A 56,482-nucleotide genomic window follows, 5' to 3' on the forward strand; every position below is an offset into this window, starting at 1 on the left:
CCGGCTATTGGGGGCGGGCCGCCGTCGAACTTTGGTGAAAACGTCAGCGCATGTCCCCTGTAAGGTCCGCATCGCGGCCCTCCTTGGTGGCCATCACACAGACCGCGGCCACAACGAAGGCGAGCGCCCAGGCCAGGCCGACCAACCACAGCGATCCGCCGACCAGCAGGACCAGGCTGTAGGTCATGGAGGCGCCGGAGTAGCGGATGCGGGTGGGGAAGAGCTCGGCCACGTAGGCGCCGAACGGGCCAAAAATGACCCCTTGGATGATGCCGTTGGCAAGGAACAGGCCGATCGCAAAGCCCAGCAGCGTGTTGGTCTGCAGGAGCCAGAGGATCGGGTAGGCCAGCACCGCGCCGGCGATCATGCCGGTCAGCATGACGGGCCGACGGCCGTACTTGTCGCTGAGCCGGGCAGCAAACCAGATGCCCACGATTGTCAGGGTGGCGCCGATGGCCTTGACGTTCAGCACGCCGGTCTGGTTGACGCCGTGGTCCACGGCGTAGGAGATGGCCCACACCGTCATCAGGCCCTGCACGGTATAGGAGCTCATGCCGGCGAGCGTGCCCAGGATCAGGTTCTTGGGCAACAGCCCGATGGCCGTGGTGCCCAGGCCCATCATCACCATGGAGACAATCAGGCAGCCCTTGCGGCCAAGCCGGTCGCCGAAGTGCCCGAAGATGGCACCGCCCAGCGGCCGGGCGGCATACCCCACGGCCAGCGTGCCGAAGGAAGCGAACAAGCCCACGGCCGGCGGGACGTTGGCGAAGAACACCTTGTTGAACACCAGGCTGGCTGCAGTCGCGTAGAGTACAAAGTCGTAAAACTCGATGGCGCTGCCAACGAAGCTGGAGGCCAGGATCCGCCGCATGGCGGTGGTGTTCAGGCTGTCTTCCTTGACAGGGCGTCCCGCACGGAGGCGGGTGCTTTTACTCGTCATAGTCATCTCGAAGTCACCATTTCTTCAATCTTGCGCGTAGCAGCGGTAGTTTGGCCAAAGGGAATTGAATCAAGGTCGTCCGGGACGTAGTAGTCCCCGGCAAAGTCGGTGCCGGCCGACTGCCAGACTGACAGCGGCGTGGTTCCCGGGACCAGGTGGTGCAGTGCCAGCGCCTTTGCGCCGGCGCGGGTGGCCAGTTCCACGGCCTCGGCGGCGCTGGTGTGGGATTTGCGGTGGTGGTCCGCCGAGGCGCGGCCCGTGCCGTCGGCCGATCCTCCATAGGTCTGGTTGACCCAGTCGAAGTCGATGGCCTCGTGCAGCAGCAGGTCGGTGCCCCCGGCCAGCCGGACCAGGTTCTCGCACGGGGCGGTGTCGCCGGAGATCGTGACCGAACCGTCGGCGCTGTCAAAGCGGAACGCGAAGGCCGGGGCAATGGGCGGGTGCTGGACGAGGGTTGCGGTCACGGTGACAAGTTCGTCGGAGTAGATTTCAAACGGCTCCATGTCCGCCGGAGTGGGGTTGGTGTTCGGCGAGTAGCCGGTGGCCGCCGGGATGGTGATGTCCTGCGGGACAAAGTAGTCATAAGGGGACGGGCGCAGACTGTCCAGGATCCTGTCGTTGAGGTCGGTGGCGTAGGCCGCCATCAGGTGGCTGAACATGGCGGTGATGCCCGGAGTCGGGTTCTCCGGGAAAACGGGGGTCGGCGGCACCGCGGCGCGCGGGGAGACGGGAGGGAGTTCGCCGCGGTCGCCGGGGCCGATCAGGTGGATCTTGTGCTGGTCGGGGCCGAAGGTGAACATCCCGAAGATGGCCAAAGAGCCCAGGTCGATGGTGTGGTCCGAGTGCAGGTGGCTGACGAAGATGCCGCGCAGGGAGTTGATGGGCAACCCGGCCAGCATCATCTGCCGGCCCACCCCATGCCCGGCGTCCACGAGATAGGTAACGTCCCCGACTACGACGGCGGTCGCGATGCCCGAGCGCTTGCCGGCGTTTTCGCCCGTCCACCAGCGGGGGCCGCCGGCGGTGCCGAGGGTGACCACCCTTGGTGTGAAATCTAAGGCTTGCCGGTTCATGCTCTACTCCTGTTACTGCAGCCATGCGGCTGTAACTATGCTGTGGATCACTTCCAGCAACCATCGTGCTCCCGATCAGAGTTTTTGAAAAACGGTAATTACTGGCCATGAAACCTGGTATTGCTCATGTATGGGCCAACCAACCAACCCTGGACCCGAAAAGCTCTCACGGCTTCGGCTGAGGAAATAACAACCTGGCTGACGTCGCTGGAATACTCGGCAGCGGAATGGGCGCCTGCCCGGGGGTCATAAATACGTGCCGGGAGGAGGCAGCCCGCCAAACCGAGGAAAGGCGGCGGCACGGTCAGTGCGACGAAGTCAGGGCACCCGGGGCGTGAGTCGCTGAACCCAACGCGCCGCTATCCCCTCAACGCCCGGAGCCCGCCCACTCCAACAGCCGCTCCAACGGCCATGTCGTGACCACCCGGCCTGCGGGCACATCGTTCAGCACCGCCCGCTCGGCACCGTATTGGAGGAAGTCGAGCTGTCCGGGGGCATGCGCGTCGCTGTCGATGCTGAAGAGGCAACCGGCCTCGATGGCCAGTTGGATGAGGTCGTCGGGCGGGTCCTGCCGCTCCGGCCTCGAGTTGATCTCAACTGCGACGTCGTGCTCCGCACACGCTGCGAACACACGCTCGGCATCGAAGTCTGAGGGAGGACGTTGCCCCCGCGATCCTTGTACTAGCCGGCCTGTGCAGTGACCGAGAACGTTGGTATGCGGATCGCTGACCGCCTTGAGCATTCTTTGGGTCATGGTCCGCGCGTCGGAGCGAAGCTTGGAGTGCACGCTCGCGACGACGATGTCCAACCGGTCCAGCATTTCCGGTGTCTGATCCAAGTCACCGTTCTCGAGGATGTCGACTTCAATACCGGCCAGGAGGCGGAAGTCCTTGTCACCGTTGTTGCCCTGGGCTGTGTCGACGTGCGCTATGTCATTCTGCGCTACATCACTATTGGTCTGCGCCACGACGTCGAGCTGTTGGGCGAGACGCTCCGCGCTCAGCCCGTTGGCGATTTTAAGGTTGGGTGAGTGATCGGTCAGGGCAAGGTACTGGCGGCCCAGCAGCCGGGCGGCCTCGACCATGAGCCCGATGGGCGACCCGCCGTCTGACCAGTTGCTGTGGCTGTGCAGGTCACCGCGAAGCTCCGCATGCAGGGCAGCGCCGCCTTCCGCGAGCGGATGGCTTCCGCGTTGCCGCAACCCGTCGAGATAGTCAGGCACGCCGCCGTCGACAGCCTCACTGATCACCTCAAACGTCCTGGCCCCAATGCCCTTCATCCGCTTGAGCCGCCCGTCGCGCGCGCGCTCCACCAGCTCCTCAGGAGCCAAACCGCTCACGGCTTCGGCCGCGTTCCGAAACGCCTGCACCTTGAACGTGGGAGCGAGTTCCCGCTCGAGCCAGAACGCGATTTCATTGAGTGCGTCTACAGCATCCATCTGTCCATCTTCCCGTCGTGCAGCTATTGCGCGCGCCTTGCTTGAGGCCGACGGCGGCGGGTGGCGACGCCGTCGGATGCCGTCGCCGGTCCACTTGAGTGTCCTACTCGATCGAGATCCTGTCTACGCAGCCCTCCGGCGCCACCTCGGTCATGATGCAAACCCCTGGACCAACCGCGCCGGAAACCGCGTCGGAACCCCCTCCGTCACGCACCATTGGACCTGGCCTCCGTGCACGATCAGCCGCCGGGCCGTAAGCTCTTGGCATGGCGAGATACTACGACGTTCACCCCGAAGATCCCCAACCACGGGCGATCGCTCAGATTGTCGAGCTCGTGCGGGCGGGCGGACTAATCGCCTATCCGACAGACTCGTGTTACGCGCTCGGGGCACAGTTGGGCAACAAGGACGCGCTGGATCGGATCCGCGCGATCCGCCGGCTCGACAACAAGCACCACTTCACGCTGGTCTGCCGGGACTTCGCCCAGCTGGGGCAGTTCGTGAACATCGGCAATGATGTCTTCCGCAGCATCAAATCCGTCACGCCGGGCAGCTATACATTCATCCTGCCTGCCACGAAGGAGGTTCCGCGCCGGCTGCTGCACCCCAAGAAAAAGACGGTTGGGGTGCGCATCCCCGACAATAACGTTGTCCAGGCGCTGCTGGCCGAGCTCGGTGAACCGCTCCTTTCCAGCACGCTCCTGCTGCCCGACCAGGAGGACCCGCTGACCCAGGGCTGGGAAATCAAGGAGCGGCTCGACCACGAGGTGGACGCCGTGCTTGATTCCGGCGACTGCGGCGCCCAGCCAACGACCGTCGTTGACTTCTCCAGCGGCACGGCGGAAATCCTGCGGCGCGGAATGGGCGATCCTTCCCGGTTCGAGTAGGAGTCGGGCCGCCAAAAAGGTAACGGGGGGCCGGGTATTTCCGCGACGCACCATCGTGCGGGCCGTTCCTAGCGCAGGCCCAGCGTAGGGCCACCGTGTGCGCGGATGCCCTGCTTGCCAGCGCGGCGCCGCTGGCCGAACTGTCCGCCGGGCTCAAGCGATCTCCAGCGTTGAAGATGGACCACCTTTGGTGAAGTTGCGTCGCGTTTCTAGGCGTGTCTCCACGACACGCCTACGACGGCGGTCGAAACGAACTCGCTCAGTTCCGACGAGTAGACGCTGGGCAGGTCCAGACCCATCATCTCCAGCACATTGTCGATGCCGTTGGTTTTAATCGTTGCCGTGTCAGCCTTTTCGGCGGAGAAGCAGATACTCTTGTTGACCGGCTCAACCATCTCCCCGCGTGCGTGGCTTTCCGCCCGGGAGGGCGGGTGACCACGCAGGTGGTGTTTACAGTGCCTCAAGCTTCGGCAAACACCGGTTTCGGTAGAAGCCCCCAAAATGCTATGCGGGCTATCGGCCCAGACTATGGCCCGCGGCAGCTGACTCCCGCGGCCGCCGTGCCAGCCGCTTCCCGACGTCGCCCGCACCAAGTCGACCCGGTCAATGGACGCTAGAGCAATCCTGGTGCTGCATCGACCACCGCAACCCCCGCGCGAGCCATTTCTGCGACCAGGCTTCCGGACTCAGCCGTGGACGTGCAGTCGAGCATCAATTTGCGAAAGGCGTCCCTGCGTTCGCGGCTGGTGCCGGTGGCGGCCAACACTCCCCGCCACAATTCATCCACGGTACCGCAGATAATAGTCCGACCTTTCGCTCCGGATACGAGCCACGAGTCCCCGGTGGCAGTTACTTTTGGCGCGCCAGGCAAAGTACCCGAGACAGCTGTCACTGCCTGCGCCACTAAAAGCTGTTCTCTGGCAGTGCGTACCCGGCCCAGGACTGGGTCGGCCGCGATGATCCTCCCACAGGCTCCGCACATGTCAAGCTCCTTTCTTAGGGCATGACGTCGCCTCTTAGGGCATGACGTCGCCGGAATTGGGGCCGAGCGTTTGGCCGACAAAGAGGTTACCCCCGGGGTCGTTGGCCAGCAGCAGCGCTGTTGGAGCAACTTCGGCGGGCGTGCCGAAGCGGCCAAGGGGCAGCTCGGCGCGTTTGGCAACCTTCCATGTGTCGGAAATGCCGTCCACAAGCGGCGTTTCGATAGGCCCCGGGGCGATGCAGTTGATGAGGACGTTGTCCGCCGCCGTTTCCAAAGCCAGAGACTTAGTCATGCCGATGACGCCGGCCTTTGCAGCGCTATAGTGGCTCAGACCGACGCCCCCCTTGATGGCAAGCTGTGAAGCAATGTTGATGATTCGCCCCCATTTTTGCCGTCGCATCCCGCCCACGACTTCGCGGCAGCACAGGAACACGCCTGACAGATCTACAGCGATCGTTTCGTTCCACAACGCGAGCGGCATCTGTTCAAGCGGCGACTCCGTCAACAGGCCCGCACTGTTGACGAGTACATCGATCGGCCCCAAGTGTGCCCGGGCCGCAGCAAACCCATTCCTGACGCTGTCCTCGTCGGCGACGTCAACGGCGATGACGCCGTCGCCGCCAGCCCGGTCCAGGACCGCTACTCGGTCGCCGGCGGCTCTAAAAGCTTCCGCAATCGCTTGACCTATCCCGCTGGCTCCGCCGGTGACGACGACGGCGCGCCCGTCCGGGAATCTGTCATGATCTTGTGTGTTCATGTTCTCCTTCGGCGTTTAGGCCCTCATCCTGATGGTGAGCCCGCCATCAACGATGAGGGACTGTCCAGTCACGTATCGGGCGTCGTCGGACGTCAGGAACGCGATGACGCTGGCCACTTCCTCGGGCTGGCCCACCCGACCCCACGGAATGTCCCGTCCCGCCCGTTCAAGGCCTTCGGGGCCTAACGAGTTGACGGAGTCAAGTGACTGGGGCGTCTCGATGAGTCCCGGGATAACCACGTTGGCCCTGATTCCCACCGGCCCGAGTTCGGCCGCAACGCTACGGATCAGACCCAGTACACCGGCCTTGGCGGCGGCATAGTGGGCGTGCCCCTCCCAGCCGTAGACGCCGCCGGCGATTGATGAGACGGCAACCATCGCGCCGCCGTCGGCCATTCTTGCCGCCCCTGCACGCAGCGTGCGCAGCACGCCGGTCAGGTCGACATCCAGCATTGCGGCCCAGCGTTCGTCGGTGAGGTCCTGAAGACGGGAATTGCGGAGAATGCCGGCGTTAGCGACAGCAATATCAAGCCGCCCGAATTCGTCCACGGCCCGCTGGGCGAAGGCATCGACCGACGAGGTGCTCCGCACGTCAACCTCATGGACGACAGCACTGCCGCCGGCGTCCTGCACCAAGCGCAGTGTTTGTTCCGGATCATGCGGATCGTCGGGAAATGTTCCAATGACGGAGCGAACGTTGCGCGTCGCGTAGTGGGCCGCGAGTGCGCGGCCGATTCCACTGGCCGCCCCTGTGATGATGGCTACTTGCGGTTCAGGCATGGGGGTCCTCCGCTTTAGCTTCGGCTACTGGTTTGGCGGCGATCATGAGGACGCCCGAGAGCAGTGTTCCCATGGCGCCAATCCAGACAGCCGCAGTACCGGTGCCCGCACCGGCGGCTACCGCGGTGAATAGTGCGCCGCCGATGATCGTGCCCGGCTGGCTCATGGCCCCGATGAACGCCGTTCCGGTGGCGCGGCAGCTGACGGGGTAGCACTCGGCCATGAAGTACTGTATGGCCGCGTACGGACCGACGAGGAAGAAGAGGCCGCCGCCGTAGGTAAGAATGATCATGAAGGGGCTGGTGGTCAGAGGGCTCAGCATGAAGATGAAGCAGATTCCGGAGATAATCCAGCCGCCGATGATGGTCCATTTCCGGCCAATCTTGTCGCCAAGCCAGCCGTGGAAGACATAGCCGAAGTAGGCGAGAAGGTTGATGACGATCAGGTACCAGAACGCTTGCGAAAGTTCGATTCCCTTGGCGTTTTTCAGCACCGAGCTTCCCAGGACGCTGAAGATTGTGATGCCGAAGAAGTTAATGATCCATGCCAAGGAGAACACGATCGTGTTCCGGCGCAGATGTGGCTCCCAGATGCGTTTCAGCGGCGCGTCGGAGGAGTGCTCCACGCTGTAGGAGCGGGCCAGCGCGTGCGCCTCTTCGGTTTTTCCGGCCTTCTCAAGATGCGTCAGTTCGTGGTGCAGCTCGAATTGCGGGGTTTCCTTCAGCTTGCGTGATATGACCCAGACGATAATTGCCGCGGGTACTGTGGCCATCAGGTAAAGGGCACGCCAGCCCAGCGAGGGCAGGAAGGCCAAACTCAGCGCACTGGCCAGCAGGAATCCCAGTGGCCATCCGCCCTGGATAAAGGAGTAGTGGAATCCGGGCCGCCTGCGCTTCTTCTCGTCTTCGGTAACCTGGTAAACCTCGTTCATGTAAGTGGCGTTGACGGCCTGCTCGGAAAACCCAAGTCCGCCAAAGGAGCGCACAACGACAAGCAGACCGCTGCTGATGAAACCCAGTCCCACCGGGATCAGGGACGTCAGGCCGGAAACGATCGCCGTCCCACCGATGGTGGTCATCATGCCCTTGCGCCGGCCCAGGCGGTCAATGACCGGACCGATGCCGAAGCACACCACGGCCGTGCCGACGGCGATCCATGTGTTGATGGCATACGCCTCCGGCGCGGTCCACCCGAAGGACTCCTGCATGGCGGGCAGGAGGGTGCCAAAGAGCCCGTAGTCGAAAACTGCAACGGTCCAGGCGAGCAGGGCAAGGACCGTGGCGATGCTGGTGTTCCGTTTGGAGAAGACGGGGAATCGGCGCCGTTCGTTCCCCGAGGGTGCCGACAGATCGACGGTGTCGGATGGCGTGCTCATGAGTTACTGTCCTTTCGGGGGCTGCGGGCGATGAATGAATCGGCGATCTGGTCGAACGTGTGCCAGCTGACGCCGTCGTGGCCGCTGATGTACTCGATCAGCCGCTCAAGCATGAGGAGGACCTGCGGGCGGCCAGACACGTCGGGGTGAATCGTCATAGTGAAAACAGCTTGATCCATCTCCCGGAAAACCCAGTCGAACTGGTCACGCCACATCTGTTCGATATCGCGGGGGTTGACGAAGCCGTGGGAATTCGGCGACGCCTTGATGAACATCATGGGCGGCAAATCATCCAGGTACCAGTTGGCCGCGATCTCGACCAAATCGGTTTCCCGGCCGCGTACCAAGGGTTCCATCCAGGTTTTGGCCGGTTTGGTGTAGTCGATTTTCTTCCAGGTGTCCCCAACCCGGACGTAGTACGGTTCAAAGTCCCTGTGCATGAGGGAGTGGTCGTATTTGATGCCTCGCTCAAGAAGGATTTCGTTGGTGACGGGCGAAAATTCCCACCAAGGCGCCACGTAGCCGGTTGGACGACGGCCGGACACCTTTTCGATCAGCTCGATCGACCGGTCAAGGATGGCCGTCTCCTGCTGACGGGTCATGGCAATCGGGTTTTCGTGGGAGTACCCATGGACGCCAATCTCATGTCCGGCCTCCACGATCATCCGGGTCAGGTCCGGGAAGGTTTCGATCGAGTGACCGGGCACGAACCAGGTGGACGGGAGGGAGTACTTGCCGAACAGGCGAAGGAGACGCGGACCGCCGACTTCGCCGCTGAAGAGGCCCCGCGAAATGTCGCACGGAGAGTCTTCGCCCCCGTAGGAGCCGAGCATGCCGGCGACGGCGTCGACGTCAACGCCGAATGCGACCTGAATATCCTTCGTCATGATGTGCCTTTCAGATGGTTGATAGATGCGACGGGAACGTCTTGAGGGGCCGAGCCGCGGCTGGCGAACTGCCCGGCGATGTCCTGCCGCGTCCACCCCAGCCGCAGCAGCAGGGCCAGCAGAATCAGCGACTGTGAGGGACGGAGCAGTCCCGACGGTATGGCGCCCGCGGCCAGAAGGTCACGTCCGCCTCCACCGGCGCCGTACACCGCCTTGACGGGACCGGCCTGCACTCGGGTGCTGGTCACGACCACGACGCCGGCCGCGGTGGCCTCGGCGACGACTTCGACCAAGGGAACGTTGACATTGCCGATTCCCGTGGCCTGCAGCACGACGCCCTTCGCCCCGGCCGTGAGGGACGCGCGAAGGTGGGTTTCATCGGCGCCGGGATAGGCGGCAACCAGGTCAACGCGCACCTGTCCGCGCTCGTCCGGCAGCGGCAGCGGGGCCATCCGAGGACGTGCCTCGCGCAGCAGGACGCCCTCGGCCTGGGAGAAAGTGCCGATCGGGCCAAGATCCGGGTCCCCGAAGGCTCTGAGGTCGGAGGTGTGGATCTTGCGAAGTCCGCAGGCGTTGTAGATCTCCCCGGCAAAGCACACGAGGACTCCATGCCCGGCCGCGGACGGCGCTGAGGCTACGGCGATGGCCCCGGCCAGGTTGTCCGGACCATCCGGATCGTCCGCGTCTGCTGATCTTTGGGCTCCGGTGAAGACAACCGGGCGGGAGTCGTTGTGGGTGAGGTCGGCGAGAAATGCCGTCTCTTCCATGGTGTCGGTACCGTGCGTGACGACGACGCCAACCACCAGGGGATCGTTGAGGACCTCCCGGATTTTTACACAGATGCCGTACATGTCCTCAAATGTCAGTAAGTACGATCCCTTACGGAAGACGTCAATTACCCGGACCGGGTACATCAGCGAGCCTGCCAAGCCTGCTAAAACCTGCTCGCCGGTGTCGGAGGCGACTGTGGCACCCCCGCCGCCGTTCGATGCACGGGAGGATATGGTGCCCCCTGTCGCCAGCAGCACCACATGCGGGCTGGCGGGGTCGATCGGTGTCATCTGAGCTCCATTATGCACTGTACCCAATCGATTGGGTTTCGGACGTCGCGAAACTTGGGTTCCAGGTATCTGTGAAGACCCGGCGCTTCATGTGGAGGTTGTCGCGGCATAGGCCCCATACCCAATCGTTTGGGTTGTGGCGTAAGCAACTCTAGAATGGGTTTCATGGCACGTCAAGGATTTTCTTCGTCCAACTTGTCGAGGGTTTCGTGCCACTCGACGAATTACCCGAAGCGGGGCTCGAATGAGTGACGCAAGCATGGGCGCCAGGGCGGTGACCTTGAAAGACCTGGCCGCCAGCTTGGGCGTTCACCCGTCCACGGTGTCTCGAATTCTGCACTCGGACAGCGACGTGGCGAAGGGCGCCGCATCGGCCGCCACGGCCCAACGCGTTCGTGACCTGGCTGAAAAGCTTGGCTACTCCCCCGACCCGCAGGCCACCAGCCTGCGCACCAGGCGGACTCGGATGGTGGGCGTCATTGTTCCCCGGCTCTCGGACCTTGTCCTGGCCGTCATGTACGAGGGCATTGACGAAGCGGCAGCCGGCATCAGCTATTCCACCTTTGTCATGAACTCCCGTGACGATCCGGAACGGCAACGCCAAAAAATCGAAACAATGCTGGCCCGGCGGGTGGACGGTCTCATCATTGGCGATGCGCACCTCGATGACAATCTGCTCGCGGAGCTCACTACTCGAGGAGTCCCATTTGTACTGGTGAGCCGCCGAGTACCGGGTTACCCGTCGGCAACCTGTGACGATATCGTCGGCGGTCAACTCGTCGCGGAGCACCTGTGGGCCAAGGGGCACCGAGACGTGGCCATCATTGCCGGCGAATCTTATGCGAGCACTGCCGTCGACAGGACAAGCGGTTTCGTCACCCGTTGGAAGGAACTGGGCGGCACCATTCCCGACAGTGCAGTTGTCTGGTCCCGATTCGACACGGCCGGAGGACGCGAAGCGGCAGAAGCCATCCTGCAAAACCGCGGCCTCCTCCCCACTGCGGTTTTTGCCGTCAACGATTTCGCGGCCATCGGCGCCATGGGCGCCCTGCGATCCCACGGCCTGCAGGTGGGTCGGGACGTGGCCGTCGTCGGATTCAATGACACTTCGCTCGCGGCCGAACTGCCGGTTCCGCTGTCGTCGGTCCACTCCCCGATGCTTGACATAGGGAAAACCGCCGTCAACATGCTGCAACGCATCCTCAAGGGTGAGTCCGTCACATCCACCCGGCTGGCGCCGTCACTGTTCGTCCGGGAAAGCAGCGCCGCACACAGCACACGACGACGAGATCCGGCTCGCTAGAGGATATTCCCCCAGAGTTTGCTGCGCGCCGCCCTGTAGTCGGCGCGGGCGGCGAGTGCATCCTCCATAGTGACGGCCCGGAACCGGGTTTTTGTTCCCGGGGCGCTGCGTGCCAGCAAATCCATGTCGGCGCTAATGACTGTTGCGACCATGGCGTAGCCGCCGCCGGACACCGCGTCCCGGTGCAGTGCGATGGGTTCTTGGCCGCCCGGTATCTGGATGGATCCCACCGCATAACCGGCGTCGACGATGTTTGACGGGTCTGAACCCGCACCGAAAGGCTGTTCACGCGGCTTCCATTCAATGACGGGTCCTGAGTACCGCAAACCCGTCCTGTCCGCGACCGGAGTGAGGGTCCAAGTGGCGGAGAGCAGCGTTTCCATGCCGGCTTCGGTCAGCCGGTGGTCGTAGAGTCCGCGCACCACACGGATGCTTTGTTCCAGGGCAAATGTCGGCCGCTGTTCGGCGCCGATCCCGTCGAGCCCTTGGTTTCCTGCGGCTGTCCCGGGACCAACATGAAGGACATCCCCGGCCTGGAGCTTGCGGCCTTTGAAACCGCCGAGCGACCCGAGGGTGTAGGTTGACCGGCTGCCCAGAACGACGGGGACATCGATGCCGCCACGGACGGCGATGTAGAACCGTGTACCGGCCATTAGAAAGCCGAATGACAGTTCATCCCCGGCTGACAGCTCCAATCGGGTCCATTGCTCACGGCTTTCGCCGTTGACTTTCACGTCCACGGGCGCGCCGGTGATGGCGACTACGGCGGAATCTGTTGTCCGAAACCGCGGCCCCAGGTACGTACATTCCAGAACCGCCTCCTCGGCGGTGTTGCCGACCACCGCGTTGGCCATCTCGGCTGACAGCTGGTCCATGGATCCACCCTGTGGAATGCCAACGTTGTAGTAGCCGAGCCGGCCGCGGTCCTGAACCGTGGTGGATAGTCCGGGTTCGTCTATTTCAAATGCCATTGAGCCGCTCCAGAATCTCATTGTTGTAGCGCACCGGATTCTCCAACGCTTCCGCCAGGTTGAACGTCACAGAAGCCTGCCGATACACGAAGGTTCCGTCCTCGACCTGCTCTTGAATCCGCTCGTATTCGGTTTTGTCCACAGGGCGGAACTTGACGATGTCACCGGGCTTGAAAAAGATCATGAAGCTTTTGAAGTCCGGCAACTTTTGCGCCGGATCAAAGATCGGGGCCGCCGCGACACCGAACATCTGGTAGCCGCCCGCTCCCCGCACCGAATAGATACAGGCGAAACAGCCTCCATGGCCGACCGTCAGCGCAGGAGTATCCGTGCGGGGACTTAGGTATTTGGGCACCTCAAGCTGCTGATCCCGGGGAACCATCTGGAACATAAACGGCAAACCGGCAACGAATCCGACCATGGAAACCAGCCAGGGATTGCTGTGGTGCCTGCGAATGAACTCAGCGGCGGAGGTCAGGTGGTTCGCTTCTGCGGCGAAGTCCAGGTCCGTGCCGTTCGGGCGTTGGTGGCCGGCTCTGAATCGTGCACCTGTCTCGCGGGTGAACGGGTCGTCATACCAGACAGGAATCTCAATGATCCGGGTTTCCAAGGTACGGTTCGTAGAACCGTCAACTTCCAGCTCGATGGCCCTGACCTCGGCTTCGAGCCCAGCCGGCGCCAACTTATCCGGATCAAAGCGAATCAACAGGGAAGCGTTGGCGGGACAGACGTCTGAGATTCCAGGCAGCGCCCTGGCGGCGAGCACGGACGCCATCGAATTGGCCTTGAAATTTGCCGCGAGGCTCATCGATTCGTCGATTTCGACGAACAAGAACTCGTCGCCTCCCCAGGTGTACCGGGCCGTTCCCTGCAAATCTTTGGTGTCACCGTCGTTGTTGCTCATGCCAGGGACTCCAGCAGGTCAGTGGCCGTCTCGATGAACCTGGAGTGGTGTTCCACCTCGCGCAGTTCGGGAAGGAGGATCAAGGCCTTGAGCATGGGGACCGTGGTGGTGACGCCCTCGATGTTTACTTCCCCCAGCGCATGGCCGGATCGGACGATCGCCCGATGCCTGTCCTCATTCCAGACCACCAGCTTCGCAAGGAGCGAGTCGTAGAAAGGAGCCACCGTGGAACCCGCCACGAAGCCGGAATCCACTCGAATACCCGGTCCGCCGGGCCAATCGAGCCGGGTCAGCAGGCCGGGGCTGGGCATGAAGCCATTCTTCGGGTCCTCGGCATTGATGCGGAATTCGAAGGCGTGTCCCCGAAAGACAACGTCTTCCTGACGGAGCTGCAACGAACCACCGGATGCCACCAAGAGTTGTTCCCTGACCAAGTCCAGTCCCGTGATCATTTCGGTAACCGGATGTTCCACCTGCAAACGGGTGTTCATTTCAATGAACGCGACCTCGTGGTTAATAGGGTCGTAGAGAAACTCGACAGTACCCAACCCTGAGTAGCCGCATTTCTGGCCCAGATGGACGGAGGACTCGAGCATCCGCGCGCGAACCTGCTCAGGCAGATTCGGCGCCGGAGCTTCCTCCATGACCTTCTGCTGCCGCCGCTGCATGGAACAGTCGCGGTCCCCCAGGTGGATGACATTTTTGCCGTCACCGAGGATCTGAACCTCCACATGCCGGGCACGCTCGACAAATCGTTCCAGGTAGACGGAGGAGCTGCCGAAGGCCGCAGCGGCTTCTGCCTGGGCGACTTCCACTGTGGACAACAGGTCCCCCCCGGCAACAACGAGGCGAATGCCTCGTCCACCGCCCCCGGCGGCTGCTTTGACCACCAGTGGATAGCCTATGTCGCGGGCAATACTAACGAGGTCCGCGTTGGCAGGCGCCGCGCCGTCGGTCCCGCGAAGGGTTGGCACGCCGGCATCCTTCGCCGCCTGCCTGGCCTGGGCTTTATCACCCATCATCTCGATTGACTCAGGCGCAGGACCCACCCAAGTCAGTCCAGCGGCAATGACAGCCTTGGCGAACCTCGCGTTCTCGGACAGGAAACCATAGCCGGGATGGACGGCATCGCAATCAAAGTCCATTGCGGCTTTCAGGACGGCCTCCTGATCGAGGTAACTGCGGCTGGCCGGGGCCGGCCCAATGACGGCACACTCGTCGGCCAACTGAGCCGCAAAGGATTGAGCATCAGGTTCGCTGGCCACGACAACCGTTGCAATGCCGAGCTCCCGTGCGGATCGGATAATGCGGACTGCAATTTCGCCCCGATTAGCGATCAGGAGTTTTTTCACGGTGCCACCTCTACCACAGCGATCACGTCACCGGGATTGACGGCACCATTGTCCTCGACCTCGAAGCTCGTCAGCACGCCTTGGACGTCGGAGCGGATTTCACTGAACTGTTTCATGATTTCGATGACGCCAATTGTTTGACCAATTTCAATGCGGTCACCTTCGGAGGCATAGGCGTCTTTTCCTGGGCCGGGCTTCCGGTAAAACAGCCCGGGGAGGGGGGACACGATGGCATGGGACATGAGGAACCTTTCGGGTGATAACGGGAGGATTGGCCGCCATGGGTCATGCGGTAGCGAGCGCCTGCTTTACGGCTTTGGCGACGGCTGGGGAATTCTGTGCGTCGGAGTGAACGCAGATGCTGCTGAAATCAATGGTGATGAGTGACCCGTCCGACGCTTCGACAACGTCATCGCGCAGCACTCTACGCACCCGTCCGGCAGCCGCGGCCGGGTCAGTTGGTTCGGGGCGACGCTGGATGAGCAGCTCCCCCGCGGAACCGTAATTCAAGTCGACGTAGAGTTCGCCAACGAACGGAACACCCAATTCATCGCAGACCCTTTGGTGCACGGTGCCGGCCAGCCCATAAATGGGGACGTCGTACAGCTTGGCTACGGCTGCGGCGCCTCTCATCAGGTCTTCATCCCGGGCAAGCATTCCGTAGAGCGAGCCGTGGGGTTTGATGTGGTGCAGTTCTACACCGGCTTTTTTGAGGAATCCGCAAAGCGCGCCTACCTGATACAAAATCAGCGACTCAACTTCGCCAGGAGTCAGCTTCATTTCCCGGCGGCCAAAGCCGACGATGTCCGGCAAGCCCGGATGCGCGCCAATCGTCACCCCGTGCTTCTTGGCTGCCATAACGGTGGCTTCCATGGTGTCAGGATCGCCGGAGTGGAAACCACACGCGACGTTTGCGACGTCGATGCTTTCCATCAGTTCGAGGTCGTTCCCAAATGAATGTAGGCCCAGTGCCTCGCCCAAGTCCGAATTGACTTCAATGGCAGCTGTGACCCTTTTCGCGTTCTCTTCTCGCATGGGAAAAACCATACGGAAGACAGCGAGCGCAACCTAGTGGGCAGTTGCACAGTAAAGTCGTGTAGAACTAAACACGTCGCACAGGTGCCCCATCTGTGGTCGTTCAAGGAGACTTATGAAAGTTTCGGACCTGCTGGCGGAGGACGCGCTCCAATTGCGTCTGCACACAGCCTCGACGGCGGCACGGCTGGCCCGCTCCATCAGCTTTTGTGCCCCGGCCGAGTTCCTGGACCCCACACCCTTTCTGAGCCCGAACTGCCTTCTCATCACGAATGGCATCGGATTCAATATTTCTGACGACCGCACTTGGGACGCCTACGTGGAGAGGTTGGCCGGGGTACCTGTGGCCGCAATTGCGTTCGTCACGGGGACAGCCCACCGGCTGATTCCGTCCGGCTTGGTCAGGGCGGCCTCGAACCATGATGTTCCGCTCCTCGAGGTTCCCCGCGTTGTCCCGGCGCTTCAAGTTCACCGTCTCGTGACGGGCATACTTGAAGCGGAACGCTTCGCCTTGACCAAACAATCGTGGGCGTTAGCCGACCGTTGCGCAAAAATTGTCGGCGGGGGCGGCACAATGAACCGTTTGCTGGCCGAGGTTTCTGAGGCCGCCCAAAGTCAGCTGGCAATCCTCGATGCCACGGGGTCCGTGGTCGCCTATTGGCCGCAAGGATCACATTGGGGTCCGGAAGATCTCAGTCCAGGACGGACCGGGGATGAGGCCGTTTCCTTTGAACTCCCCATGGGCGGGACGGATACGTATCATCTGGTGGCCCGCGGCCGGCTGTCCCGAGAACCGCTGGCGACGTTACTGGGACCCGTCTCATCCATCCTCGCCATCCAACTCACCAACGCGCTCAGGGTCGCCGGGTCGAGACAGGGAAAGTTGGAAACCCTATTGGCACAATTTGGGGACTGGCAGGGCATTGCGCTGGAAGAGCTCACACGGACTTTCAGCGCCAGCGGATTTAATCCGCTTGAGGCCACGTTTCTCGTTGTCGCCCGGCTGGATCCTGCCGATTTGTCCCCCGCGTGGAAGATTCGGCTGGCAATTCAGGAGATCTTCAGGAACAGTCAACTTCTGACGGCTCAGTACAGTCTTTACGTATTCGCCCAATCACCACAATCAACAACGTCATCCGCGGCTGAGGTCACCCGACAGGTTCTGGCGTCATGCCGTCTGGTGGCGGGGAATCTTCCCATCGTCATCAAAGACGCGGCGGACAGCGTGGACGAGTTGCGGCTGGGCCTCGCCGGCGCGCTCCACGGCGTGCGTCACGTTTCAGAACCGGTCATCGCTGCCCCTTTGGAGATACAAGCCCTCATCGCCGCGGCGGCCGGCGGAGGCGCCCGGGCCGCGGCCCGGAAACTGCTGGCACCCGTGATCAGCTACGACCAGAATCATGGCAGCGAGCTGCTCAAGACGCTCCAAACCTACCTAAAGTGCAACGGGCAGTCCTCCCCCACCTCCCGAGCGCTCTACATCCATCGCAACACGCTGGGCAACCGGCTGCGGTTGTTGGCGAATCTGCTGCGGCTGAAACTGGACACTCTGGACGGCCAGGCAACGTGTCTCATGGCGCTCAGGATCACGGCCGTCTAGACTCCTGGACCCAACGTTCAACGGATCTTCAAGATCGTCCTGTGCCTGCCCTGCCGTGCAGCGCCTGCCAGCCGCTTCCCGCGCCGGTCAGCCGGACCCAAACGGCCGCTGTCGGGCTTTGAACGGAAACGAAAACGGCCTGACCCGGCGCGGACGACGACGGCCCTCAGTTGACGGTGGCAACTGCGCCGAGGTCAAAGGTCACATCAGGGGTCGCGTGGTAGTTCAGGTGGGTCTCCACAGCGATGGTGTTGATCCCGTCGACCAGCAGGGAAAGGGGCACGTTGACGGTCACCGGGCTCATCGCGGCTTTAGCCGTGCGGAATCCCGTCGCCGCGTAGGTCCCGAAGGTGATCGGTCCGGTAGGCATGCCGCTCCGGACCACTTCCGTGCCATTGACATAGACCACCACGCCATCGTCGGCTATCGTCTGCAGCGACAACTTCGATACCCTTGAGGCCGTCGCAACGTTGAACTGACCGATGAAATAGGCTGCCAGGGGACGGCTGCTGGCCGGACCGGACACGTCGATGTTCGTGCCCAGCCCCGTCGTGCCGAAGCCCAATGTCCCCGGCCCTACGTTCCACGATGACGCGTCAAAGCCCCGGTTCTTCCAGGCTGAGTCCGGGGCGGTCGAGGCAAAGCGCCAGCTCCATGACGACTTTGTAGGCACGACGACGACGTCGACCGGACCCGTTGCCGCAGCCACCGTCACGGGAGCGGACATAACACCCGTGCCGCCCTGGTTATCCGTCACGGTCAGGGTCACGGAGTAGGTGCCGGCCGCCGCGTAGGTGTGTGCCGCCGTCGCCCCGGTCCCCGTCGTTTGATCGCCGTAGTCCCAGGCGTAGGAGGCGACGGACCCGTCCGGGTCCGAGGACGCCGAACCATCTACTGACGCATCAAGGCCGGACACGCTGCTGCTGAACTTCGCCACCGGCGACTGGTTGGGTGCCGGCCCGCCCCCGCCCCCGGCAGTAGTGGCGGTCGCCGTCAGGTCAAAGCTGATGTTCGCCGTCGCGTGGTAGTTCAGGTGCGTCTCAGCGGCGACGGTATTGGTCCCATTCACCAGCAGTGACACGGGGACCTCAAACACCACCGGATTTGCCGTGGCAACCGAAGTGTTGGTGGTCGAGGAGGCAAAGGTATTGAACGTCACGGGCCCGGCCGGCATATTGCTGCGGCCCACTTCCGTGCCGTTGACGAAGACGACGACGCCGTCATCGGCAACCGTCCTCAGTGACAGTTTGGTCACCGCGGAAGCGGTGTCCACGGTGAATTTTTTGATGAAGTAGCCAGCCAAGGGCCGCGTGCTGGCGCCCCCGCTGACGTCGATGTTCGTGCCGAGCCCGGCGGTTCCAAACCCGAGGGCGCCGGCTCCCGATTTCCACGCCGACGCGTCATAACCGGGATTTTTCCAGGCCGCGTCAGGGGCCGTGGGAGCGAACCGCCAGCTCCACGCCGCCTTCGCCGGCACGACGACGGTATCCACACCGGGGGCGGGGGCGGGGGCGGCGGCGGTCACCGTCACGGAACCGGTCGTTGATGCCGTCGCGCCCTGATTGTCGGTCACTTTCAGGTTCGCCGCATAGGTACCGGCCGCAGCGTACGTGTGCGAGGGTGAGACGCCCGTGCCGGAGGATCCGTCCCCGAAGGTCCACGCGTATCCTGCCAGGCCGCCGGCACCCGTGGATCCGGAGGCGTCGAACGTCGCGGAAAGCGCGTTGGTGGTGGAGGTAAAGGACGCCAGGGGCGCCACTGCGGTCCCGAAGGGGACGCGTTGAATCTGAAGAACGTCCGCCGTGCTGACGACCGTCACCTTCAGCCATTCGGCCACCGTGGGTCCGCCCTGGATGGTGATTCTGGACAGGTTGGGGACCGGGGTGGAAATGCCGTAGTAGGACAACCATGTTGAGGAGGCCAGGGGCTTGTCGCTGACGAAGGTGTGGGTATCTCCGTTGAACAAGAACACCGGCTTGCCATACGCCGAGGCCTCCGCGGCGATCGCCTTCACCAACGGGCCAAAAGCGGTGCGGTTCGGCGAACCGGTAAACATGTCGGCCTGCGTAATCAGGGCCACGGCCCTGCTGTTATTGGTCTTCGCGGTGGAAAAGGCGCTGCGGATGAGCGAGATATCCGCGGTGTTCCGGGCGTCCACTTCCGCCTTCTGCTCAGGCGTGACCGCTGTGTTGCCCTTCCACCAGGCCAAATCGTTTTCCGATCCGACGATGTGGACCAGGCCAAACGTGATGCCTTCCTGATCCAGCAGCACGTTCTCCGGATAGCCCGACTGGGCAGTGACGGCCACCGGGTTCTGGCCAAGACTTTGGCCCGGTTGGGGGAAAAATACCCGGCGCACCGCCGCCAGACGGTTCAGCGGATTGGCCGCGCCCACGGAAGCGCTGGAGCAATCGGCCCACTCATTGTCGCCGGGTGTATAGAGGAGCGGATCCACGAATTGGTCGAAGTCCGACTTGATGGTGGAATAGTACGAATCGGAGCAGTTGGGCGGGCCGCCGATATCGCCCAGATGGCTCACCAGCTGCACGTCGGGATCGGCATTGATCTGGGCTATGCGCTGCGGAAACATGGACAGCTGCGTGGAGCCGTAGGGGATGTCGCCAATCACGGCAAAGCTGAACGGGGCAGCAGCCGAGCCTGCTGCTGCCAGCACCGGCGTGAGAGCCACGGAAAATATGGCGCCGGCAAGGATCGAAGCAAGCCTGCGTTTCACGCTGTCTCCTACTGCTGGTGGGCTAACCTGGGAGACCTGCTTGCCGCGGACTGATTCTCAGCCGGCCGTGCCACAACCCTCCACCCAAGGTTCTTGCCGACAGCACACCGGTAGTCGAACTCTACAATCCACCCGGGGGCCTGTCGAGACGGGGGTCTGACTGACGGCGCGGTGACTGACAATTCGACTCCGCCCCGATCCTGCCTCTTCGATGATGTGTTGTCATGGCTGTACTGGATACCGGAGCGATGATGAAGGAGCCGCCCTTCCGCTTCACGCTCCAGAGACAGACTGAGCCATTTTCGCTCCGCGCGGCAACTGTGTGCTTGATCTGAAGAACGTCCACGTCTTCCGGGTATTCGCAGCCCGTTCGCAGGGTGAACTCGGCGGCGAACCTCAGGTTGACGAGCGTCGAGAGTCTTTTGAGCGCTCTAAGGGACAGGAATGTCCCCGCACACACCAGAATCCACGGGCCGAGCACCACCACCGGGTACCACTCGTGCAGCCACGGCTTGACCAGAAAGGCAGCGGCGAAGAATAACAGCGAGGCCGCCACTGAGACAACTTTCAGTCGCACCTCCCTGTGCCAGAGCTTTCGGATCTCAGGAAAGTTCAGCATGATCGGAGCGGGGGTCGTCCATGCCGCCTCCAATCTCAGCGCCGCACATCCCGGCGGTTGTCGCTTGGTTCACAATGTCGCAGCAAGTGCGGGAAGCGTCAATGCGTAGAGGGAAGTGGCTTTCCTGGGTCAGCACGGTGGTTCAGTAGTCGCAAACGATCCCGGAGCGGTGGACCTCGTGGGCGGAGCAGACACCGCATTCGGCGAAAACCTCCAGCATGGGATTCCAGCGCCGCCGTATGGATCCAAGGTTATCGGTGACGCCGGTGCAGGACTGCCCGGTCCAGCCGCCGCCGCCGCAGAAACACCAGAGCCTGCATGGACCGGCGGATGAGCGGAGCGGCCAGCCGATTCCGGGCATCGGCGATGGCCGCGTTCCACACCCCGTCGGAGTAGGTCGGATAGGCGTGCGTGATCCCGGCGATATCGGAGGTCGTGAGGTTCTTTTGCACCGCCACGGTCAGTTCGGCCAGGGATTCCCCGGCCCGCGGGCTGACGATGGTTCCGCCCAAAATCCTGCCCCGCCGGTCCACGATCAACCGGGTGAACCCGGCGGTGGAACCCTCGGTCACGGCCCGGTCAATATGGGCATGTCTGACGGTCCGGGCCTGGGTGCGGCCGTTACTCCCGGTTTCGGTCAGTCCGACGGCGGCCAGCTCCGGAGAGGTGTACGTGACCCTCGGGATCGTGGTGCTGATGCGTCGGCTGAGGCCGAGAACGGCGTTGGAGGCTGCGACGCTGGCATGCACGCCGGCCAAGTGGGTGAACCGAGGGTTCGCCGTCACGTCGCCGGCGGCACGGATCAGCGGGTTGGAGGTCCTCATCCGCGGATCCGTGACGACGCGCCCGTACCCGTCCAGGGCGACGCCGATCCGGTCAAGCCCCAGGCCGGCGGTACGCGGTGTCCGACCGGTGGCCAGCAGGACCGTGTCCGCCTCAACGAACGTTCCATCCCCCAGGTGGATGCGCGAGGCGCCTTGCGCATCGGTGGCCCGCTGAACTCTGACGTCATCGAGAATGCGGACGCCGTCGGTTTCAAGGCTTTCCCGCACGACGGCGGCAGCCTCCGGATCTTCCTTGGCCAGGACCCGGGAACGGACGATCATGGTCACCTCCGAGCCGAGGCGGGCAAAAGCCTGTCCCAGTTCACAGCCGACCGGACCGCCGCCGACGATGGCCAGCCGGGCCGGGAGATCGGCCAGGTTCCAGATCGTTTCCGACGTCACTGTCGCGGACACGTTCAGGCCCGGAATCCTAGGGCTGAGCGGTTCAGCGCCGGTGGCGATGAGGGCCTGCCGGAACCGGATGGTCCTGCCATCGACGTCGACCACGCCCGGCGCGACGAATCTGGCGACACCCTTGATGACCTCCACCCCTGCTGCTTCCAGCGCTGCGGGGGAATCGGCTGGTTCGATTGTGTGGATCGTCCGGAAAATCCTTTCCCGAACGGCGGCAAAGTCAGGCGCACGCCCCGTCAAAGTGCGCTCGGTCGTTGCGCGTTCGGCCGCCGAAAGGATGGTTTTGGAAGGGACACACCCGGTCCACAAACAGTCCCCTCCGGTGTGCTCACGCTCCACCAGGACCGTCCGGGCTCCGAAGCCCGAGGCCGTCTTGGCTCCAATGATGCCCGCCGTGCCACCCCCGATGACCAGAAAATCGACAATCCCGGCACAGTTCGTCACCAGGCACCCCTTCGTGTTGATGTATGTTTCCCCTACGGCTACCGTACCGCCCGAAAATGACCCCGCCACCATGGCAGGGCGCGCCCGATAGGAGAACTCCATCCGCGACAAATACGCCGTCATCGCCCCGTTCTACGACATCCTTTCAGCCGAGTACCCGGTCTACCGTGCAGGCCGGCTGCGTGGCATCGACGCCTTGGACCCTTCACCGGCGCAGCAGATCCTGGACGTCGGTTGCGGCACAGGGTTGAACTTCAGCCTCCTCCAGCGGCGGATCGGCCCCACCGGAATCATCGTCGGCATCGACCGAAGCCCACAAATGCTGCACCGGGCCCGCCGGCGTGCCGCAGCCCATGGCTGGGACAACGTCATCCTCATCCAGGCAGACATGACCACCCTCGACCCGTCCATAATCGGCGCCCACATCCGCGACAGCGGCGGTTCCACTGCCTCCGAGGCAGCTTTGGCGACTTACTCGCTGTCCCTGATGCCTCATTGGGGGACAGCATGGAAAAACATGACGACGCTGCTGCGCGGGGATGCCCGGATCTGCGTCGTGGACATGCAGGACCCCATCGGCCGGGCAAGGTGGCTGGCCCCGCTGGCACGGCTTGCCTGCGCTCTGGGAGGGGCGGACATCACCGCCCATCCCTGGCGGGCAGTGGAGGAAACGTGTACCGACGTCACCAGCGCATCAACACGGGGAGGCCACCTGCAGATCCGCGCCGGTCGGCTAAGCCGCCCCACGACGTAGCCGTCTCCCCCGCAAAGGTCGGCGCTGAACGGGGTAAGGCGCGGTGGTGTCGTGGCCCGATCATCGATTCCATGTTCGCTATATTCTTGGCGGACCCGGCAGCACGGAGCTGGCGACAAAAATGGCAATGGATGCCGCTCCACCGCACTCTTGACGCCCATAAACACGGGCCAGCTGAAAAGCTTCGGGTACGCCGTCCACTGCTTCGCCAATATCAGCGGGACGCAGGCGATACCTGTGGCCACATGCGTGCCCTGACTCAGCCGGTACAGCCAGCTGGGACGGGTCAACACCGGCTGTCACGGTAATGGCTCCTGCAGAAATGCGAATACAGCCCGGTGACGAAACACGTCACAGGCCAGACCCAGCAACCGCCCACCAGACCGGCGGCGCGTTGCGAGGTCAAAATCCTTCCGGCGCACGAATGGATTACAACCGCCACACCGACGGATTACAGGAGTTGGAGGGCCCCCGCACCGGCCCTCTCGGCCGGCTCTTCGATGCCCAAGGGGCGGCTTATGGACCGGGAAATTCAACTGCACCGGGAAATTCAACTGCACCGGGAGATTCATCGAGCCGTCCGAAGCGGCAGGACGTGAAAACGGTTCCGATGGTTTTCCCGGGGCGGCCGTCGCCCCGGGAATACCACCGTCTCAATGGGCCTGCTGGTGTCTGGGCCTAGTCACCGTCCCCGTCGTTGTCACCGCTCGTGTTGATCACGCCGTTCACCCCGGCCGGGAAGAACCCGCCCGAGCGGACCGCTTCAGAGTTCAGGTACGCGATGTTCAGTACCTGGGCCGCGCTGCGGCTGAATGCAAGACCGTTCGCGTCCGCCGGTACAATATTTGCCGCGGTGCTGGTCCCGATGCCCTGGTCGAGGTCTGTGGGGCCGTCCAGGCTGTCCCGGGCGTCGGAAATCTTTTGCACGGTGGGATAGATGATGGACGGTGCACCAACGCCGAGTGTGTACAGCGTGGTCCTGATGAGGCCGGCATGATAAGCCTCCACCGCCAGGATGCCGGCGGCGGCTTCCAGATAGGTCTTATTGCTGATCAGCGGGGCCGCCCCTTTATAAGCGGTCACCCCCACATCCTCGAAGATGAACGCAGCGAACAGGAAGTTCAATTCGTTCGCATACGCGTCGAAGGTCTGGTAATTCCCGATGATGCCCGCCGCCCTGGCGGCCGCCGTGAAGCTGGCATCCAGGCTGATCCGTGGCCTGGACACTGCCGCTCCACCCAAGGCACTGCGCAGGAAGGTCACATGTGCCTTTTCGTCGGCGGCAATCTCCTGCGCGAATCTTTTAATGAAGGGCGTGACAAATGGGACCGCCCGGCCTCCATCGACCGGGCCCCGGGTGCCGGTTCCGGTCGTCATGTTGTCGGGCAGTCCGACCCCGGTGACGGCCCGGAGATAAAACTCGGCCTCAAGGTATTCAAGATTCAGCGCGAAATTCAGGATCGCGGAATCGCTGGGCGCCTGCGCATCGGCCGTGGCTGCGCCGGCCGCAGCGCTGGAGGCCATGATGGCAGCCCCCGCACCGAAACCGGCAATCCCGGCGGCTCTGAAAAAGCGGCGCCGGTCCACGGAATTTTCCGCGCTCCGGCCGATGGCGTCGATGATGAAACGTTGGTCGAACATCTTAGGTTCTCCTGCCATTTTCGGTAAATGGCGGGGGCAGGATTCCCCAGCACGCATCCTCCATATGCGACTGCCCTCGTCGCCGCAGCCCTCATGACCGTGACAGAAGTCACCATACCTGACCCTGCCAGCCGTGGGAAGCTTCCGCGTTGACTCAGCAAAGATGCCCGCGCGCGTACGTAAGGGGAATCCTTTGACAATGTCCGCGCAACAGGTCCGACCACCGCCCGTTTGAGCCGTCTCCCTGTCCGAGGAAAGGCCGGATGGCCGCGCGGCTATCGGAGCATGTCGGTCATGATCGGCGCGTTGCTGTCGTTGCCCGTCAGTGGTGCCAGGCCCCACGAGCTTTCTATCGTATGCAGCAGGGAATAGTGACTGTAGGCCACATCGGAGGTGTACACCTTTTTGGCGGCAGGCCCCGCGAAAATCGTCGACACCTTATTATTGGCCCCGCTGCCCTCGTCCCAGGTGATCACCAGGAGCGAATTCTGCGTCGTAAAGGCCGGTGAGGCCAGGATCTGTGGCACCTGCTGCGACAGCCAGGTGTCCCCGGTCTGCACCGAACAGTCATGCATGTCATTGCACATATCCGGGCTGATGAACGCATAGTCAGGCAAAGTTGAGGCGCCCTTAAGGTCGGCCCCGAGCTGCGAGAACGGCACGTCGTGCGCGGCGCAGGTGGCCTTGTTGTCTGTGACGCTGGGATAGTACATAAACGGGTTGTGTTTCACCGCGTAAGACCCCGAGTTGTTCGGGGTGCAGGGAGCGGGCATGCCCTCCGCATACATCTTCCAGATCCGGCCGGATTGCTGAATTTCACCGGTGAGGGCGGGCACCCTTGCTGTGCAGTCGCCGCCCGGCGGGTTGCAGTCGTTCGTAATACCGGCGTTTGTACCGCTGGTCAGGGCGAGGTAGTTGGGCAGGCTCGGGTGAGTCACCGCCTGGTAGTTGGTGGCCAGCGAATAATCGGCGGCGAGCTTGTTGATAAACGGGGCCGCCGCATTGCCGATGATGTTGGAGGAAGGCTTGTTCTCCTCAACAATGATCACCACATGTTTTAGCCCGCGGGATGCCGTCCCGGTGGTGGGCGTGCCGGTCCCTTGCTGGTTCTGCGCGGCGTCCTGGGACGACAAGGGCGACGGCGGCCCGGCAGTCGGGCTTTCAGCTACACAGCCCGTGGCCAGCACGAGCGTGAGGACGCTGAGAAATAACACACCATTGCGTCCATTTTTTAGCCTCATGCCTCGATGGTAGTTCAGGCTGCGAACCCGTTCGCGCATCTGCAAAAAAATAACTTGCCGGACAAAGAACGCGCCTCTCCTGCCTCAACTGACCGGCAACTCCGTGACCGCGGCCGCTGCTATGGCTTCCCGGATGCGCCGCAGCCCGGCATCGGCGGCCGAGTTGAACGTTGAAGTCGGTCGCCTCGGCAACAGCTTTCGGACACCGGAAGCGTCCGGCATGGCGTCAGAACTCGTTCTCTGGACCTTCGTAAACAAGCAGGTCCACGCCAAACCACTGCCTCAGATAAACTCGCAGATTCCGCATGTAAGAACGATATCTTTCACATGTGACAGTCCGCTGAACGCATTCTTAACGTTGACCTAACGGCATCAGCTGACCTGACTGCACGGACTGGGTGCCCGCTGGACGCCAAGCCCGCGAATCGGCTCACCAGTACCGGGCTCATCATTGCCCTTCCCGTCCTCGGCACCACCATGTATTCCCAACTGACCGGTCCCGGCACCGGGCCCGGTGCGGACAGCTCCCGCCCCGTCCTCACTTTTATCGCCCTGTGGGTGCTTGTCTTCCTCTCGGCCGCCTAACCGCTGGCGGCTCGGCCCTGGCCCTGATGCTGCTCCTCCGGTGGCGTTAAAGTCCGAATAAACGCGCTTCGTTTTGTTGGCAGGCTGCCGGGATGCCCAACATGTGCCCGCATGGACAGGTGCCCGGACCGCGCCGTGGTCAGGGGGACCTGCGTCGACGCCGGGCTGTCCACGCGAGGTAGGTGCCGAGGCTGCCCACAGCCCCCAGTCCGGAACCTATCAACGGCCCTTGCCACTTCTGCCAGCGCAGGCTGTCACCGGTACTGATTTCTCCCACACCACGGATAAGCGCTGCGGCGATCATGGCGACTACGACCCGATTGCCCATTCGTTCCAGACGTGCGACGAGCGGTTCGAGTTCAGCGGCCCGGAGGTGGACCTCGACACCGGTTCGATCCACCAGCGAAAAAAACCGGCGAAGCTGTTGAGGCAGCTCAAGGCCGAGCTGGACTGCCTCGGAGCCTGCCATGCCCAGGCGCCGGGCAAGCGCAGCCGGGGAGAATCGCTCGAGAGCCAAACGCTGTATGTGCGGTTCCAGCGCCTCTGCCAACTTAAACCCGGGATCAAGTAGTACGCCCATACCCTCAGTCATAACGATCATTTTCATCAGCAGGGCCATCTCCCGCGGTAACTGGAGGTGGTGCCTGCGCAGGATGGCGAGTGCTTCGGTGATCACGCGGCCGACGGGAATTTCTGCCAAGCCGCAGTCGGCGTAGAGCCTTATCACGGGAATAAGGTCTGCCTTCAGCAGGGCCGGATCCGTTGCTGACCTCCTCGCGGTCATCGCCTGCAGGGCATTGGCAACTTTGTCCGCGTCTTTTGAAACGAGTGCCTCCAGGAGATTCCCCAGCTGCTCACGCAGTTCGGCATCCACATTTCCAACCATTCCGAAATCGATCAGCCCGATCGTCCCACCGGGGCGGATGAAGAGGTTTCCCGGGTGCGGATCGGCATGGAAGAAACCATCGTCAAAAATCATCTTCGCGGCTGTTCCGGCCGCCCGGGTAGCGAGTTCACGCCGGTCGATGCCGGCGGCGTCCAACGCCGGCAGGTCATTGACCTTGATGCCGCGGATACGTTCCATGGTCAGCACCCGGGTCGTCGTCGTGTCCCAGAAGATGGCGGGGATGTTGATACCCGCATCGTCAGCGAAGTTCCTGGCGAAGCGCTCCGCGTTGCGTCCTTCCTGCAGATAGTCCAGTTCAGCGCGCAGGGTTTGTGCGAATTCGGAGGCAATCCCTGGAAGGTCATAGTCCGCGGCAGCTTCCCAGTGCCGGCCCGCTTGCACCGCAAGGTTCTGGAGGATTTCCAGGTCTTCCTCGACCTGTGCGACGACGCCTGGGCGGCGGACCTTGACCACCACTTCGGAGCCGTCGGCCAAGGATGCGGCATGGGCCTGTCCGATGGAGGCCGAGGCCAAAGGGACCCGGTCAAACACCGCGAAAAGTTCTGCGGTGCCCTTGCCCAATTCCTGCCGGATAAGGTCTTCAATGACGTCAGCGGAAACGGCAGGCGCAGAGTCCTGCAACTTGGCCAGTTCCAGTTGGTAGGCCGGGGGCACAAGGTCGGGTCGGGTCGAAAGGATCTGGCCCAGTTTAACAAAAACGGGTCCCAGCTCTTCAAGGGCCAACCGTACATGTTCAGGCGGCGTGACCCCTGCAGTCAATTCCTGTGCGTTTTCAGGGGTGGTCGGAAGCCATTTCTGAATTCCGCTGACGCCAAGCAGGAACGCCAACCCGTGGCGTGAAAAAGTCTCCGCAATAAAGCGATACCGATTCAAATGGTTGCTCACTCGAAAATCCTTCCGTCCGGTAGTAGGGTGCTCCAGCGCCCTGAGTCTATTCGTTTCCGGATGACAGAGGACACGAAACCAGACTGCGCCTTGAACCCCCCCTGTCGTCGCCTGCAGACCGACGGCTACAACGGGGATGACGGCTACAACGAGGATATCGTGCAGGTACGGAGCGGCCGCTTCCCGCGGCTGCCCGGCATTTCTGGTTACCACCCGTTCAAGGCGCCCGTCGGGCGCACCTTGGCGCCGCCGTCGCACTTCACCGTTCGTCGCAGCCCGCCGCTGCAGACTCGTCAGACGGAGCTCAGCAGGGGTGTATCCATCCGGGCCGCCAGCTCCTCAAATGACATGCCGTAGGTCTCCCGGACGCGCACGCCGTCGGGTCCGATCAGGAAAACCGCCTCGTTGGTGTAGACGCGGGTCACGCAGCCCACTCCCGTGAGCGGATAGCTGCACTCGGGGACGAGCTTGGATTTTCCGTCCTTGGTAAACAGGGACATCATCACGTAGACCTCCTTGGCTCCGGTGGCCAGATCCATGGCGCCGCCCACGGCGGGAATTGCGTCGGGCGCGCCGGTGTGCCAGTTCGCCAGATCGCCGGTGGCGGAGACCTGGAAGGCGCCCAGGACACAGACGTCCAGGTGGCCGCCGCGCATGATGGCGAAGGAGTCGGCGTGGTGGAAGTACGATGCGCCGGGGAGCTCCGTGACGGGGATCTTGCCGGCATTGATCAGGTCCTCATCGATCTCGTCCCCCACTGCCACCGGTCCCATGCCGAGCATGCCGTTTTCCGTGTGCAGGGTGATGTTTTGCTCCGCCGTGAGGTAGTTGGACACCAGTGTGGGCTGCCCGATGCCGAGGTTCACATACGATCCGGCCGCAATGTCGCCGGCCACCAATTGGGCGAGCTGTTCCTTGTTGAGTTTGGTGCTCACTGGTTACCCTGTTCTTTCACGGCTTTGGCCGGGGCGGCAATCTCGACGACGGTGTTGACATAAATGCCGGGAGTGACGACGGCCTCGGGGTCCAGCTGGCCGGTCAGCACAATGCCGGTAACCTGAACGATGGTCCGTTTGGCCGCCGCCGCCATGATCGGCCCGAAGTTGCGGGCCGTTTTGCGGTATACAAGGTTGCCGGACCTGTCCGCGGTGAGCGCCTTGATCAGTGCAATGTCCCCATGAATGGGCGTTTCGAAGACATACCCCCGGCCGTCGATGAGACGGGTCTCCTTGCCCTCGGCCAGCATGGTGCCGTAACCGGTGGGTGTGAAAAACCCGCCGATGCCGGCCCCGGCTGCGCGGATGCGTTCGGCCAGGTTGCCCTGCGGCACCAACTCCAGCTCGGTCTCCCCGGAGCGGTAGGCGGCATCAAAATGCCACGAGTCGGATTGCCGGGGGAAGGAACAGATGATCTTCGACACCCGCCGCTCCTTGATCAGCAGCGCGAGCCCGGCATCCGCCTGGCCGGCATTGTTGTTGACCACCGTGAGTTGGGTGGCGCCGCCGTCAAGCAACGCGTCGATCAATTCCATCGGCTGCCCGGCGTTGCCAAATCCGCCGATAAGCACGGTTGAACCATCCCGGATGCCAGCCACGGCTTCGGCCGCCGAGTCCACAAAATTGAGCATCGGCCCAATCTCCTTAAGTTCAGTAGTGCCCGAATTCCGCCGTGGACTAGTTTGTTGTTGCGGCGACGTTTTCCAGCACGACGGCGAGCCCCTGCCCCACGCCGATGCAGATCGCCGCCACGCCCCAGCGCTGTCCGGAGAGCTGCAGCCGGCGGCCCAGGGTGCCCAGGATCCTGACGCCGGAGGCGCCGAGTGGATGGCCGATCGCCAATGCCCCGCCCCAGGCGTTCACCATTCCCTCGTCGATCCCCCAGGCGTCGATGCACGCGAGCGTTTGTGCGGCAAACGCTTCGTTAAGTTCGACGGCGGCCACGTCGGCCCAGGTGATTCCGGCCCGTTGCAGTGCCTGGTTGGCCGCCGCCACGGGGGCGAAGCCGAAGAATTGCGGCTCCAGGGCGGCGGCTCCCCGGCCGGCTATACGGGCCAACGGCGGCAAGCCCAGCAGTTCACCACCGGCTTCGCTGCCAATCCATGCCGCGGAGGCGCCGTCGTTCAACGGGGACGCATTGCCGGCCGTCACCGTCCCCCCTTCGGGTCCGTCGGCGACCGGCCGGAAGACCGTCTTCAGCCCTGCCAGCACCTCGGATGTGCTGGCAGGGCGGATGCTTTCATCCCGGGTGAGCGTGGAGCCCTGTACGGGCACCACCAGGTTGTCATAGTGCCCGTCGCGCCATGCCTTGTCCGCCAACGTGTGCGAGGCGGCGGCAAAGGCGTCCTGCCGTTCCCGGGTAATGCCGTGCCGCTGCCGCAGCTGCTCGGTGGCCTCTCCCAGGCTGACCGTCCAAACGGCCGGCATCTGCGGGTTCACCAGACGCCAGCCCAGGGTCGTGGACGCCAGGGCCAGGTCCCCTGCCGGGTAGGGGCGCTCCGTTTTCGGCAGCACCCAGGGAGCCCGGCTCATGGATTCGACGCCGCCGACCAGGAGCAGGTCCGCCTCGTCCGTGTTGATCTGCCGCGAGCCGATCATCGCCGCGTCCAGGCTGGAACCGCAGAGCCGGTTGACGGTGGTTCCCGGAACGGAGGTGGGCAGACCCGCCAACAGGGTGGCCATCCGTGCCACGTTCCGGTTCTCTTCCCCGGCCCCGTTGGCGTTGCCGAAGATCACCTCGTCGATGCGTCCGGGCTCCAGCCCGGGAGCGCGTTCGACGACGGCCCGCACCACCGAGGCGGCAAGGTCGTCCGGGCGGACGGTGGCCAGGCCCCCGCCGAACTTGCCGAACGGCGTTCGGATGGCGTCGTAAATGAATGCCTGCTTCACGGTACTCCTCTGTGAATTGGGGGCGCTTTTCTGGCGTTCCAGTGTTCTCGATCGTTTCAGGGTTTTCGGTCGTTTCAGGGTTCTCGATCGTTTCGGGGTCCGCTGCGGGTCTCTCCGTCGATGACGGCGAACACTTCCTGCGCCACCTTAAAGCCTACGTTGGCCGACGGTACGCCGCAGTAAATGGCGGACTGGAGGATGACTTCCTTGATTTCGTCCCGGGTCATGCCGTTGGTCAGGGCGGCGCGCACATGCATGGCGAATTCGTCCCAATGGCCGTGGGCAATCATGGCCGTCAGGGTAATGGCGCTGCGGGTGGTGCGGGGCAGCCCGGGTCGTGTCCAGATGCTGCCCCAGGCGTAGCGGGTGATCAGGCTCTGAAAGTCCTCGGTGAAGTCGTCCATGCTGGCACCGGCACGGTCTACGTGGGCATCGCCGAGGACTTCCCGCCGCACCGCCATGCCCTCGTCGAACACGTCCTGTTGGGTGCGGGAAAGGTCGGCGCTCGCGGGTCCAGAGCTCAGTTCGGCTGGCATTGACGACTCCTCATGGTTGGCACTGTGCATTTCCTGGTGAATCGGACGCGGCTCATGGTCCCGCGAAGAAAGCGGACAATAGTCCGGCCGTCTCCTGCGGCGCTTCGAGCGGGGCTTGGTGGGCGGCGGATTCGACGACCTCGGCGCGGCCGTGACGGACAGCGCCAGCGAGGGCTTTCACTATGGCGGGCGGGCAGACGGTGTCCTGCCCTCCGGCAATGGCAATCAAAGGAACCTCGATCCGGTCCAGGCTGTCCGTAATGTCGAATCCCGCCAGGGCTTCGCAGCAGCGGGCATAGCTGAACCTGTCGGCGTCCTGAAGGCTGTGAAGCAGCCTGGCGGACGCCTGGGGATGGTGTTCAACGAAGCCGGGGGCAAACCAGCGCTCAGCCGATCCGACGATTTGGGTGGGCGTGCCTTGGGCCTGCACGGTGTGGGCCCGGTCCAGCCAGCCCTGCGGCTCCCCCAGCTTGGATCCGGTGCAGATCGCGCCGAGGCCGGAGAACAGTTTCGGGAAGTCCACACCCAGCTGCAACGCCACACCGCCGGCCAAGGAAACGCCGGCGTAGTAGACCCTGCCCTGGGCAGGGATGTCCCCAGCTGCGCGAAGCGTGGACACGACGCCTGCCACTGCGGCGGCAAGCTCCGCCACGGAAAACGCTCCTGCCGACGCCGGGCTGGCCCCGTGCCCCGGCAAGTCGATGCCAATGACCTGGAATTCCGGCAGGAACGGCACGGCATCGCTCCACAGCGCTAGGGCGCCGGTGCCCAGGCCGGCGCCGGCCAACAGCACGTGCTTGCCCGGGCCCGCTGACAGTAATGTTGGTGTTATCTCCGGAAGGCTCATGCTTGTGCCCATTTCGAATATCGTCTGTCGATCCTGTCAATGAGGGTATCGTTTTGCCCCAAATAGCCCGACGGATTAAGCAGGGCAGCGAGGTCCTGGTCGCTCAGCACGTCCCGGGGCACGGCATCGCGCAGCAGGTCAATCAACGCCGGCGCGCCGTCCGCGAGAGCCGAGCTGACCATTGCCTGGATCCGTTTCCGGCCCGCACCGGCAGTGCCGTCGTCCAGCAGGGGTGCCACCTGGAGCATGATCCGCTCACTGAGCAGCAGTTCGCCGCCGAGCAGCAGATTGGTCCCGAGCGCTGCGGTGTGGATCCGGAGTCCGTCGGCAAGTTCGGCCAGCTTGGCGGCGGCGCCTCCGGCCAGGCGCAGCAGCTGCCGCAATGCCTGCCATTCAACATGCCACGAACCGTCGGGGCGTTCATCAATAGCAGCGCCCGCCGCAGTCTGCAGCTGTGCAAGGTGTCCCGGGGCGGCCAGCGCGGCGCTGCGGATCAGCACCGAGAGCACCGGATTCTGCTTCTGCGGCATGGCCGAGGAGACGCCGCGGCTGGTCGAGAGCGGCTCGGACACTTCCGCAATTTCCGGCCGGCTCAGCAGCAGCACGTCATTGGCGATCTTGCCCGCTGCAGCCAGGACGTCGGACAATGCGTGGCCCAAGGCCGTCACCGGAAGACGGTTGGTCTGCCAGGGCGCCAGCGGATCGGCCAGGCCGAGCTCGGCGGCCAGCGCCGAGGTCCACGTCAGCGGGCCGCCGTCGACCCTTTCCTGTTTGTCAGCCAGCGCAGCCCGTGTGTCAGCCGGCGCAGCCTGTGCGTCAGCCGGCGCAGCGCATGAGTCAGCCGGCGCCGTCTGTTGGTCAGCCAGCGCCGTCAGCGCCGCCATGGTTCCGGCCGCGCCGCCCCACTGCAACGGCAGCGCAGCGGTCACATCGTCAAGCTTTTCACCGCTTTCCCCCACCGCCGCCAGCCACTGTGCCGCCTTGAGTCCAAAGGTGGACGGCAGGGAATGCTGCGTGAGCGTTCGCGCGGCCATCAGCGTCCGGCGGTGCTCCGACGCCATCCGTGCCAACGCCCGTGCGGCGTTCCGAAGGTCCGTTTCGATGACATCGATGGCCCGCTGCGACATCAGCATCAGAGCCGTGTCAACAACGTCCTGGCTGGTGGCTCCCCGATGGATCGCGGCGGCAGCTTCCGGGGACTCGCCGGCAACGGCGGCCCTCAGATCGGCCAGCAGCGGAATCAGGGGGTTCCCCCCTTGTTGGGCACGCTCGGCAAGGGAGGCCGCGTCATAGTTGCCGGCCAGGGCGGCCCGGGCCACCATTTCCACCAGTGCAGCCGGGACAAGTCCCACCCGGGCCTGAATGCGCAGCCAGGCAAGTTCAACATCGAGCATCGCCTGGAGGAAGGCCTGGTCGCCGGTCAGCGCCGCAACCTGGGTCCCAGCCCAGGCCGGCGACAGCAGGCCGAAATCGCCGCCGTCGTGCAGCTGCCCTGCATCGGCCATGGCCCTACGCTCCCGGGAAACTGAGGAACACCGTCTCGCGGTCACCCTGCAGACGGACGTCCCAGCGGAGGTCTCCGTTGGCTTCGCGGGTGGCGATCAGGGTGTTGCGGCGGTCCTCGGGCAGGGCCGCCAGCACCGGATCCTTGGCCAAGGCTTCAGTGTCCTCGGGCAGATAAATGCGGGTGTGCAGCTTGTTCAGCAGCCCCCGCGTAAAGACGACGACGGCGATGAAAGGCGCGCTGCCGGGTGCCGTGCCCCCGGGGTTGACAGTGGTGAACGCGTAGCAGCCGACGTTATCCACTGATTCGCGGCCCCAGCCGGTGAAGGTGTAACCGTCCCGGCGCAGGGAGCCGGTCCCTTGCACGATCGTGCCGTCCTCGTCGGCCTGCCAGATTTCCAGCAGGGCATCCGGAATGGGGTCGCCCTGGCCGTCGTAAACGGTCCCGTGCAGCCGGAGCGCGCCCGGCCGGGCTTGGCTGACGAGCTCGCCATCTTTCGCATACGGCAAGGCATACTCGAAAAACGGCCCAATGGTCTGCCCGGGGGTGGCGGGAAGCTTCGTGGTCGCCGGCGTTTGTTCGGTGTCTGATGGTTCAATCATTATTCGCCGTCCTCATCTTCCATCCAGGTACGGTTGCTGCCGCTGAGCACAATGTCCCAGTTGTACCCGGTGGCCCACTCGTGCGTGGTGATGTCGTGATCGTAGCGCGCCACGAGCAGGTCCCGGGCCTTCTGGTCCGTGATGGACTGGTAGATCGGATCCAGCGCGAACAACGGGTCCCCCGGGAAGTACATCTGGGTGATCATGCGCTGGGTGAAGTCCGTGCCAAAGAGCGAGAAGTGGATGTGCGCCGGCCGCCAGGCGTTGTAGTGGTTCTTCCAAGGGTACGGTCCGGGTTTGATCGTGGTGAACTCATAGCTGCCGTCCGCGCCCGTGATGCACCGGCCAACACCGGTGAAGTTGGGGTCGATCGGCGCCGGATGCTGGTCGCGCTTGTGGATGTATCGGCCGGCCGAGTTGGCCTGCCAGATCTCCACCAGTTGGCCGCACACCGGTCGGCCATCGCCGTCGAGCACCCGCCCTCGAACCTTCATCCGCTCCCCCAGGGGCTCCCCGTTGTGCTGAATCGTCAGGTCGCTTTCCAGCTCATGGACATCGCGCTGACCGAACGCGGGGCTCCAGAGTTCGATGGTCTCCGGATCCGCGTGATGCAGGTCCTTGGTGGGGTGGCGCAAAATGGAGCTGCGGTAGGGCGCAAAATCGATACGCGGCTGGGTCTCCTCGGCCGCCCCCGCCGCAACTGCGTCCCGGTAGCTGCGGTGGATGGCCTGAATTTCGGCGCTCAGCGAGGCCTGGGTGTCGGCCGCCGCGTCGGAACTGACGACGACGTGGCTGTCGTCAAAGGTTTCATCTGGCATGACGTGGACTCCTGTTCGTGGATTGAGTGGGGGTCTAAGCGGAAGGCCAGCCGGTATAAGCCTCGGCCAGGTACTGCTGGCCGTACCGGGACGTAGCGACGCTGTTGAGCTCACCGAGGATTCGCTTGCGCTCGAAGGAGCTTTGGTCCTCCCGGGTGTGCAGCATGCTGGTCATCCAAAAGGAGAAGTTCTGCGCCTTCCAGACCCGCTCCAGCGTCGTGTCGCTATAGCCCTCCAACAGTTCCCGGGATCCGGCGGCATAGAAGGAATCAATGGCCTCAAAGAGGACCAACACGTCGGCCAGCGCCAGGTTCAGCCCCTTGGCGCCGGTGGGCGGGACGGTGTGGCCGGCATCCCCGGCCAGAAACAGATTGCCGTAACGCATCGGTTCACAGACATAGGATCTGAACGGCAGCACCATCTGCTCGAAGATCCGTCCGCGCTTGAGCGTAAAGCCGTCAGGTCCGTCGACGCGCTTCTGCAGCTCATCCCAGATTTGGTCCTCGGTCCAGACCGACGCGTCCTCGTTCGGGTCGCACTGGAAGTACATGCGCTGGACACGTTCACTGCGCTGGCTGATCAGGGCGAAGCCGTGCTCGGAGTTGGCGTAGATCAGTTCCGGTGCACTGGGCGGGGCTTCCGTGAGGATGCCAAACCAGGCAAACGGGTAGGCAATGAAATGGTCGGTGCGCTCGTCTGCGGGAATCGCCCGCTTGCAGATCCCCTGAGATCCGTCGGCGCCGGCGATGATGTCGCAGTGCACCTCGAACCGCTGGCCTTCCGCATCTGTAAAACGCATCTTGGGGACGTCGGTGGTCAGGTCCAAGACGTCGGAGTCCGTGACGGAAAAACGGACATCTCCGGCGTCTCGTTTTCGTGCCACGGCCAGATCCACGAAGACCTCATTCTGGGGGTAGAGCCACACGGACTCCCCCACCAGGTCCTGAAAGTCCAAGCGGTGGCTGACCCCGTTGAATCGGAGGTCAATGCCATCGTGGCGGTGCCCCTCTGTCAACACCCGGCCATCGACGCCGGTGTCGGTCAGCATTTTCACCGACCCCGCTTCAAGGATGCCGGCGCGGTGTGTATTGCGGATGGTCTCGTGGTCGCGCTTCTCGATCACGATGTTGTCAATGCCCGCCCGCGAGAGCAGGTGGGAAAGCATGAGTCCGGCGGGACCGCCGCCAACAATACCGACTTTTGTCCTGATGATCTGCGCGGAACTCAAATGGTCTCCTTTGACGGTGCCAAACTGTAGCCTCACCCAGTGTGACCCAGCAGATAGTGACGCCACCGCTGCGTTCTTATTGAATGGGAATGATGGCCTGCTCCGGCTTCGGAACCACACCCATGGACCGTGAAATTCCGCGTGAGCCGGCCATCAGCACCGGGAGGATCGAATGCAGGTTATCCCCCAAAAGGGGCACCACAACGCTCAGCGCCGCAATGGCAAGGTTCCGGGCCCCCAGCACGGGAACGGCCACCCCCGATGTCTCGGTGTCGACCAGCCCATCCAGGGCTGCGTATCCCTGCTGCCGGACACGGGCGAGAAGCTGGCGGAGGTCAATGGAGACCGAATCGAGCGGGACCGCCGCGTCCGGATGGCGGGTCAGGTAGGCCTCCTGAATATGGCCGGGCGCATAGGCCAACAAGACAACGCCCGACGACGTCCTGTGCACCGGCAGACGGCCGGCCACCCGGGCCGGATTGACCACCGATACCCGGCTGGAAAGCCGCTCGATGAACAGCACCTCGTCATCCCGCAGGACGGCAAGCTGGGTATGCTGGCGCACCACGGCCTGAATGTCTTCCATGAACGGCCTGGCTGCTTCGCGCAGATCCACCGCCGGTGAACTGCGGCTGGCGAGCTCCCACAGACGCAGGCCCAAGGAGACCTGGCCTCCCTCGGAACGGGACAGCAAGTCTCGCCGGACAAGCTCATCAACGAGCCGGTAGGCCGTCGCCGGTGGAATGTCGGCCAGACGGGCCAGTGCCGAGACGGTCATGGAATTACGCGAACCGTCAAAAGCACTCAGGATGCGCACAAAGCGGTCCAACATCGAGTCCCCGGACTTGGAATTAGCCATCCCGCTATGCTCGCACGCTCCGGCCGCGATGTCCCTTCCGCCCAGGTGACATTCGGTGTTGCCAGGAACTGCTTGACCAAAACAACAAGGCACGACGGCGACGCACAGGAGCAAGCGGGCCGGGCGTCACATCCGGTTTTTGGTCCTGGCCGTCGCGGGCGCCGTCCACGGATCCTCCGGCCAGGGATGCTTCGGATAGCGGCCCCGCATCTGAGCCCGGACCTGCGCATAGGGTCCGTACCAAAAGGAAGCCAGGTCGTCCGTCACGGCCAACGGCCGTCCGGCCGGAGAGAGCAGGTGGAACAGCACCGGGACTCTTCCGTCCACCAGCCGCGGCGTCTGTGCCCAGCCGAAGCACTCCTGCAGCTTGACCGCCACCACCGGCCGGCCGGCGTCGTCCGCCACGTCCGGGTAGTCAATCCGCACCCGCGACCCGCTCGGCACCTCAAGCCGCTCCGGGGCCAGCCCGCCCAACCGGGCCGCGTCGGGCCACGGCAGCAGCCGCCGCAACGGGTCGGCCAAGTCGATCCCGGCCATGGCGGTCCCGCCGGCCAAGGCCTCAAGCTCCGGCGCCAGCCACTCGTCCAGCCGGGCCAGCAATGCCCGCTCGGAAACGTCCGGCCAGGGATCACCCAGCTCCCGGTGCAGCAGGGCGAGGCGGCGGCGCAACCCGTCCGCCGCCGTCGACCAGCCGACCATGCCCAGCCCCTCCGTCTCCATCGCCCGGGCCACCGCCGCGCGTCCCTCCTCCGCGGGTGGCCGGACCGGCGTGGAAGACAGCACGATGGCTCCCAGCCGGCGTTCGCGCCGGGCAGTGACCCGGCCCCGGCTGAACACCGCCTCCACCGTCTCACTGAGCAGATGGCCGGCGGCGGCCTCCGCCGTGTCCGCGGTCAGCGCGGCGGCGGACCGGATGACGGCTCCCGTCCCGGCCGCGTCGCGTCCCTGTGCGCGCGAGACCTCGGCCACGGCCAGCCATTCGTGCCCGGACAGCGCACTGCCGGCCGGCAGGCCCGCCCGGGTCCCGGACGAGAGCAGGTACTGCTCCCGCCCCGCGCCCGGGACCCGGTGCGCCACCCGGTCCGGGAACGCCAGGGCGACGACGAAACCCACCGACTCCGCGGCGGTCACCGGCACAGCGGGTGAGGAGGGCGGCCCGGGTGAAGAGAGCGCGGCGGACTCCTCCTGGCGCGCGATCGCCGCCATCCGCCGGACATCCTCCGCCCATCGCCGGGCTTCCGGTGTCCTGTCCGTCCGCAGCGTGGTCAACAGCCGGGTGAGGTCAGCGCCGGGAGCGCGCAGATCCCCGGACACGAGAGCGACGGTTTCTGCCGCAGCGCGTTGCCCGACGACGGCGGCGCCGTCCAGCAGGGCGCGGGCCAGCCGCGGATCGACGGGGATCCTGGCCAGAGTCTTGCCCAGGTCGGTGGCCAGGCCGTCCGGGCCCACCGCGCCCAGCTCGCGCAGCACCTCAACGGCCTCATTCATGGCGGCCTGGGGCGGGGCATCCGGAAGGGTCAGTCCCCTGCCGCTGGGCGCTCCCCAACAGGCCAGAACCAGGGCGGCACCCGTCAAATCCGCCGCCGCAATCTCCGGGGTCCGGTGCGCCGGCGCGGCGCCAAAGGTCTTCTGGTCGTAGCAGCGGACCACCAGCCCGGGTCCCTGCCGGGCCGCCCGTCCGGCGCGCTGATCGGCCGAGGCCCGGGAGCACGACCCGGTCACCAGGCCGGACATGCCGCGGGTGCTGTCCCGCCGCGGTTCACGTGACAGCCCCGAATCGACGACCAGCCGGACGCCCGGAACCGTCAGGGACGATTCTGCCAGTGCCGTGGAAACGATGATCCGCGGGAGCCCACCGGGAACCCGTCCGGAGACGGCCCGGTCCTGCGCCGCCGGACCGATCCGGCCGTGCAGCTCCAGTACCTCGACGCGCGGCCCGGCCCGCTCGCGCAGCCGGGCCGCGACGTACTGCACCTCCCATGCACCCGGGAGGAACACCAGGGCGTCGATGTCAGGGTCCACCGCATGGGCTTCGGCCCGCGCCGCCACGGCCGTGTCCGCGACATGGTCCAGGAATGCGCGCGTCACTCCCCGATCATCCAGCCTCGGCGCCGCGCCAGGCACCCAACGCACTTCCAGCGGCTGCAGCGCGGACGGACAGTCGACGACGGGAGCCGGGCCGCCGCCGTCGTACGCCCCAATCAGGACGGCGAACCGGGGCGCGTCCAGGGTAGCGGACATGGCAACGAGGGTGAGGTCACCGCGCAGCTGGCGGACCTCGGTGAGCATGCCGAGCAGGAGGTCGGTCTCCAGCCCGCGTTCGTGCACCTCGTCGAGGATGACGGCGGAGGTTGTCTCCAGGCCGGGATCCGCGAGCAGACGGCGGAGCAGGATCCCCGGGGTGACGAATTCGATCAGGGTTTCCGGGCCCGCCTTCCGTTCCCCACGGACCGTGTACCCGACGCGGTCCCCGAGCCGGCTGCCGTCCAGGGCGGCAAGGCGCCGGGCCGCCGAGCGCGCGGCAACGCGGCGTGGCTGACTCACGACGACGCGTGGCCGGGGTCCTTCCGCGTGTGCGGCCAGGTCGGCGGCGCCGACGGCTAGGTTGGCGGGATTGGCACCGGCGGCGAGGTTGATGGCGAGGTTGGCGAGCAGTGGTGGCACCAGCGTGGTTTTGCCCGTCCCCGGAGCCGCCTGCACCACGGCGGTTCCGGCCGGACCTCCCGCACGCAGGGCTTCGGCGAGCTCCCCCAGTGCGTCCGCGAAGACCAGCCCGGTCCCGATGGCGTCCAGATCGAAGCGGGCACCAGCGGGGTCCGATGCGGTCAGCCGAGTAGTCACGCCTCCATTGTGCCCGCAAACCATCCCCCCGGGCCGCTGCCTGGGCTGTTGTTGGAACGGGCGCCGTCAGCCTTTCTGCAGGTCTTCGTGGTGCACGGCGACAACGTTCGGGTGGGCCCGCAACCGGTAGCGAAGGGCGTTATCCCCGTAGGTCTCCAGAATCGGGCTGTTCGTCGGGTCAACCGACAGGCCGCGGGCCCTGGCTTGAAACTCCGGGCTCACCGCGAGCTGCGGCATTGTCGCGTCCAGCGCCGGATTGTAGAAGAACGGAAGGGAGACCCTGTCGGTGCCGCGAAGCGGCGAGATCACGCGGTGCAGGGTCGCCTTCAGGTAGCCGTTAGTGGCCAGCTCGAGCATCTCGCCGATGTTAACCACGAATGTTCCAGGCACCTGTGGTGCGTCGATCCACTGCCCCCGGTACTCGACCTGGAGGCCGCCCTTCCCGGGCTCCACCAACAGGAGCGTCAGCACACCGCCGTCGCGGTGGGAGCCGACACCCTGCTTGGGTTCCGGGTCGGACTCCCCCGGATACCGCACAATCTTGAGCAGGGGGAAAGCCCGTGCGGCGAATGCCTCGTCGAAGGTGTCCTCGGGCGCTCCGAGGGACACCGCCAAGGCGCGCAGGAGAGTCAGTGAGATGATGCTCAGCCGCTCCGTCCACTCCGAGACAATTTCCCGCATCTCGGGCAGCGCATCCGGCCACAGGTTGGGCCCCTCGAGGCGCCAATAGTCAGCGACGCCCGGGCCCGGTTCCACCGCGTCCCGCTCGACGCCGATGTCAATCTGCTCGCGCCAGTCGACTGCACCGTCCGTGAGCTCGCCGCCGACCCGGGTGTAGCCCCGGAACTGTGGACTGTGGACATTCTCGACCGCGAGCTTCTGTTCGTCGGCCAGCTCGAAGAAGCGCCGGGATACGTCCAAGATCGCGTCCGTGAGCTCCTGCGGGATGCCATGGCCGGCCAGGTATAGGAATCCGACCTCGTGCATGGCGTTGCGCAGTTCGTCACGAAACCGGGACGCCTCCTCCGATCCCGCATTCAATCGGGAGAAGTCGAGTACGGGCAATGTTTCGAGTGGCAACGTCCTTAGTCCTTTTCAGCGAACTTGGCAAGCGGGAACCTGTATCTGCTGTAATGTTACGGCCCGGACTCCGCCGAGATACATTTACGTGTCGAAATATGACATCTGAACGTGTCCTCCAACTGCCGGAAAGCTACTTCCGGTGCCAGGCCGCCCAACCGGGCCAGCAAGGCCTGCTCGGTGGATGCACTCGGCTACGTCACGGCAGCACGGCCCCCGGTCTGACAGAAGTCCTCGGTCGGCAGAAGGAGCGGCCGGCTCAGTCCGTTGCGCCGAGCGCGCGTAAAGCGCGGTCGAGCGAGCGTCCGAGGCCCCACTTCTCAGACAGCGTGTGCAGCGCGTTGAGACGATCGGCATCAAGCGGATGGATACGTGCATCTACCTCACCGAGATCGAGGTCGCGCACGACTTCGACGACACGGGGTGCCACCTTAAGGTAGGCCGAGGAAGCGATGACCTTCGATCGCACCGACGCCGACAGTGGCGTCGCCCGGTCCTGAGCAGCTTCGATGATCCCGTCGAGACCGCCGAACTGCGCCAGCAGGCCGGCGGCCGTCTTCTCCCCGATGCCGGGAACTCCGGGGAGCCCGTCGGAGGGGTCTCCGCGCATGACAGCGAAGTCTGCATACTGGCCCGGAAGGACCCCGTACTTCGACACGACGACGGAGTCGGTGACGAACTCGAGCTTGCTCATCCCGCGGGCCGTGTAGATCACGCGGACACCGGAGTCGTCGTCGACGAGCTGGAACAGGTCGCGGTCACCTGTGACGATGTCGACAGGAAGCCGCGCTCGGGTCGCGAGCGTGCCGATCACGTCGTCGGCCTCATTGTCGACCGCGCCTATGATCGGTATGCCGAGTGCGCCGAGCAGCTCCCGGATGATCGGGAGCTGCGGGACGAGGAGTTCCGGCGTCTCCTCCACGTCATTGCCCCCGGGCACCAGTTCGGCGACGCGGTGTGACTTGTAACCGGGAATCAGCGCAACACGCCAGTGCGGGCGCCAATTGTCATCCCAACAGGCGACCAGTTCGCTCGGCTCGAAGTCGGTGACCAGCCGGGCAATGATGTCCAGCAGCCCGCGAACAGCGTTGACGGGCGAACCGTCGGGGGCGCGAATGGTGTCGGGCAGCCCATGGAAGGCGCGGAAGTACAGCGAAGCGGTGTCGAGAAGCATCAGTCGTCCGGTCACATCACCGATCATGGCACGGCCAGCTTCAAGCCTCATCGATGACCGCCGTCGTCGTAATCGTGTCCTGCAACCCGGCCGATGTCGATACGACCGGATCCGCGAAAAATTACTCCCTCTGTCCTGTGACATTCGAAAAAACGCTGTAGATGATTGTCGGTACCGAGGACGCCGAGGGCGACGATCAGCCCATGAGGCACCCGCCGGCCGCCATCGGTCGCCAGCGACCTGGAAGCAGTGACCTGGCCAACCATTCAGACTGCGGACTCGGCGCGGCCGTGTTCAGCACGGACGCGGAACGGGCCACGGCCATTGCCCGACAGCTCAACTCGCGCATGGCCGCCATCAATTCCGCAGAAGGCGAAGGCGCCGCAACCAGGCAGACGAGTATCCCGCCGCCGTTATGCTCGCTCTGCTCCGTCCACCAGTCCTATGAACATGGTCCGGTGCAGGACGTCGACATGCCTGCGGGACACATCAACGGCAATCTTCACATCGCGCACTCTTCCCCTTAAGTGATCCTTATGATCTAATCTGTTGCAAGTCACTTCGAGAACTGGGACCACCAAATGTCAGGTGTCCTGCCCTTGGTCGCCGCGCAGGCGCCACCCCGCCTCATCGGCGATCCACTCGCCGGATTCGCCGACGAAGTAAGCCGCGCCGTTGCAGAACAGCCGGACGCGCGGCTGGTGATCTTCCCGGAACTCCACCTCTTCGGCGATGGCCGGCCCGACCGGCAACGGACGGAAGCACTCCTGGAATCGGCAGAGCCACTGGATGGTCCGCGGGTCGCCGGGCTCAAGGAGATGGCAGCGGATCTTGGCATCTGGCTGGTTCCGGGAAGCGTCTGCGAGCGCGGCGAGGACGGCGAACTGTTCAACACGCAGCTGGTGCTGTCGCCCAACGGGGAGCTGGCCGGCTACTACCGCAAGGTTTTCCCGTGGCGGCCTTTCGAACCCTACAATCCGGGCCGGCGCTTCACCACCGTGGACCTGGAGGGGATCGGCCGGGTTGGGCTGAACATCTGCTACGACGCATGGTTTCCCGAGGTCACCCGCCAACTGGCATGGATGGGCGCCGAGGTGATCTTGAATGTCGTCAAGACCACCACGCCGGACCGGGCCCAAGAGCTGATCCTGGCGCGCGCCAACGCGATCGTCAATCAGGTCTTCATGGTCAGCGTCAATTGTGCCGGCCCCACGGGCCAGGGCCAAAGTTTGATTGTCGATCCTGAGGGCACCGTCATCGCCAGCGGTCCCAGCCCGGACGCGACGACGCTGGCAGCGGAACTTGACCTCGGCGCCGTCGAACGCGTCCGCTTGCACGGAACGGCAGGACTGAACCGCATGTGGTCGCAATTCCGGCCCGGCGAGGCCGCGATCGAGCTCCCCGTCTACCAGGGCAGGATTGATCCCGCCACCTGGACACCCCCCGTTACCCCCGTGATGCGGGTCCCGCCATCGCTGGACGAGTGACTGCCGCAGAACCATCTGTCCCGGTTCATCGCCGATCCGAACGCAGACCTTGCCTGCAGAACGGGAACTTGAACGTGCAAGACCGAAGTACGCGGCTGGTGACGGGTTAAATCCCGGGCATGGCGGCGCTTTCGGGGTTTCGGGGTGGTTGGTTCTGGCTACATGCCTCCAAGGTTGCGGGGATGGGTTGGCCGAGACCCGAAGAAGGAGATGGACATTGCCATGGCGCTGCTGGGTGTGCGGAGCAGGAGCAGCACGCTCCTGCTCAATCCGCAGGAGCTGGCGAAGCTGCCGGACATCGAAGTCGTCGATGGATTAGCCACACCGAGAGAATGACGGGAGCAGGCGTCCGGCGTTCCCGGCCTACAGCGGCCCGCGCCACATCCGACGCCACCACGGCAGTCCGGCCTGCGGCGCCGGCACCACCCGAGCCACGGCCGCACGGGCGGCACGGCGCTCCTGCCAACGGACCACCTCGCGGTCGGCGTCGCGGGTCTTCGTCACGACCGGCGGTCCGCCCTGGAGCTGGCGACGCGCATCAATCACCCTGGCGTTGAAGTCCTCGACAACTTCGCGCACCTGCTGCGCCGAGCCCAAGGTATCCAGCCGGTCGTCCAGTCCCGCATCCTCACTCCGGAGCAGAATGGCCTTCGGACCCAGGCCGGTGAGCTGTTCCCGCTGGATCACTCCCTTGATCCACCAATCAGGATCCGGAGCTCCCCCCAGCCCCGGGATCGGCTTGCCAGCATACTCCAGATTGTCGAACTCCCCGCGCCATGGCGTCCTGGATCAGATAATCTGCGCGGGCGGAGTCGTCGATCTTCTTCCGCTGCCGGCGTGCCTCCTCTCGCGCATCGTTCACGCGGTGACGGATATCCGCATCGGCAGGGCAGCCCGAGGTCCGGGCGGCCCGCAGTTCCGCGGCCTGTTCCAGCCGGCGCCCGTGGTCCCCATCTGGCCGGCTGTCCATCCCTGCCGCCTCCTTCGCTGCACCCGGATGTTCTGCGCGCTCACAGAATGCCGAGGGCACATCCGTTCCCAACGGTGCCACGTGGACTACGCCACGGACAAGTGCCTGGCACCGGCAGGGCGCTCAATCGGCTTAGCTATGTCTGGATTGGCCGCCATCGATGGGTTCACTGCCCAGGCTGCCGCCCACGGCGCCCAATTGGTTGCCTTCCCCGAATATGCCAGCTATGAAAGAAGGCCGTCGACGCGTCCGTTCCGGAGGTTACCGAGCCGCTGGACGGTCCTGTGTGCACCACCCTGGCGGCCATCGCCCGCCGTCACCGCACGGCGCTGGTGGCTGGCGTCGGGGAGGCGTCCACGCGACCGGGCAGGGCGTACAACACATTGGTCGCTATCAATGCGGACGGGCCACCAGGTGGCCGCATACCGCAAGATCCATTTTGCGAATTGGGTCGTGAACCGGCCGTGGCCCCGGCGGACGCTCCTCTGGCTGCGGTGGGCAGCGCGCGCGAGCGCCTCCCCGTGCACCGCCAGCGGAAACCGTAGCCCTGGCCGACGACGCCATGCCGCTCGGCACGCGCCGGGGCGCGTGGACTCGGGAACCAGGTCAGGCATTGCCGAAGCGCCCATCGATATCGGCCGACGGTCCTACTTGTAGCCGACGGTCCTACTTGTAGAGGAAGGCGACCTCGGTTTAATATCTCCACAATCGATGCGCAAAGCACCGGTTGACCAAGTCGCACGGCTGACTCGCTCCCGTGTGGCCGCAACGGAAAGGAGACGGCGATGGCCGCCATTGTGAACTACTTCGAGGTCGGCTCGACTAACCCGGATAGCGCCCAAAAATTCTACGGCTCATTATTCGACTGGACCTTCGGTGAGCCCTCGCCGGTCGGCTACCGCATGGTCAACGGCGATAAGGGAGGGCTGTGGGACACCACGTCGATGGGCGCAGCCTCCTGGGCGATCTTCTATGTGCAGGTCGACGACGTCAAGGCCGCAATCGCCCGAGCCGAGTCCCTCGGCGCGAGCGTCGCCGTCCCGTTCGTCGACAACGGCGCCATCGAGTTCGCGCACCTCCTCGATCCGCAGGGCAACCGCTTCGGCGTATGGCGGCCTAAACCATCGGACTAAACCCAAAAACGTCTGCAGAAGTCGCAACGATGGCACGGCACCGGGCTTGCCGGCAAAATCAGCGGATTGATCGGATGGCCATGATATGAATTGCCCATAGCGACGAATGAGCGGCTCTACTTTCAGCTGGAGGAACGATCATGTCTGGACCTGAAGATGCCTCAGGAGCACCGGGTGCTTCGGCGTCAAAATTCCGCGCAGGAGAAACGGCAATTTGGGCCGATACCCTCGGCAGGGCCAGCATCCGCTCGGTGCAGGTGCTTCTGGTCACCGCTCTGGTCGGGGTGATCGTATGGGCGGCGACGCGGGTCCCGCTGGTCCTCACTCCTGTTCTGATCGCCCTCATCCTCGCCTCCGCCATATCCCCCCTCGTGCGTTGGCTGACCGCTAAACGCTGGCCGCGCGCACTGGCCGTCGCCACGTCACTCGTGGCCATTCTGGCGGTCTTCGGCGCGGTCGTCACCGGCGTCGTCGACCTTATCCGGCACCAATCGAAGGAACTCGCCACCCGAGCAGTGGCTGGCATTGATCAACTCCACGCTTCCTTGAACGCTGGCCCCTTTCCGCTCAGCGATGCCCAAATCAACTCCGGCCGCGACCAGATCCAAAAGTTCTTCACCAGCGGCTCATTCGGCACCGAAGCACTCTCGGGGCTGCGGGTAGCGGCAGAAACTGCGGCCGGTACGGTCCTGATGGCCGTCATACTGTTCTTCTTCCTCAAGGACGGCGCGAAGATCCGCGCCTTTTTGTTCGGGTTTCTTCCAGAACAGCACGAAGCCAAGGCCCACCTCGCTGCCGAACACAGTGCCATCGTACTGGGCGGGTATGTACGGGGTACCGCAATCATTGCGGCCATCGACGGGTTGATCGTCGGCATCGCCCTGGCCATCCTTCAGGTTCCCCTGGCCCTGCCGTTGGCCGTGTTCGTCTTCATTGGAGGATTCATCCCCATCATCGGTGCGACCGCGGCCGGAAGCCTTGCCGTCCTCGTCGCCCTGGTATCGAACGGGCGACTGTCCGCGCTGATCGTTTTGGCCGTTTTGATCGGGGCGAATCAATTCGAACACCACATACTTCAGCCGGTCCTGATGGGCAAGGTTCTCCACATTCATGGTCTGGTGATCCTGCTGGCCCTCGCCGCGGGAGCCATGCTCGCCGGAGTCCTGGGCGCCTTGCTGGCCGTCCCGCTGACAGCGGTCGGCTGGACGGTCATTAAGACCTGGTCCGGTCGGGATGATCCCGGCCAGGAGGTTCCCGGTCCGCACCCTATCGGTTCCAACGCGGAGGGAACAGCCATTTGAAACGATGGACTAACCCAGTTAAGTAACACAGCCACAGAGGAGGCCGCAGAATGACCACCTAGTTGCTCCCGGAGCTGGGCGCCGCCAGCTACCCGACCCGCAGGCATTTCCTGGAGGACGGCTTTGTTGACCCGGTCATTCAGTCACTGATTACTCGAACCGGTCCACGGCCGCTTGACGACGACAATCAATCGAGGCCAAGAAGCGGCCAGGGTCGCCGAAAGCTGGGCGGCAGTGGAAGCGGCGAGGGCGGTATGGCTTTGGTTATCACCGGCATTGGGGCCTCCTCAACCTCCGGGTACTCCAGGGTCGTGACCTTCTCCTGGCCTCCGCATTTTTCTGGCTGACCATCGTAATCTGGAGCATCCGCCCCTGCAAGCGACGCATCTCACGGATCGAAGGCCACACCGACCAAACTCGGCGGCACAACGGCGTCGCCCGACAGCCGCGTCGTCGATCTCCGGAGCCGGAAAAAACGGGGCCAACGCTTCAAATCCGGCACCGCAGATGCAAAGCTAAGTGTCCTTACGTTTTTGACTTTCCGGAGGTTGTGTCCATGATTGAGAAGCTTCACGACGCGGGCATCAAGAGCGAGTACGCCTACATGGGTGGATTTGCCTCCATTGGCTCGTCCCTGGCTTCATGGCTGGTGAGCCGGGCCAAGTCGTCGCACTCCAAGGCGCACTCCGACTGGTTGTGCAACAGCCAGGTCAGGTAAACGCCGGCGACAAAGGAAATTAGAGTGCACTCATGATGTCGTCCTTGCCCCTGTGGCTCCTGATCGTGATCTTCCTTGGCGCTTCGGTGGTCATCTGGTTCGCAGGCATTCAACTGTCCAACAAGACAAACATCCTGGATCAGCGCTTCCACCTCGGCTCGGCCCTCGGCGGGCTGATCCTGCTGGCTGTAGCAACGAACCTTCCCGAGCTCGCGATCACGATCAGCGCCGCCATCTCCGGAAACCTCGAAGTCGCCGTGGGCAATATTCTCGGCGGCATTGCCCTGCAGACCGTCGTCCTGGTAGTGCTGGATGTCTTCGGGATCAAAGGAAAACACCCATTGACCTATAAGGCCGCGTCGCTGACACTCGTCATTGAAGCCGTGACCGTCGTCGCGATCCTCGGCGTCGTCATTGCCGGCAGCCAAATGCCACCGGGGCTTGTCATCGCCCGCCTGACACCCGACGTCGTTCTCATCACAGCCATTTGGGTCGTCGGGCTGCTGCTGGTCCAACGCGCGCAAAAACACCTTCCATGGCAGGAACAGGGCGAGGCCCCGGAAAGCCAACCCGAACCCAAGGGCCACAGTAAGGCGAAAGCCCAGCACGACTCAAGCAAGACAAAAAGCACCGGCGCCTCCGTCGCAGTTTTCGCCGCCGCCGCCCTCGCGACACTCATTGCCGGCGTGATTCTGGAACAAAGCGGCAGCGCAGCCGCAGACCACATCGGACTCTCCGGAGTCCTATTCGGAGCCACAGTCCTGGCACTGGCAACGTCCCTACCGGAGATTTCCACCGGCTTGGCCTCGGTACGGCAGGGTGATTACAAACTAGCGGTCAGCGACATCTTCGGAGGCAATGCGTTTCTTCCGGTTCTTTTCCTGCTGGCCGTGCTCATCTCGGGCAAGGCAGTCCTCCCCCAAGCCCAGGCCACAGACATCTACCTCACCGCCCTAGCGATCATCCTCACCTTGGTTTACCTGCTCGGCCTGCTCTTTCGGCCCCAACGACGGATCGCGCGGATGGGAACCGACTCCCTGATCGTGCTCGTGCTTTACGCTGTCGGCATCGCCGGGCTTTTCGTCGTCGCTGGAGGGTAGCCCATCGCAACAACCCGAGACCCGCCCTGGCCACGCAGAAAGAGACCTGGGGCCGGCGCCGGCTTGACCCTCCACCGAATCCTGATCCCTCCTCACGATCCAGTTCGGTTGTGGTGGTCGGCGGCGGCGCCATGGCATGGAAATCGCCTCGGGCTGCCTCTCAGCTATGGGCTACATGCCGAACACCAACTGGCCGTCGACCAGCGGGCTCCTCTTCAACGGTCGGCTTGAGGTCGATACCCGCGGCCGAGTCCGTCCTGACATCGTCGCTGCCGGAGACGTGGCCGCCTTCCCCACCGCGCGCGGCATCGGCCGGATCCCACTCCGGACCAGCGCCATCGAGCAGAGCAAGGTCGCGGCCCTCGCGCCTTAACCAGGGTCGGGTGTTCTGCGTTTCCTGATGGTCAGGTAGAGGCGGTGGGCTGTAATGACCAAGGCAAGCCACGCGGCGCCCAATGCCCAGGCGGAGAGAACATCGGTGAACCAGTGGTGGCCGAGGTAGACCCTGCTCAGTCCCATTGTGAGGGCAAAGAGCGCGGCGACAGCAACCGTCAGGACGCGGCCACGGCGCCTTCGTTGGCGCAGGACGATCAGGTAGGCGACGATGCCGGCGATGACGAAGGAGTTCAGGGCATGTCCGCTGGGGAAAGCCGCTGAGTGCTCATAGGGCGGGATTGCGTCGCTCAAGGAAGGGCGTGCCCGCCCGTACAGCGGCTTGCCTGCGATGGTCATCAGCAGGGACCCGGCGGCAGCGGTAAGGATCAGGATGACGGGCGTCCAGGACCGTCTCCTCAAGGCGAGGGTGACGGTGGCGATCATGCCCAGGATGGGCATTCCGATGGTTCCGCCGACGTTGGTGTAAGCGGTCATGACGATGTCGAAGCCCGGCGAGCGGATGCTTTTGGCTGCAGCCAGGAGCGGATGGTCGAGACCTGCGACGCCGTCGGCTTCTGTCACGGAGTCGTAGACCTGGGCGAATACGGCGGTCATGATGATCGCTATCAGCGCCCCGATGGCCAACGTGAGGATCAGGGCAGCGTTCGGGCCCAGCCGGGCAGCCACGCGCTGGGCGAGGTTCGCCAGGAAGCGGCCGGGCGGGCTCTTCCACCGGGTCAGGTCCTGCCCGCCAACGAAGCGGTCGTGGCGTAGTTCCCCCTGCACCCCCGGGTCCGTCGGTGGTTGAACTTCGTTAGAGGCCATTATCAAGTCCCATCTAGACGGCGTCGGCTTCCGAGCTTATGGTAAGCAAGCGTACTGTGCCAGCCAGGTCCCGAAACCGAAATGAGGGGTTACGCCCACAAGGCCCAGCACTATCCTCGGCGTTGTGCCCGCGATGAGGCCGATGGCCACTGCCATCAGGCTGGCCGCGGCGATAGCCGAGCGAACGGCGGAACGTCTCCATGATTCTTTGACGGCGAACTCTTCATCCTCTGGTCGCCGGCCAAAGGTCAGCCGGCTAAGTCACACGGCTCCACGACAGTTGCCGTTGCGTTGAGGATGGCGCCGGACCATGGGACTTACTTTCTGACTGCCGTAGACGAGTCCGACAATGAGGATGCCGAGCCATCCCCGATACCCAGGTCCGTCAAGCCGTCTGCCCTCGCGGCACCGTGTGTCGGGCCCAATATCTTCATCGGCTCCACTCCGTAATCCAAGCATGCGCGACGGTTGGCGCGCCGGTAGCGCGCCGTCGAGAAGCCTTGAATAGCTAAACTCGGGTGACGGATGGTACTAATAGGAGCATCCAAACCGTGGCAGTCCCCAAGGACCTCCCCGCCTCGGCTGAACTCCTATACTCCTATTCTCGGGGCGGCGGGGCGAGGTGAGGTAAGCGTTCGGGACTAATTCGCGGGCAGCCGGGGTTTACTGATGGGAGACCACACGCGGGTCTGCCCATGAAGCGCATTTGTACGCCGACCGAAACGGGATGATGTGACGACTACGACTGCCCAGGGAATCGGTTTCCGCTCTGAACGCGGGCCCATCCTCATCGCCCTGATGCTCTCGACCGGGCTCGTTGCCATCGACTCAACGATCGTCGCAACAGCCGTGCCATCGATCGTGCACGACGTCGGCGGGTTTTCGTCGTTCCCGTGGCTCTTTTCCGCCTATCTGTTGGCGCAGGCAGTCTCCGTGCCCGTCTACGCGAAGCTCTCCGACCTAGTCGGCCGCAAGCCGATCATCCTTACCGGCATTGGCCTCTTCCTGCTCGGATCGATCCTCTGCGGAGTTGCCTGGAGCATGCCGGCCCTCATCGCGTTCCGCGTGCTGCAGGGCCTCGGCGCCGGGGCAGTCCAGCCGATGGCCATCACCATCGCCGGCGATATCTATTCGCTGGCAGAGCGCGCTAAGGTCCAGGGCTACCTAGCCAGCGTGTGGGCGATCTCCTCGGTCGTAGGTCCGACGCTCGGCGGCGTGTTCTCTTCCTTAGGGATCTGGCGTGGGATCTTCCTGGTGAACGTCCCGCTGTGCCTGCTGGCCGGCTGGATGATCATCCGGACATTCCACGAGAACATCGAGCGCACCCGGCACCGTGTCGACTACCTCGGTGCCGGCCTACTCACCGTCTCCCTCAGCCTGATGATCCTTGGGGCTCTGGAGGGCGGCCAGGCGTGGGCGTGGAACTCCCCCGTCAGCATCGCGGTCTTCGCGGTCGGATCCGTCGTGTTCGCCGTGTTCCTCCTCGTCGAACGGCGGGCGGCCGAGCCTGTGCTGCCGCCATGGGTTGTGTCACGGCGGCTGCTGACGACGACGGCCCTGGTCGCCTTCGGTGTCGGCGCGGTTCTGCTCGGCCTCACCTCCTACGTTCCCACCTTCCTCGAAGGGGCACTGTCGACCTCCCCGATCCTGGCCGGTCTGGCGCTCGCAGCCCTGACCCTGGGCTGGCCGATCAGTGCCTCCCAATCCGGGCGGCTCTATCTTCGGATCGGATTCCGGACCACCGGCCTGATCGGCATCTCGGTCTCGGTCGTTGGCACCGCTGTTCTTGCCCTCACCGCCTCCGCTCCCAATGTCCTGATGGTCGCCGGCAGCTGCTTCATCATCGGGCTCGGACTCGGTCTCGTTGCGACTCCGACTCTCATCGCCGCCCAGTCGAGCGTCGAATGGAATGAACGCGGAGTGGTCACCGGCACCAACCTCTTTGCCCGATCGATCGGCAGCGCCCTCGGCGTCGCCGTCTTCGGCGCAGTAGCGAACGCGATCTACGCGGGCACCCCTAACGGCGACACGAACCCGCACACGATCGTTGCTGCCTCCGCCGCCGTGTTCCTGGCCGTACTGATCGCTGCTGTGCTTACCGTCGTCGCCGTTTTAGCGATGCCGGCCGTGCACCGCGGGGCCACCGGCCGTACATCCCCGGCCCAAACGCAGGAGGAGCCCTCCAAGGGGTCCAAAGCGTGACCGTGCAGCGTTGGCGAGAATTGAGAAACTCAGGAAGCCAATGTGGAGCTGACCTGCGCTTACATTGTGGCCGAGGTGGGACTCGAACCGGAGTCTGACCCGCGCATTGGGCTGACTGACTTCCTGGATTGTCAGTCCCTCCTTTGTGAGGACCCTGCCCAGCTCCGTGCCATCGTCGTCGACCGTTCTTGTGTTGCCCGCGAAATGCCTTCCAGCGTCGCGGCGATATCGTCGAGCGACGTCTGCATCCAGAGCAGGGCAGCCTGGTTGTCCAGCCTGTCGTCTTCGCAGCCTGCCTGCTCTGAGCAAAGACGCACCTGGCCTGTCAACCTGGCATTCAGCACGGCAAGCAGGCTAAGGATGTCCGCCGTCAATTGCTTATGCCGCGGTTCGAAGGGCAGATTGGATGCGGAATCGTTTCCGCGGGTCCGTGCCTCGGTTGAGCAGGCGTTGGCATCTATGACCGACAGCCTTCGTCCTTCAGCGATCCGAGCCGTCTTTGCTTTCCCTGCCTGCATCCGTGCTTTCACCTTCGGTTCCATAGCCCTCTCCTGCCGCTGGGAAAACGCAAGGCCTATTCGTACGTCCCAAACCGTCCGGGCCAATCCGGTCTATCACTTGCCCGAAGGCCATCCCTGCATTTCATATCACTATGTAACGTAATGCTATACTCCTACGGGCCAACAGTCAATGGTCGCAAGGGGCGTCTTTCTGCACTCCGCACGCATCCGTGCCTCACCGTCCTATCAGCAGCTCGGATGCAAGGCCGGACGCTCAAAACCGCCCTCGGGTGTTGAATCACTAGCCGAGACATGACCATTAGCCACTCCGCCGCAACACGAGCCGGTTGCCAGCTGATGACCGAGTTGGCTGATGGTGAACACGCTGGTTCCTTCGCCACTTACCCAAGCGGTCAGCGAGACGGGCGCATTGAATTCGCCGAAACGGTGGTAATCCATCCTGAAACCCGGGTCCTCCTGACCGGTGAGCAGTGTATGAGACTCCAAGGCCGCCTCCACGAACAGCATTCCTGGAACGTGGTCGGAGAAATGGTCAAAGATAAACGGGTCATTCCAGTTCCACACGATCGAGCCGGTTACCGTGTTCACGTCGCGGGTCACTGAGCGTAGTACCGCCCCCAATGGTCCCGTGCTTGTCCTGACGACATCCGGAGCGTGCCGGCGAACGGCCTTGTACGCCTGTGGCGGCATACAGGAAAGCGCTCCGACTCCCGAGGCCTGGGCACCGTTGGAAAATGCACACTCCGCCATCGCCGTCAGGCGCGCGAGAACTCCCCGGCGATAGGTCGGCTCGAGAATTTTGATCCGAAGTGTCCCCTCGGATAGTTCAGACATCACCAGCCCCCCCGCGCCGTGCCACCTGAATTCCAGATGTTGGAGGAGGAAGCACCAGTCACTTGGAACCTGGCCCTCCAGCTGGGCGACGGCAAGGCCGCTCTGGCGAAGCAGTTCCGCCCCGACAGTGGTCGGTGTTCTGGGCAGCAGCCCGCCCGCAGCCCGAAGCTGCTGTGGGACGGAGAACTGAAAGGTCCAGTCCCCCGACGCTTCCCGGCGTGCCGAAGCGAGCAAGGACTGCTCCGCTGAATGCTTATGAACGAGCTCCCGATCAATCCGAATCGGCCATTCCATGAGTGGGTCCACCTATGCTGTTGGGTACCTAAGCGCCCTGAGGGCGGTTTCTACTGTGTGCTGCACAAGGTCCTCGTCCAGTGACGGCAGACCCGGCATGATGGCGCGCAGCAGAAGCGGACCGGTCAATAGGTCGCAGACCCAGTCCATTTCATAACCGGTGGGAATATCCCCTCTGGCTGCTGCCCGATGCAGAATGGCTCCGGTGGCGGCCCTCCGCGGACCAAGGAAGCCACCCACAAACATCGAGGCCAGATCCTCGTTGTGCCGAGTCGACTCCAGAAACCCCGCCAGGCTGTTGCTCACCAGCGGATCGCTGAAGAGAGCCACCTGGTCACGTTGGACATTGACAAGGTCCGTCCGAAGCTCCCCCGAATTAAAGTCCAGGTCCACGCCGAACTTCTGAAGGATCAGGGACAGCACCAAATCCGGAATACCGCTATACCGCCGATAAAACGCAGGACGCGTCGTCCCGGCAGCTGCGGCGACGGCATCAACGGACATCGCCCCATATCCCTTACTGACGATCAGCGCTTCGGCAGCAGTTTGGAGCGCCGCATCCAATTGCGCTTTGCGTGGACGTCCGCTTGAGTGCACCATAATGTTACAGAGTGTATCGCTTTATTGCAGGCGCACAAAAGTGTCACCACCGAACTTATTCGTCCCCACCCGAAAGGCTCCTACCGTGTTGCTCGTCTACGGAACCGGTCAACTTGCCGCCGCAGTAATTAAAGCCGCCATCAACGCCGGCATGGAGGTCAGGGTGGCCGGGAGAAACCCGGCTAGAACCAGGATGCTCGGAGAAGAATTCGGTATCGGCGCCGATGTCGCTTCGCTCGATGAGCCCGAATCCCTGCGCGCCTTGCTGCACGGAGTCAACGTGGTGCTCAACGCAGCAGGTCCATACTCCTTGACATCCATGCCCCTCATGGTTGCGTGCATCCGCAGCGGCGTGCACTACACCGACGCCTCTAATGAACTTGCCTCCTTTTCAGCAGCCGACGCACTTTCCGACCAAGCTGCCGTCTCAGGGGTGGCTCTCGTTCCCGGTGCCGGCTTTGGCGCCGCGGCAACTGAAGCTGTAGCCCTCCAGTCCACAAGGGCACTGCAGAATCCACGTTCACTTAGAATCGTCCATTCTTCGGCGGGGGGCATGTCCACCCCTGGTGCCCGGAAGTCAGCGTTGAGGGTGCTGTCGGCAAAGGGACAGCACTACCTGAACGGCCGGCTAACTGCGGCGGGTGGCCATTCTGTGATACCGATTGTCCTGCGGGGAGGCGGACGTCCGGCCGTCCTGATGTCGAGCGGGGAGCTGTGGGTCCTTCGAGCCTCAACCCACCTGCCCGACATCAGTGTTTACTACACCCTGAATTTCCATCCTGCCGCAGTTCGACTGCTCGTACGCCTGATCCGAATACTGCCGGCGCGCACATTTCCGGTGCCCCGCCCGTCCACGCGGCTGAAGAAGACTCCCACCAAGGCTTCCAGCCATGAAACTACGGCTCAGGTGTTCGATGCGGCAGGTAAGTCGGTGACTCACACCCTCACCGCCGCCGACCCGAGAGGATTGACCGCCCAAATCGGCATCGAGTGCGTCCGACGGCTGTCGTCAGGCCGCTGCTCGGGTGCCCTAACACCCGGAGAAATCCTTGGAGGGGGTTTCATCGCCACCCTGGATGGGATCCGCATCGAGAAATCACCGCGGAACTAAGCAACCACGGTCACCAGGGACGGGCCAAGGAACACTGTGGTCCCATGATCAAGAACGACGACGTAAATCCGGCCGACACCGGCCTTCCCGTCTGGCTCAGCGTGCTGCGTTCATCAACCGTCGCGGCTCCGGCTATTGCAAGTAATTAAACAATCACGGTGGACTTTTATACAGCATCAACAAGTCAAAATTAATGTACTGAAATTTGCTGCAGTGCCCAGGAATTTCCGTCCGGGTCACTAAA

At 63.9% G+C, this 56,482-nt stretch carries 53 protein-coding genes and 2 pseudogenes (1 of these 55 cut by a window edge); 15 read left to right on the forward strand and 40 right to left on the reverse strand.

Annotated elements, in window-relative coordinates:
* Positions 1 to 43: 43 nt before the first annotated feature.
* From QMG52_RS12095 to QMG52_RS12105, 3 genes are all read right to left on the reverse strand, one after another.
* A complete protein-coding gene (locus QMG52_RS12095; protein WP_283560654.1) occupies positions 44 to 940 on the reverse strand; it encodes an MFS transporter in 897 nt (298 codons plus the stop codon).
* A 2-nt stretch (positions 941 to 942) separates the two neighbouring features.
* On the reverse strand, positions 943 to 2,013 hold the full coding sequence (locus tag QMG52_RS12100; protein ID WP_283560655.1) for an MBL fold metallo-hydrolase: 1,071 nt from the start codon (positions 2,011 to 2,013) through the stop codon (positions 943 to 945).
* Positions 2,014 to 2,380: 367 nt separating this feature from the next.
* Positions 2,381 to 3,451: a PHP domain-containing protein gene (locus QMG52_RS12105; RefSeq protein WP_283560656.1), complete on the reverse strand. Its 1,071-nt coding sequence runs from the start codon at positions 3,449 to 3,451 to the stop codon at positions 2,381 to 2,383.
* A 266-nt stretch (positions 3,452 to 3,717) separates the two neighbouring features.
* Between QMG52_RS12105 and QMG52_RS12110 the strand changes: the two genes are divergently transcribed.
* The gene (locus QMG52_RS12110) at positions 3,718 to 4,338 is read left to right on the forward strand and encodes an L-threonylcarbamoyladenylate synthase (protein ID WP_283560657.1); all 621 of its coding nucleotides are present in this window, start codon (positions 3,718 to 3,720) and stop codon (positions 4,336 to 4,338) included.
* Positions 4,339 to 4,547: 209 nt separating this feature from the next.
* On the opposite strand, the gene QMG52_RS12115 is transcribed toward QMG52_RS12110, so the two are convergent.
* The 6 genes from QMG52_RS12115 to QMG52_RS12140 form a co-directional block, all read right to left on the reverse strand.
* Complete coding sequence (locus QMG52_RS12115) at positions 4,548 to 4,733, reverse strand: hypothetical protein (RefSeq protein ID WP_283560658.1); 186 nt, start codon at positions 4,731 to 4,733, stop codon at positions 4,548 to 4,550.
* A gap of 621 nt (positions 4,734 to 5,354) precedes the next feature.
* Entirely contained in the window at positions 5,355 to 6,077 is a 723-nt protein-coding gene (locus QMG52_RS12120) for an SDR family NAD(P)-dependent oxidoreductase (RefSeq protein ID WP_283560659.1), read from the reverse strand.
* Positions 6,078 to 6,092: 15 nt separating this feature from the next.
* Positions 6,093 to 6,857: an SDR family NAD(P)-dependent oxidoreductase gene (locus tag QMG52_RS12125; RefSeq protein ID WP_283560660.1), complete on the reverse strand. Its 765-nt coding sequence runs from the start codon at positions 6,855 to 6,857 to the stop codon at positions 6,093 to 6,095.
* A complete protein-coding gene (locus QMG52_RS12130) occupies positions 6,850 to 8,232 on the reverse strand; it encodes an MFS transporter (RefSeq protein WP_283560661.1) in 1,383 nt (460 codons plus the stop codon). Before QMG52_RS12130 ends, QMG52_RS12125 begins: the two co-directional genes overlap by 8 nt.
* Positions 8,229 to 9,119 (reverse strand): polysaccharide deacetylase family protein, encoded by an 891-nt coding sequence (locus tag QMG52_RS12135; protein WP_283560662.1) that lies wholly within the window; start codon positions 9,117 to 9,119, stop codon positions 8,229 to 8,231. Before QMG52_RS12135 ends, QMG52_RS12130 begins: the two co-directional genes overlap by 4 nt.
* Entirely contained in the window at positions 9,116 to 10,180 is a 1,065-nt protein-coding gene (locus tag QMG52_RS12140; RefSeq protein WP_283560663.1) for an asparaginase, read from the reverse strand. Before QMG52_RS12140 ends, QMG52_RS12135 begins: the two co-directional genes overlap by 4 nt.
* A 244-nt stretch (positions 10,181 to 10,424) precedes the next feature.
* Here QMG52_RS12140 and QMG52_RS12145 point away from each other — a divergent pair, with 244 nt between their 5' ends.
* On the forward strand, positions 10,425 to 11,483 hold the full coding sequence (locus QMG52_RS12145) for a LacI family DNA-binding transcriptional regulator (RefSeq protein WP_283560664.1): 1,059 nt from the start codon (positions 10,425 to 10,427) through the stop codon (positions 11,481 to 11,483).
* Here the strand turns inward: QMG52_RS12145 and QMG52_RS12150 are convergent.
* From QMG52_RS12150 to pxpA, 5 genes are read right to left on the reverse strand one after another with little or no spacing between them, the layout of a single operon-like run.
* Positions 11,480 to 12,454, reverse strand: a complete 975-nt coding sequence (locus QMG52_RS12150; protein WP_283560665.1) for a 5-oxoprolinase subunit C family protein — start codon at positions 12,452 to 12,454, stop codon at positions 11,480 to 11,482. The genes QMG52_RS12145 and QMG52_RS12150 overlap by 4 nt on opposite strands.
* Positions 12,444 to 13,358, reverse strand: coding sequence for a 5-oxoprolinase subunit B family protein (locus QMG52_RS12155; protein WP_283560666.1), 915 nt, complete (start codon positions 13,356 to 13,358; stop codon positions 12,444 to 12,446). Before QMG52_RS12155 ends, QMG52_RS12150 begins: the two co-directional genes overlap by 11 nt.
* Complete coding sequence (locus QMG52_RS12160) at positions 13,355 to 14,710, reverse strand: acetyl-CoA carboxylase biotin carboxylase subunit (protein WP_283560667.1); 1,356 nt, start codon at positions 14,708 to 14,710, stop codon at positions 13,355 to 13,357. Before QMG52_RS12160 ends, QMG52_RS12155 begins: the two co-directional genes overlap by 4 nt.
* Positions 14,707 to 14,952, reverse strand: coding sequence for an acetyl-CoA carboxylase (locus QMG52_RS12165; protein ID WP_283560668.1), 246 nt, complete (start codon positions 14,950 to 14,952; stop codon positions 14,707 to 14,709). Before QMG52_RS12165 ends, QMG52_RS12160 begins: the two co-directional genes overlap by 4 nt.
* Before the next feature lie 43 nt (positions 14,953 to 14,995).
* A complete protein-coding gene (gene pxpA, locus QMG52_RS12170) occupies positions 14,996 to 15,745 on the reverse strand; it encodes a 5-oxoprolinase subunit PxpA (RefSeq protein ID WP_283560669.1) in 750 nt (249 codons plus the stop codon).
* A gap of 115 nt (positions 15,746 to 15,860) precedes the next feature.
* On the opposite strand from pxpA, the gene QMG52_RS12175 reads away from it, so the two are divergent.
* Positions 15,861 to 17,345 carry a PucR family transcriptional regulator ligand-binding domain-containing protein gene (locus QMG52_RS12175; RefSeq protein ID WP_283560670.1) on the forward strand — a complete coding sequence of 495 codons (1,485 nt, stop codon included), beginning with the start codon at positions 15,861 to 15,863 and terminating at the stop codon, positions 17,343 to 17,345.
* Positions 17,346 to 17,511: 166 nt separating this feature from the next.
* Here the strand turns inward: QMG52_RS12175 and QMG52_RS12180 are convergent, their stop codons facing one another.
* From QMG52_RS12180 to QMG52_RS12190, 3 genes are all read right to left on the reverse strand, one after another.
* Positions 17,512 to 20,079: a PKD domain-containing protein gene (locus QMG52_RS12180; protein WP_283560671.1), complete on the reverse strand. Its 2,568-nt coding sequence runs from the start codon at positions 20,077 to 20,079 to the stop codon at positions 17,512 to 17,514.
* A gap of 121 nt (positions 20,080 to 20,200) precedes the next feature.
* On the reverse strand, positions 20,201 to 20,656 hold the full coding sequence (locus QMG52_RS12185) for a hypothetical protein (protein ID WP_283560672.1): 456 nt from the start codon (positions 20,654 to 20,656) through the stop codon (positions 20,201 to 20,203).
* Between the two features lie 293 nt (positions 20,657 to 20,949).
* On the reverse strand, positions 20,950 to 22,503 hold the full coding sequence (locus QMG52_RS12190; protein WP_283560673.1) for a dihydrolipoyl dehydrogenase family protein: 1,554 nt from the start codon (positions 22,501 to 22,503) through the stop codon (positions 20,950 to 20,952).
* A 73-nt stretch (positions 22,504 to 22,576) separates the two neighbouring features.
* Between QMG52_RS12190 and QMG52_RS12195 the strand changes: the two genes are divergently transcribed.
* Positions 22,577 to 23,134 carry a class I SAM-dependent methyltransferase gene (locus tag QMG52_RS12195; RefSeq protein WP_283560674.1) on the forward strand — a complete coding sequence of 186 codons (558 nt, stop codon included), beginning with the start codon at positions 22,577 to 22,579 and terminating at the stop codon, positions 23,132 to 23,134.
* 678 nt (positions 23,135 to 23,812) lie between these two features.
* On the opposite strand, the gene QMG52_RS12200 is transcribed toward QMG52_RS12195, so the two are convergent.
* The 16 genes from QMG52_RS12200 to QMG52_RS12275 all read right to left on the reverse strand — a co-directional run bounded on the left by QMG52_RS12200 (position 23,813) and on the right by QMG52_RS12275 (position 42,794).
* Positions 23,813 to 24,775, reverse strand: a complete 963-nt coding sequence (locus QMG52_RS12200) for a ferritin-like domain-containing protein (protein WP_283560675.1) — start codon at positions 24,773 to 24,775, stop codon at positions 23,813 to 23,815.
* 275 nt (positions 24,776 to 25,050) lie between these two features.
* Complete coding sequence (locus QMG52_RS12205; RefSeq protein WP_283560676.1) at positions 25,051 to 25,989, reverse strand: alkaline phosphatase family protein; 939 nt, start codon at positions 25,987 to 25,989, stop codon at positions 25,051 to 25,053.
* Positions 25,990 to 26,740: 751 nt separating this feature from the next.
* The gene (locus QMG52_RS12210) at positions 26,741 to 28,393 is read right to left on the reverse strand and encodes an ABC1 kinase family protein (RefSeq protein ID WP_283560677.1); all 1,653 of its coding nucleotides are present in this window, start codon (positions 28,391 to 28,393) and stop codon (positions 26,741 to 26,743) included.
* 293 nt (positions 28,394 to 28,686) lie between these two features.
* The gene (locus QMG52_RS12215; protein WP_283560678.1) at positions 28,687 to 29,328 is read right to left on the reverse strand and encodes a 3-oxoacid CoA-transferase subunit B; all 642 of its coding nucleotides are present in this window, start codon (positions 29,326 to 29,328) and stop codon (positions 28,687 to 28,689) included.
* Positions 29,325 to 30,020: a 3-oxoacid CoA-transferase subunit A gene (locus QMG52_RS12220; protein WP_283560679.1), complete on the reverse strand. Its 696-nt coding sequence runs from the start codon at positions 30,018 to 30,020 to the stop codon at positions 29,325 to 29,327. The genes QMG52_RS12215 and QMG52_RS12220 overlap by 4 nt, the downstream gene beginning before the upstream one ends.
* 46 nt (positions 30,021 to 30,066) lie before the next feature.
* On the reverse strand, positions 30,067 to 31,278 hold the full coding sequence (locus tag QMG52_RS12225) for a thiolase family protein (RefSeq protein ID WP_283560680.1): 1,212 nt from the start codon (positions 31,276 to 31,278) through the stop codon (positions 30,067 to 30,069).
* A 74-nt stretch (positions 31,279 to 31,352) separates the two neighbouring features.
* Positions 31,353 to 31,814, reverse strand: a complete 462-nt coding sequence (gene pcaC, locus QMG52_RS12230) for a 4-carboxymuconolactone decarboxylase (RefSeq protein ID WP_283560681.1) — start codon at positions 31,812 to 31,814, stop codon at positions 31,353 to 31,355.
* A gap of 52 nt (positions 31,815 to 31,866) precedes the next feature.
* Positions 31,867 to 32,661 carry an alpha/beta fold hydrolase gene (locus tag QMG52_RS12235; RefSeq protein WP_283560682.1) on the reverse strand — a complete coding sequence of 265 codons (795 nt, stop codon included), beginning with the start codon at positions 32,659 to 32,661 and terminating at the stop codon, positions 31,867 to 31,869.
* Entirely contained in the window at positions 32,658 to 34,166 is a 1,509-nt protein-coding gene (locus QMG52_RS12240; protein ID WP_283560683.1) for a lyase family protein, read from the reverse strand. Before QMG52_RS12240 ends, QMG52_RS12235 begins: the two co-directional genes overlap by 4 nt.
* 4 nt (positions 34,167 to 34,170) lie before the next feature.
* Complete coding sequence (gene pcaG, locus QMG52_RS12245) at positions 34,171 to 34,767, reverse strand: protocatechuate 3,4-dioxygenase subunit alpha (protein WP_283560684.1); 597 nt, start codon at positions 34,765 to 34,767, stop codon at positions 34,171 to 34,173.
* Positions 34,767 to 35,585, reverse strand: coding sequence for a protocatechuate 3,4-dioxygenase subunit beta (gene pcaH / locus QMG52_RS12250; RefSeq protein ID WP_283560685.1), 819 nt, complete (start codon positions 35,583 to 35,585; stop codon positions 34,767 to 34,769). The genes pcaG and pcaH overlap by 1 nt, the downstream gene beginning before the upstream one ends.
* A gap of 34 nt (positions 35,586 to 35,619) precedes the next feature.
* Positions 35,620 to 36,813, reverse strand: coding sequence for a 4-hydroxybenzoate 3-monooxygenase (locus tag QMG52_RS12255; protein ID WP_283560686.1), 1,194 nt, complete (start codon positions 36,811 to 36,813; stop codon positions 35,620 to 35,622).
* A 76-nt stretch (positions 36,814 to 36,889) separates the two neighbouring features.
* Positions 36,890 to 37,672: an IclR family transcriptional regulator gene (locus QMG52_RS12260; protein WP_283560687.1), complete on the reverse strand. Its 783-nt coding sequence runs from the start codon at positions 37,670 to 37,672 to the stop codon at positions 36,890 to 36,892.
* A gap of 126 nt (positions 37,673 to 37,798) precedes the next feature.
* Complete coding sequence (hrpB, locus tag QMG52_RS12265) at positions 37,799 to 40,513, reverse strand: ATP-dependent helicase HrpB (RefSeq protein ID WP_283560688.1); 2,715 nt, start codon at positions 40,511 to 40,513, stop codon at positions 37,799 to 37,801.
* Positions 40,514 to 40,579: 66 nt separating this feature from the next.
* Positions 40,580 to 41,593: an isopenicillin N synthase family dioxygenase gene (locus QMG52_RS12270; protein ID WP_283560689.1), complete on the reverse strand. Its 1,014-nt coding sequence runs from the start codon at positions 41,591 to 41,593 to the stop codon at positions 40,580 to 40,582.
* A gap of 259 nt (positions 41,594 to 41,852) precedes the next feature.
* Positions 41,853 to 42,794 (reverse strand): 5'-3' exonuclease, encoded by a 942-nt coding sequence (locus tag QMG52_RS12275; RefSeq protein WP_283560690.1) that lies wholly within the window; start codon positions 42,792 to 42,794, stop codon positions 41,853 to 41,855.
* A 134-nt stretch (positions 42,795 to 42,928) separates the two neighbouring features.
* Between QMG52_RS12275 and QMG52_RS12280 the strand changes: the two genes are divergently transcribed.
* The 3 genes from QMG52_RS12280 to QMG52_RS12290 all read left to right on the forward strand — a co-directional run bounded on the left by QMG52_RS12280 (position 42,929) and on the right by QMG52_RS12290 (position 44,590).
* A complete protein-coding gene (locus QMG52_RS12280; RefSeq protein ID WP_283560691.1) occupies positions 42,929 to 43,294 on the forward strand; it encodes an aldehyde dehydrogenase family protein in 366 nt (121 codons plus the stop codon).
* A 54-nt stretch (positions 43,295 to 43,348) separates the two neighbouring features.
* On the forward strand, positions 43,349 to 44,254 hold the full coding sequence (locus tag QMG52_RS12285) for a carbon-nitrogen hydrolase family protein (RefSeq protein ID WP_283560692.1): 906 nt from the start codon (positions 43,349 to 43,351) through the stop codon (positions 44,252 to 44,254).
* Between the two features lie 210 nt (positions 44,255 to 44,464).
* Positions 44,465 to 44,590, forward strand: coding sequence for a hypothetical protein (locus QMG52_RS12290; protein WP_283560693.1), 126 nt, complete (start codon positions 44,465 to 44,467; stop codon positions 44,588 to 44,590).
* 27 nt (positions 44,591 to 44,617) lie between these two features.
* Here the strand turns inward: QMG52_RS12290 and QMG52_RS12295 are convergent.
* A pseudogene (locus QMG52_RS12295) lies at positions 44,618 to 45,224 on the reverse strand (DnaJ family domain-containing protein).
* A 284-nt stretch (positions 45,225 to 45,508) separates the two neighbouring features.
* Between QMG52_RS12295 and QMG52_RS21955 the strand changes: the two are divergent.
* The 6 genes from QMG52_RS21955 to QMG52_RS12320 all read left to right on the forward strand — a co-directional run bounded on the left by QMG52_RS21955 (position 45,509) and on the right by QMG52_RS12320 (position 49,849).
* On the forward strand, positions 45,509 to 45,769 hold the full coding sequence (locus tag QMG52_RS21955) for a hypothetical protein (protein WP_349361709.1): 261 nt from the start codon (positions 45,509 to 45,511) through the stop codon (positions 45,767 to 45,769).
* Positions 45,770 to 46,009: 240 nt separating this feature from the next.
* Positions 46,010 to 46,357, forward strand: coding sequence for a VOC family protein (locus QMG52_RS12300; RefSeq protein WP_283560694.1), 348 nt, complete (start codon positions 46,010 to 46,012; stop codon positions 46,355 to 46,357).
* 140 nt (positions 46,358 to 46,497) lie between these two features.
* Positions 46,498 to 47,658, forward strand: a complete 1,161-nt coding sequence (locus QMG52_RS12305) for an AI-2E family transporter (protein ID WP_283560695.1) — start codon at positions 46,498 to 46,500, stop codon at positions 47,656 to 47,658.
* 556 nt (positions 47,659 to 48,214) lie between these two features.
* Positions 48,215 to 48,376 (forward strand): hypothetical protein, encoded by a 162-nt coding sequence (locus tag QMG52_RS12310; protein ID WP_283560696.1) that lies wholly within the window; start codon positions 48,215 to 48,217, stop codon positions 48,374 to 48,376.
* A gap of 32 nt (positions 48,377 to 48,408) precedes the next feature.
* Positions 48,409 to 49,476, forward strand: coding sequence for a sodium:calcium antiporter (locus tag QMG52_RS12315; RefSeq protein WP_283560697.1), 1,068 nt, complete (start codon positions 48,409 to 48,411; stop codon positions 49,474 to 49,476).
* A gap of 136 nt (positions 49,477 to 49,612) precedes the next feature.
* Complete coding sequence (locus QMG52_RS12320; RefSeq protein WP_283560698.1) at positions 49,613 to 49,849, forward strand: FAD-dependent oxidoreductase; 237 nt, start codon at positions 49,613 to 49,615, stop codon at positions 49,847 to 49,849.
* Here QMG52_RS12320 and QMG52_RS12325 read toward each other — a convergent pair.
* Positions 49,846 to 50,676, reverse strand: coding sequence for a phosphatase PAP2 family protein (locus QMG52_RS12325; RefSeq protein WP_283560699.1), 831 nt, complete (start codon positions 50,674 to 50,676; stop codon positions 49,846 to 49,848). The genes QMG52_RS12320 and QMG52_RS12325 overlap by 4 nt on opposite strands.
* Before the next feature lie 732 nt (positions 50,677 to 51,408).
* On the opposite strand from QMG52_RS12325, the gene QMG52_RS12330 reads away from it, so the two are divergent.
* Positions 51,409 to 52,878, forward strand: a complete 1,470-nt coding sequence (locus tag QMG52_RS12330; RefSeq protein ID WP_283560700.1) for an MFS transporter — start codon at positions 51,409 to 51,411, stop codon at positions 52,876 to 52,878.
* Between the two features lie 131 nt (positions 52,879 to 53,009).
* Here the strand turns inward: QMG52_RS12330 and QMG52_RS12335 are convergent, their stop codons facing one another.
* The 4 genes and pseudogenes from QMG52_RS12335 to QMG52_RS12345 all read right to left on the reverse strand — a co-directional run bounded on the left by QMG52_RS12335 (position 53,010) and on the right by QMG52_RS12345 (position 55,127).
* A complete protein-coding gene (locus QMG52_RS12335; protein WP_283560701.1) occupies positions 53,010 to 53,420 on the reverse strand; it encodes a hypothetical protein in 411 nt (136 codons plus the stop codon).
* Between the two features lie 204 nt (positions 53,421 to 53,624).
* Entirely contained in the window at positions 53,625 to 53,999 is a 375-nt protein-coding gene (locus QMG52_RS12340; protein WP_283560702.1) for an AfsA-related hotdog domain-containing protein, read from the reverse strand.
* A gap of 171 nt (positions 54,000 to 54,170) precedes the next feature.
* Positions 54,171 to 54,527 (reverse strand): annotated as a pseudogene (locus tag QMG52_RS22315) (AfsA-related hotdog domain-containing protein); the annotation flags it as partial.
* Positions 54,528 to 54,539: 12 nt separating this feature from the next.
* Positions 54,540 to 55,127 (reverse strand): TetR/AcrR family transcriptional regulator, encoded by a 588-nt coding sequence (locus QMG52_RS12345; protein ID WP_283560703.1) that lies wholly within the window; start codon positions 55,125 to 55,127, stop codon positions 54,540 to 54,542.
* Positions 55,128 to 55,212: 85 nt separating this feature from the next.
* Between QMG52_RS12345 and QMG52_RS12350 the strand changes: the two genes are divergently transcribed.
* A complete protein-coding gene (locus tag QMG52_RS12350) occupies positions 55,213 to 56,238 on the forward strand; it encodes a saccharopine dehydrogenase NADP-binding domain-containing protein (RefSeq protein WP_283560704.1) in 1,026 nt (341 codons plus the stop codon).
* Positions 56,239 to 56,428: 190 nt separating this feature from the next.
* On the opposite strand, the gene QMG52_RS12355 is transcribed toward QMG52_RS12350, so the two are convergent.
* Positions 56,429 to 56,482, reverse strand: partial view of a VOC family protein gene (locus QMG52_RS12355; RefSeq protein ID WP_283560705.1) — the 3' portion only. It continues 321 nt past the right edge of the window; the window shows 54 of its 375 coding nt (coding positions 322–375); its start codon lies beyond the right edge, outside the window; it ends in the stop codon at positions 56,429 to 56,431.

Origin of the sequence: Paenarthrobacter sp. PH39-S1, from assembly GCF_030063245.1 — a bacterium.
Lineage (GTDB): Bacteria > Actinomycetota > Actinomycetes > Actinomycetales > Micrococcaceae > Arthrobacter_M.

What these genes read in the sequence shown, in the direction of transcription:
- QMG52_RS12095 (WP_283560654.1), bottom strand. Translation starts at nt 940, where the DNA reads ATGACGAGTAAAAGCACCCGCCTCCGTGCGGGACGCCCTGTCAAGGAA.
- QMG52_RS12100 (WP_283560655.1), bottom strand. Translation starts at nt 2,013, where the DNA reads ATGAACCGGCAAGCCTTAGATTTCACACCAAGGGTGGTCACCCTCGGC.
- QMG52_RS12105 (WP_283560656.1), bottom strand. Translation starts at nt 3,451, where the DNA reads ATGGATGCTGTAGACGCACTCAATGAAATCGCGTTCTGGCTCGAGCGG.
- QMG52_RS12110 (WP_283560657.1), top strand. Translation starts at nt 3,718, where the DNA reads ATGGCGAGATACTACGACGTTCACCCCGAAGATCCCCAACCACGGGCG.
- QMG52_RS12115 (WP_283560658.1), bottom strand. Translation starts at nt 4,733, where the DNA reads ATGGTTGAGCCGGTCAACAAGAGTATCTGCTTCTCCGCCGAAAAGGCT.
- QMG52_RS12120 (WP_283560659.1), bottom strand. Translation starts at nt 6,077, where the DNA reads ATGAACACACAAGATCATGACAGATTCCCGGACGGGCGCGCCGTCGTC.
- QMG52_RS12125 (WP_283560660.1), bottom strand. Translation starts at nt 6,857, where the DNA reads ATGCCTGAACCGCAAGTAGCCATCATCACAGGGGCGGCCAGTGGAATC.
- QMG52_RS12130 (WP_283560661.1), bottom strand. Translation starts at nt 8,232, where the DNA reads ATGAGCACGCCATCCGACACCGTCGATCTGTCGGCACCCTCGGGGAAC.
- QMG52_RS12135 (WP_283560662.1), bottom strand. Translation starts at nt 9,119, where the DNA reads ATGACGAAGGATATTCAGGTCGCATTCGGCGTTGACGTCGACGCCGTC.
- QMG52_RS12140 (WP_283560663.1), bottom strand. Translation starts at nt 10,180, where the DNA reads ATGACACCGATCGACCCCGCCAGCCCGCATGTGGTGCTGCTGGCGACA.
- QMG52_RS12145 (WP_283560664.1), top strand. Translation starts at nt 10,425, where the DNA reads ATGAGTGACGCAAGCATGGGCGCCAGGGCGGTGACCTTGAAAGACCTG.
- QMG52_RS12150 (WP_283560665.1), bottom strand. Translation starts at nt 12,454, where the DNA reads ATGGCATTTGAAATAGACGAACCCGGACTATCCACCACGGTTCAGGAC.
- QMG52_RS12155 (WP_283560666.1), bottom strand. Translation starts at nt 13,358, where the DNA reads ATGAGCAACAACGACGGTGACACCAAAGATTTGCAGGGAACGGCCCGG.
- QMG52_RS12165 (WP_283560668.1), bottom strand. Translation starts at nt 14,952, where the DNA reads ATGTCCCATGCCATCGTGTCCCCCCTCCCCGGGCTGTTTTACCGGAAG.
- pxpA (WP_283560669.1), bottom strand. Translation starts at nt 15,745, where the DNA reads ATGCGAGAAGAGAACGCGAAAAGGGTCACAGCTGCCATTGAAGTCAAT.
- QMG52_RS12175 (WP_283560670.1), top strand. Translation starts at nt 15,861, where the DNA reads ATGAAAGTTTCGGACCTGCTGGCGGAGGACGCGCTCCAATTGCGTCTG.
- QMG52_RS12190 (WP_283560673.1), bottom strand. Translation starts at nt 22,503, where the DNA reads ATGACGGCGTATTTGTCGCGGATGGAGTTCTCCTATCGGGCGCGCCCT.
- QMG52_RS12200 (WP_283560675.1), bottom strand. Translation starts at nt 24,775, where the DNA reads ATGTTCGACCAACGTTTCATCATCGACGCCATCGGCCGGAGCGCGGAA.
- QMG52_RS12220 (WP_283560679.1), bottom strand. Translation starts at nt 30,020, where the DNA reads ATGCTCAATTTTGTGGACTCGGCGGCCGAAGCCGTGGCTGGCATCCGG.
- pcaC (WP_283560681.1), bottom strand. Translation starts at nt 31,814, where the DNA reads ATGCCAGCCGAACTGAGCTCTGGACCCGCGAGCGCCGACCTTTCCCGC.
- QMG52_RS12235 (WP_283560682.1), bottom strand. Translation starts at nt 32,661, where the DNA reads ATGAGCCTTCCGGAGATAACACCAACATTACTGTCAGCGGGCCCGGGC.
- QMG52_RS12240 (WP_283560683.1), bottom strand. Translation starts at nt 34,166, where the DNA reads ATGGCCGATGCAGGGCAGCTGCACGACGGCGGCGATTTCGGCCTGCTG.
- pcaG (WP_283560684.1), bottom strand. Translation starts at nt 34,767, where the DNA reads ATGATTGAACCATCAGACACCGAACAAACGCCGGCGACCACGAAGCTT.
- pcaH (WP_283560685.1), bottom strand. Translation starts at nt 35,585, where the DNA reads ATGCCAGATGAAACCTTTGACGACAGCCACGTCGTCGTCAGTTCCGAC.
- QMG52_RS12260 (WP_283560687.1), bottom strand. Translation starts at nt 37,672, where the DNA reads ATGGCTAATTCCAAGTCCGGGGACTCGATGTTGGACCGCTTTGTGCGC.
- QMG52_RS12275 (WP_283560690.1), bottom strand. Translation starts at nt 42,794, where the DNA reads ATGATCGGTGATGTGACCGGACGACTGATGCTTCTCGACACCGCTTCG.
- QMG52_RS12280 (WP_283560691.1), top strand. Translation starts at nt 42,929, where the DNA reads ATGATTGTCGGTACCGAGGACGCCGAGGGCGACGATCAGCCCATGAGG.
- QMG52_RS12285 (WP_283560692.1), top strand. Translation starts at nt 43,349, where the DNA reads ATGTCAGGTGTCCTGCCCTTGGTCGCCGCGCAGGCGCCACCCCGCCTC.
- QMG52_RS12290 (WP_283560693.1), top strand. Translation starts at nt 44,465, where the DNA reads ATGGACATTGCCATGGCGCTGCTGGGTGTGCGGAGCAGGAGCAGCACG.
- QMG52_RS12300 (WP_283560694.1), top strand. Translation starts at nt 46,010, where the DNA reads ATGGCCGCCATTGTGAACTACTTCGAGGTCGGCTCGACTAACCCGGAT.
- QMG52_RS12305 (WP_283560695.1), top strand. Translation starts at nt 46,498, where the DNA reads ATGTCTGGACCTGAAGATGCCTCAGGAGCACCGGGTGCTTCGGCGTCA.
- QMG52_RS12310 (WP_283560696.1), top strand. Translation starts at nt 48,215, where the DNA reads ATGATTGAGAAGCTTCACGACGCGGGCATCAAGAGCGAGTACGCCTAC.
- QMG52_RS12315 (WP_283560697.1), top strand. Translation starts at nt 48,409, where the DNA reads ATGATGTCGTCCTTGCCCCTGTGGCTCCTGATCGTGATCTTCCTTGGC.
- QMG52_RS12320 (WP_283560698.1), top strand. Translation starts at nt 49,613, where the DNA reads ATGGAAATCGCCTCGGGCTGCCTCTCAGCTATGGGCTACATGCCGAAC.
- QMG52_RS12325 (WP_283560699.1), bottom strand. Translation starts at nt 50,676, where the DNA reads ATGGCCTCTAACGAAGTTCAACCACCGACGGACCCGGGGGTGCAGGGG.
- QMG52_RS12335 (WP_283560701.1), bottom strand. Translation starts at nt 53,420, where the DNA reads ATGGAACCGAAGGTGAAAGCACGGATGCAGGCAGGGAAAGCAAAGACG.
- QMG52_RS12345 (WP_283560703.1), bottom strand. Translation starts at nt 55,127, where the DNA reads ATGGTGCACTCAAGCGGACGTCCACGCAAAGCGCAATTGGATGCGGCG.